This window comes from Streptomyces sp. NPDC107581, assembly GCF_055657175.1.
The window spans coordinates 55,582-113,252 of record NZ_JBVKBH010000022.1 but is presented as its reverse complement, the minus strand read 5'-3'; the positions used below and the strand labels follow the sequence as shown (position 1 = coordinate 113,252).

Here is a 57,671-nt window from a genome sequence, read left to right as displayed (position 1 = left end):
GTCATCGACTGGGCTCTCGCCAACACCCCTGCGGATCCGGGCCACATCGGCATGGCGGGCGTCTCCTACGGCGCCGGCATCAGCCTGCTCGCCGCCGCACACGACAAGCGGATCAAGGCCGTCGCCGCGCTCAGCGGCTGGGCCGACCTGATCGCCTCCATCTACTCGGGCCGCACCCAGCACATCCAGGCGGCCGCCGTACTGGACGGCGCCGGCACCCTCACCGGCCGTGAGAGCCCCGAACTGCGCGAGATCTTCGACAACCTGTACTCCTCCAACCTGTCCAAGGAACAGGAGATGATCGACTGGGGCCGGAAGCGCTCGGCCGCGACCTACCTCGACCAGCTGAACAAGAACGGCGCCGCGGTCATGATGGCCAACGCCTGGGGCGACACGGTCTTCCCGGCCAACCAGTACGCCGACTTCTACGAGAAGCTCACTGTGCCCAAGCGGCTGGAGCTGCGCCCCGGCGACCATGCGACCGCCGAGCTGACCGGTCTGTTCGGGCTGCCCAACGACGTGTGGACCGACACCGGGCGCTGGTTCGACCACTACCTCAAGGGCGCCGACAACGGCATCGACCGTGAGCAGCCCGTCCAGCTGAAGTCCCGTAGCGCGGGGGGATACGAGGGCTACCCGGACTGGAAGTCGGTCGGCGCGACCCGCCGGAAGATCGAGCTGGCGGGCTCCACCACGATCCACGCGAACGTCGACTCGGGCGCGGACGGCGGAATCGTCTTCCTCTCCAGCATCCTGGACCAGGTCGCCCAGCTGCCGCCCGTCGCCTCGATCCCGCTGCTGCCGCGCCGCTGGGCGGCCGTGTGGCAGTCCCAGCGGTACGGCACGGCCCAGCAGGTGCGCGGGACGGCCTCGCTGCACACCACGCTCACGCCGACCAACGAGAGCGGCACCCTCGTCGCCTACCTGTACGACGTGGGCCCGCTCGGCTTCGGGAAACTGGTCACCAACGCGCCCTACACCTGGCACGGGCGGACGCCCGGCACGCCGTTCGACGTGGACCTCGACCTGTTCTCCACGGCCTACGACGTCCCCGTCGGGCACCGCCTCGCGCTGGTGGTCGACACGGTCGACCCGCTCTACATCGAGCACAACCCGTCCGGCGCGCAGCTGACCTTCTCCTCGCCCCCGGACGACCCGTCGTACGTGTCCGTCCCCGTGCGCGAGCAGTGATCTCCGGCTGCCGCCGGACGAGCCTGGCCCGTGTGAACTGCCACCCCCCTACGGTCTCGGGGCCGTGGGGGGCTCCCCACCCGGCAGCAGCGTCCCAGGCTCGGCCGTGGCGACCGCCACGGCTTCGGTCTTGGGACTGCGCTGCTCACGCCGGGACACCCAGCCGGCGAACCACGAGAGCAGCATGCACATCCCGATGTAGATCGGCGAGATCACCATCACCACGGGGATGAACGGCAAATCGTAGTCGAGGTTCGAGGCGATGAGCTTCCCGGCGTGGAGGAACTCCTCGTAGGTGATGAGATAGCCGAGGGAGGTGTCCTTCAGGGCCACCACCAACTGGCTGATGATGGCGGGCAGCATCGCCCGTACGGCCTGCGGTACGAGGACGTGCGCCATCACCTGGGTCTTGCGCATGCCGAGCGCGAACGCGGCCTCGTTCTGGCCGCGTTCGACGGCGTTCACGCCGGAGCGGAAGACCTCGGCGAGTACCGAGCCGTTGTAGAGGGTGAGCCCGGCGACGAGTGCGGGCAGCGGCTGCACCTTCAGCGCCACGAAGATGAAGAAGATCATCACCAGCACGGGCATGGCACGGAAGAACTCCACGACGAGCGTGGCCAGCCAGCGCACCGGCCGGTGGTCCGACAGCCTTCCGGTGGCCAGCAGCCCGCCCAGGGCCAGCGAGCAGACGGCCGCGATCCCGAACGCCCTGAGCGTGTTGCCGAGACCGCGCAGGAGCAGTTCCTGGATGCCCTTGTACTCGAAGGGCATCCACTTGGTGGCGGTGAACTGGCCGGTGTCGAAGAGGAGGTACAGGATCCAGGCGACCAGAGCGAGCAGGACGACGGTGGACAGGACACCGTACGCGCGATGCCGTCGTCTGGTGACGGGCCCTGGAATGTCGTAGAGCGCGGTGGCTGCCTGCGCCCCGGTCATCGGGCCACCCCCCACGTCCGTTCCAGCAGGTTGAACAGGGCGCTGATGGCGAGCGTGATGATCAGGTAGCCGACGGCGATCCAGACGAAGGTCCACACGATGTTGTAGCCGAGTTCGTTGATGGTCTTGTAGGTGCCGAGCAGCTCGGTGACGCTGAACGCGCCCGCGATCGCGGAGTTCTTGGCGAGCGCGATGAGCGTGGAGCCGACCGGTGGGATCACCGAGCGGAACGCCTGCGGCAGCACGACCAGGGACAGCGTCTGACGGAAGGTCATGCCGAGGCTGCGGGCCGCCTCGCCCTGCCCGGTGGGCACGGTGTTGATGCCGGAACGCAGGGCCTCGCAGATGAACGCGGAGGTGTAGCAGCCCAGGGCGAGGACCGCGAACACCTGGAAGGGCAGGACGAGTCCGAACCGCGGCAGTCCCAGCAGCACCGCGAAGAAGAGCAGGGTGAGCGGGGTGTTGCGCAGGACGGTGACCCACGCCGTGCCGAAGACCCGCAGGGAGGCGACCGGCGCGACCCGGAAGGAGGCCATCACGAAGCCGAGCACCAGCGCCAGCAGGGAGGAGTAGAGGGTCAGTTGCACCGTGCCGAGGAAGCCCTCCCAGTAGATCGGGAAGTTGTCTGTCAGTACCTTCATGCCGTCCTCGCTCAGCTCGCCGGATAGCGGTCGATCGCGGGCGGGTGGGGAGCGGGCACGCCGGACAGGCCGAGCGTCGCCTCGTACGCCTTCTTCCAGTCGCCGTTCTTCTCGCGTGCCTCCAGTGCGTCGTCGAGGGCGAAGCGCAGGGCGTTGTCGCCGCGCGGGACGCCGATGCCGTACGGCTCCTCGGAGAAGGGCTTGCCGACGACCTTGAGTTCGCCGGGGGCCTTCGCCGCGTAGCCGATGAGGATGGCGTCGTCGGTGGTGACCGCGTCGACCTGGTAGGTGAGCAGGTTGTCGACGCAGACCGAGTAGGTGTCGTAGGCGACCGCGATGGCCTTCGGATAGTCGGCCTTGATGCGCTGGTACGGCGTCGAACCGGCTGCCGAGCAGACGCGTTTGCCGTCGAGGTCCTGGGGGCCGTGGATGTCGTTCTCGTTCCTGCGGACGAGGAGGGACTGGCCGGCCAGGTAGTAGGGCCCGGCGAAGCCGACCAGCTTCTTGCGGTTGTCGTTGATGGTGTAGGTGCCGACGTAGTAGTCGATCTGGCCGTTCTGCAGGGCGGTCTCACGGTTGGCGGAGGCGATCGTACGGAAGTGGACGGCCTTCGGCGGGAAGCCGAGGGAGGCGGCCATCATCTTGGCGATCTCGATGTCGAAGCCGGAGTAGGTGCCGGTGGCCGGGTCCTTCTCACCGAGGTAGGGCTGGTCCTCCTTGGCGCCGACGACGAGGTAGCCCCGCTTCTTGGCGCGGGTCCAGGTCGTGGAGCCGGGCAGACTGAAGCCCTCGGCGACCTGGTAGACGGGGAGCTTGTCGGCCGCCGGGCCCTTGCCGGGCGGGCTGCCCTCCTTGCCGCAGGCGGCGGCGAGCAGGGCGAGCACTCCGCAGAGGGCGTGCAGGGTGCACAGGGCACGGGGCACACGGGTGGTACGGAACATGGGTCGCACTCCCCCGGTCAGTGCTTGAGGATCTTGGAGAGGAAGTCCTTGGCCCGTTCGCTGCGCGGGTTGGTGAAGAACTCCTCCGGGCTGCGGTCCTCGACGATCCGGCCGTCGGCCATGAAGACGACCCGGTTGGCGGCGGAGCGGGCGAAGCCCATCTCATGGGTGACGACGACCATGGTCATGCCCTCGCGGGCCAGCTGCCGCATGACCTCCAGCACCTCGTTGATCATCTCGGGGTCCAGGGCGGAGGTGGGCTCGTCGAACAGCAGGGCCTTGGGTTCCATGGCGAGGGCGCGGGCGATGGCCACGCGCTGCTGCTGGCCGCCGGAGAGCTGCGCCGGGTACTTGTCGGCCTGGTTCAGCAGTCCGACGCGGTCGAGGAGTTCCCGGGAGCGGCGGTGGGCGTCCTCCTTCTTGCGTCTGCGGACCTTGATCTGTGCGAGGGAGACGTTCTGCAGGACCGTCTTGTGGGCGAAGAGGTTGAAGGACTGGAAGACCATGCCGACCTCGGCGCGGAGCCGGGCGAGGGCCTTGCCCTCCTCGGGCAGCGGCCGCCCTTCGAGCCTGATCGTCCCGGACTGGATGGTCTCCAGCCGGTTGATCGTCCTGCACAGCGTCGACTTTCCCGACCCGGACGGGCCGATGACCACGACCACCTCGCCCTTGGCGACGGTGAGGTCGATGTCCTGCAGGACATGCAGGTCCCCGTAGTACTTGTTGACGTCACGCAGTTCGATCAACGGATCGACGGCCATCCGCAGCCCTACTCACTCTCTGCTGTGTCGTGGTTGCCGCAAACTATCCAGACACCGGTGGAGTGGAGGGACGACACGCACTTTTCGGGCAATAGCCGTATTTATGGCGCGCTTATCCGCGGGCGGTCAGGCCTCGGCGAGCTCCGCATACAGCTGCGACAGCTCGGGGGCACCGCTCGCGGCCCACGACCGGCCGGACTCCACGACCTCGACCTCGCGGCCGGAGGCGAGCCGCAGAACGGGCTCGCCGTCGGACCGGATCTCCCATACGGCGCCGGGCACGGTACGCACCACGACCGTGCCCAGGTACAGCCCGGCGTCATTGCCCAGCCAGATCAGGGTCTCCGCGTCCTCGCGCCAGCGTGGCACCAGCTGGTCCAGGGCCTCCAGGGACGCCGGTGTGTCATCGAGCCGGACGCCGGCCTGAGCCGCCTGTGAGCGCAGCAGTTCGCACTCGGACAACAGCGCGGCGATCCCCTCGGGGTCGGTGGGGAGCCCTCCCGCGCTCGAATGAGCCCGCGCGGGGGCACCCCCGTCGTCACCGCTCTTCTTGTGCCGGTGGCCCAGGAACGGAATGTTCATGGGCCCAGCGTGGCATCACACGTCGAGGTCGACCACTACCGGCGCGTGATCGGAGGCGCCCTTGCCCTTGCGCTCCTCGCGGTCGACGTAGGCGTCCTTGACGGCCTTCGCGAAGGGCTCGTTTCCGTACACCAGGTCGATGCGCATGCCGCGGTTCTTGGGGAAGCAGAGCTGGCGGTAGTCCCAGTACGTGTAGGGGTGGTCGTACTTCAGGGGCCGCGGGACGACGTCGGCCAGACCCGTCTCGCGCAGGGACACGAGCGCGGCACGCTCGGCGGGGGTGACATGGGTGAGGCCCTCGAAGGCGGCCACGTCGTAGACGTCGTCGTCGGTCGGCGCCACGTTGTAGTCGCCCAGGACCGCGAAGGGGCGGCTGCCGGACGCGTCACCGGCGACGGCGGCCTTCAGGGCCTCGAACCACTGGAGCTTGTAGGCGTAGTGCGGGTGGTCCACCTCGCGGCCGTTGGGCACGTACACCGACCAGACACGGACCGGGCCGCAGGTCGCCGAGATGGCGCGCGGCTCGGTCACGCCGTCGTAGCCGGGGTCGCCGGGCAGGCCCTTGACGACGTCCTCCAGGCCGACGCGGGAGAGCACCGCCACGCCGTTCCACCGGCCGGTCGCGTGGACCGCCGCCTCGTAGCCCAGCTCGCGCAGCTGGTCGAACGGGAACTGCTCCTCGGCGATCTTGGCCTCCTGGAGGCAGAGCACGTCGGTGCCGCTGCTCTCCAGCCAGGCCAGCAGCCTCGGGAGGCGGGCGGTGATCGAGTTCACGTTCCAGGTGGCGATGCGCATGTTCCACAACCTACCCGGCGGGTGTGACAACCCGGCGCCGGCTCAGAGGTCGGCCGTCCCGCCCGGGGCCAGCCGCTGGTGGTCGGTGCCGCCCAGGGCGCCGATCTGACGGTCGTAGATCGGCCGGGCCAGGTCGGTCAGCAGGGCGTCGTGGACGTCGTAGGCGCGCTGCGGCTTGAGTTCACGGACGTAGTCGATGACCTCGGCGATCTTGTTCCAGGGTGCCATCACCGGAAGCATCAGGGTCTCCACCGGGTGGTCCGGGACGGTGAGGGCGTCGCCGGGGTGGAAGACCCTGCCGCCGTCGATCAGATAGCCGACGTTGGTGATGCGCGGGATGTCCGGGTGGATCACGGCGTGCAGCTCGCCGTGGACCTGGACGTCGAAGCCCGCGGCGGTGAAGGTGTCGCCGTGGCCGACGGTGTGCACCCGGCCGGGGAAGGCGGCCGTGATCTGTTCCGCGACGGACGCCAGGGTCCAGATCCCGGCGGCCGGGTTCGCCTCCAGCGCGGCCCGCAGCCTGCCCTCGTCGAAGTGGTCCGGGTGCTCGTGCGTGACCAGGATCGCGTCCGCGCCGACCGCCGCGTCCTGCTCGCTGAAGCCGCCGGGGTCGATGACGAGCGTCCGCCCGTCCTTGTCGAGGCGGACGCAGGCGTGGGACTTCTTGGTGAGCCTCATGCCACCTCATCCTGCCGGGTCCCGGCCCCCGCCGGCCTCACCCGGCGGGTGTGGTCTCCTCGCGGATGACCTGCTGGGCCACCTTGAACGCGCTGTTCGCCGCCGGGACGCCGCAGTACACGGCGGCCTGGAGCAGCACTTCCTTGATCTCGTCCGGGGTGAGGCCGTTGCGCAGCGCGGCCCGGGTGTGGAAGGCCAGCTCGTCCAGGTGGCCGCCGGCGACCAGTGCGGTGAGCGTGACACAGCTGCGGGTACGGCGGTCCAGGCCCGGCCGGTCCCAGATCTCCCCCCAGGCGTAGCGGGTGATGAACTCCTGGAAGTCGCCGGAGAAGTCGTCGGCCTGCGCCAGCGCCCGGTCGACGTGTGCATCGCCCAGCACCTCCCGGCGGACCTTCAGCCCCGTCTCGTACCGGTCCGGCGGCCCGAGCGGCTGGGGCGGCGGTCCGGCCGGTGCGATCTCGGCGACGGGCACCGGCTGCGGCGGCGGGGCGATGGCCGGGTTGACCGGGGCGGCGGGCAGGGCCGTCTGGCCGGTGTCGAAGGGCTGCTGCCAGGCGGTGGAGAAGTGCCGCACCAGCAGGTCGGTGACGGCGGCGGGCTGCTCGACCGGCACCAGATGGGAGGCGCCGGGCACGACCGCTAGCCGGGCGTCCGGTATCCCGGCGACCAGGGTACGGGCCTCGGCCGGGCCGGTGACCTGGTCGTCGGAGCCGACCAGCACCAGGGTCGGCACGCCGACCCGGCCCAGCTCGGGCCGGACGTCGAACCCGGCCAGGGCCTCGCAGGCGGCTATGTAGCAGCCCGGGTCGGTGGTGCGCACCATCTGCACGGCCCACTCGGTGATCGCGGGCTGGGCGGCGGCGAACCCGCCGGTGAACCAGCGGTCGGGCGCGGTCCGGGCGATCGGGTCGAGCCCGTTGGTCCGGACGATCACCCCGCGCTGGCGGAACTCGTCGGCGGTGCCGAACCGGGGCGAGGTGGCGACCAGGGCGAGCGAGGCGAGCCGCTCCGGATGGCGCAGCGCCAGCTCCAGGCCGATGGCGCCGCCCAGCGCGCAGCCGGCGTAGCCGAAGCGCTGCACGCCGAGCGCGTCCAGCGTGGCCAGGAGGCGGGTCGCCAGGTCCTCGACGGAGCCGGCCGGGTGGGCGGGAGAACCGCCGTGGCCCGGCAGATCGAACCGGAAGACCCTCCACTGCTTCGTCAGCTCGGGGACCTGGCGGTCCCACATGTGCCATGTGGTACCCAGTGAGGGACCCAGGATGAGGACTGGGGCGTCTTCCCGCCCGTCGAAGCGGTACTGCAGGGTGTTCGGTGGTGTCTCGCTCACCCGGCCGAGCCTCTCATCCGTCACGACAGCCGCTATGAGCGGGGTCGTGACTGCAGCTGTCCGACCAGGTGGAAGACCTCCCGGGCCGCGTAGCGTCTGAGGCAACGGGCACCGCAGCCGCATGGGCATCCCGGTGCGTGTCCACTCCCAGCACCACCTCCCCTGTCGGGCGGCGACGGCGGGTCTCCGGAGCAGGCGACGTACCGGACCTGGTCGATGTGGACATGCCGCTCCCCCTCCGGTCCGGTGGCGTGTCGCGTTGCCGGTACGGGGCCTCGTCGGGCCGTCGGAATCGTGAGGACGCCACAACGATCGGCAGGCCCCTGTCGGGACACACCCCGTCGGCCCGGCACCGACAGCGCACCATCCCGGCCGACGGCCAACACTGTGACACCGGGACACTTCGGTCAGCGAAATCATGAGTCAGACCCCGGACCCGGGACGGCACACGCCTATCCTTCTGCCCCTCCCGGCCCCCGAGCCCCTTGTGTACAGATCCGACCACCGACCGACACCATGCGGCACCTGGCGTTCGTTGACGCCAGGGAAACGAGCGTTGGCTGGTGTCTCACCCGCCCGGCCCACTCATCTGTCACCGGAGACGCTGGTACAGCGTGACCCGCCGGCCCCGGACCTGTTTGTCCGCCACGACCGTGAAGTGGGCGGCCAGCACGGCGGCCTTGGTCCTGTCCCGCTCCGCGGAGACCGGCCGGGACACGCGGGATGCGTCGGTGACGAGCAGTATGCGCCGGTGAGCCAGCATCGCGGCGCTTATCCGTCGCGGAGCGGCCTCCTCGCCCTTGAGCGTCCCGGACTCCACGGGGAGCTCGGCGAGCGCGAGATCCCGCAGCCCGGCGAAGTCGCGGGGGGAGACCAGTGCGGTGTCGCGCCGGGCCGCCGGGATGAAGAGGATCCCATCGCCGGGCCTCTTCAACTGCCGTACCTCACCGGCCACCGACAGCACGTCGTCGACCCGGCTGCCGGGGGACCGCTTGGCCAGGGACTGCGGCATCAGCGCCGCCACCGCCACCAAGAGCGCCAGCGGGACGAGCCACCGCGACCCACGTGGGAACCGGGGTGCGGCCGCACGCACCGCCGTGGCCAGCGCCGTGCCGATCAGCAGGGCCAGGCCCAGCATCGTGAAGAGCACGTAGCGGTCCAGGAACACGGGTTTGACGACGGAGATCCCGACGAGGGCGAGTTGGGGCACCGCCAGCAGCGGCAGCCCGACGACCGCCACCGACAGCCGGCCCGCCTCCGGTCCGTCCAGCAGTGCGCAGAGTCCGCCGATCGCCAGCAGGACCGCCGGGCCGATCAGCATGTGCCACGTCAGCGGGGGGATCCAGGAGACCTGGTCGGACTGGCTCCGGCTGAAGAGGATCAACGGCGAGGCGGCGGCGGCTGCCGCCGCCGCGGCCACCGCCCAGCGTGCGAGGGTCCTGCGTCCGGCCCCCGCCCACACGAGGGTCGCCAGGTGCGCGGGCAGGATCAGCAGGGACAGCCAGTTCAGCAGCGCGCACAGCAGGACCGTGCCCGAGTACGCCAGCCAGCGGCCCGTTGCGCGGCGCTCGCCGAACACGGTCACCAGCAGCAGCGTCGAGACGCCGGCCCCGGCCGCCACCAGTGCGTACGGACGGCCCTCCTGGAGGTAGAACTGCACGGCCGGCAGCAGCCCGAAGGCCAGCCCTCCCCCGAGGCCGGCCCACACTCCCGCCAGGCGTTGCCCGATGGCCGCCACGCAGATGGCGGCCACCGCCATGGCCAGGACCGAGGGCAGCCGCAGGGTGGTGGTGCTCGCCCCGAAGCAGGTGAACAACCCGTGCATCAGCAGGTAGTACAGCCCGTGCACGACATCGACCCGCCCCAGCATGTGCCAGATGTCGGGGACGGACCGCAGGGCCACCTGCCAGGTGGCGGCTTCGTCCCGCCAGACGCTGTGCTGCCGGGACAGGCCCCACATCCCCAGCGCGACGGTCCACGGCAACGGGACCAACCACAGGGGGATGCGGAGGCGGGCGACGGTGACATGACTGTTCATCTAGGCGGCCAGGGCCTCGTCATGGAAGGCGAACACGGAGTCGCACCGGTCGCGGACGCGGTCGTCGTGGGTGGCTATGACCACCGCGCAGCCGGCTTCGCTCATCTCCCGGAGGATGTCGACGACCACCGTGGCATTGGTGTGGTCGAGGGCACCGGTCGGCTCGTCGGCGAGAACCAGGCCCGGCTGCTTGACGAGGAGCCGGGCGAGCGCCACACGCTGCTGTTCGCCGCCGCTGAGGCGGTGGACCTTCTCGGTCTCCCGCCCCGCCAGGCCGACGCGGCTGAGGGCCTCGGCGACAGCGGCGTCGCTCCGGTCGCGCAGGGACCGCCGTGGTGCGGCCGCGACCTTCAGGTTCGCCGCCACATCGGCGTTCTCGATCAGTGCGTAATTCTGGAAGAGGTATCCCAGAACGTCACGGCGGAACAGCCGGCTCTGACGCGGACCGAACCCGGTGATGTCCTTCCCCTCGTACAGGATCTGCCCCGAGCTCGGCTTGTCGAGCAGGCCGATGCAGTTGAGGAGGGTGGACTTCCCCGAGCCGCTGGGGCCTACGAGGGCGACCATCTCGCCACGGCCGACGGAGCGGGTGACGTCGGACCACAGGGTCCGGGTGCCGAAGGTCTTCGACAGCTTGACGATCTCGATCACGGGAGTGCTCCTGCTGGACGGAGGGAACGGGCCCGGTGCGGTGCTCACGCGCCGGCCACCCCCTCCTTGACGATGCGCCGGTGAAACGCCCGGAGAGCGAGGAGAACGGCGCAGAATTCGACGGCGACCAGTCCGGCGATGGTGGCGAGGTCCAGTGCCGTGACATGGACAGGGGGGTAGGGGGCGGGGATGCCCTGGGAGGTGATGTCCTTCAGCTCCTGGTTCTGCTGCCAGGCCCGGATGGGCACCCACCAGGCCAGGAAGACCGCGAGAAGGCCCTCGACGGACAGAATGCTGCGGTGGATCGAGGCGAACCGCCAGCCGTTGATGTGCTGCGCGAATATCGCGTCCGCGTTCTTGCGCGCATGGATGACGCAGACACCGAGTCCGGTGATGAGGAGGACGCCCACCGCCGCGACGAGGTCGAAGAGCTGCAACCGGAACGCGTTGCGGGCGTCGCGCAGCTGCGCGGCGGCGTTCTGCCCCACCGGGTTCACGGCTGCCACGTACGTCTGCAGTTCGCCGTCGTGAGCCGCCAGCGCACGCAGGACGTCCCCGGGGTCGGGGAAGACGATCCCGTCCTGCGTCGCGAACGTGGTGTACGCGTCGTCGGTGAGGATCCTCGAGCCGTCGGGCACCACGACGAGGACCGGGTCGCGCACCAGCGACCGGTCGTCGTCCGGGCTGTACGCCATGTTCGGGCTGAGGTTGCCCGAGTTGTAGGCGAAGATCCGCTGACCGCTCCTGGCCTGCAGCGTCTCGACCTCGACCCGCCGGCGCAGTGCCGGATCCAGCCGGCCGAACACGTCGGGGACCGTCGCCCTGATGTCCGCTGTATACGGCGCCAGGGACTGCGGAACGATCAGCCGCACCGCGCGGTCCTCCGGGGCCTTCCCGTCGTGCGGCACCGGGGTGTACCGCCGTCCGTTCGGGTCGAGGACCGGCTGCTCGGCGAGGAAGGTCTCGTTGACGACGAGGATCTCCCCCTCGGGGAGGCGCGAGTCGGCGGAGACGCTCTGCAGATCGCGCCGGCCGGCGACGACGATCTCGCCCGCCGCGTCGGATGTGCGCAGCCATCGGCCCACGTGCGTCACCACGGCGTCCGTGTCACCGCCCCAGCTGCCGTTGAGGCGGATGGTGACGGCGTCGTCGGCCTTGGCGTAGACGTCCTGGTTGTCCTGGCGGGCCAGCACGTGCTGCCCCGCCAGGGTGACGTCCATGGCGAACCCCAGGGCGAGCAGCACCGCGGGGACGCGCACCAGGTACGTGGCGAGGAAGGCCGTCCTGGCGGGCAACTCGCCCTTGAGGGCGCGCAGTACCTCTACCTTGAACGTCAGGGCGAGCACGGCGGCATGGGCGGCCAGCACGAGCAGGACGAGCAGAACGGCGAGGCACCCGGCCACGGCGGCGAAGAGGCCCAGCCAGGCGAAGCCGTTGTAGAGGCCCAGGAGGGCCAGAACCGCTGCCGTGACGGCACCGGCCGCGACCGGCCAGAATCCCGCCAGCTGTCCGAGGTCGCGCAGGAGGACTCCGGTGAACGACCTGCCCTGCAGGCGCAGCACCCCGTAGGTCCGCGCGCCGAGCAGCACACTCGCGCCCGTCATCGTCACGGCAGCGAGCGCGACCACGGCGAAGGACCAGAAGAGGTCGTCGTCCGTGAAGGACGCGGCCAGGTCGCCGGGCGCGAGCGGGTGCTGCACGCTCGCGGTCAGGCCGAGACGGGCGAGTTCGGCCGTCAGCATGTCCGCGGCGCCGGGCGCGCCGAAGACGTAGTAGAAGCCGCGGGGGTCCCGCTGCCCGATCTCGGCCAGCGGGTGCACCTCGGTGTCGGCGTGCCTGCTGAAGCCGGGGTATCCGTCGGTCAGCCACGAGGCGGCGTCGGCCTTCGGGTCACCGGTGGTGAGGTACACATGCCGCAGCCGGTCGGGGCTCTTCAGGTCGGGCAGTTCACGCGCCACCGTGACCCGGTGCTCCTCGGCGAACCGAGCGACGGCACGTGTGACCTGCGCACTGTTCACCGAGTCGTCGGACTTGGACACCCAGACCTGTGCCGAACTGCCCAGCACCAGTTGCTCGTCCAGCCCGCGCACAAACAGGAAGGCGAGCATCGCCGAAAAGACCAGCACTGCGACATGGACGAATTTGATACCTCGGTGGAGCATCGACTACCTAGGTCCGGGCACTCGGGGAGCGCGCATGTCGTGGGGGGAGGGGGAACCGCGGCGTCTCCGGCTGCGGGGGATCCTCCCCCGCAGCCGGAGACGCGCCGGTCAGCGGCTCATGGCCGTGTCAGCCGCGGGCGCAGGGCCTCAGCAGGCCGGGTCGTAGTAGGCGTGGCTGATGGTGTTCGCCTTCTCGGCCGACGCCTTGGACCACACGTTCTCCTTGGTGCAGCCGCTCTTGGCCCAGTACTTGCCCTCCACCGAGGAGGCGTGCCAGTTCTTCTTGTGGAAGTAGTTGGAGTACACGTAGTTGGCGCCGACGTCGTGGCTCCATCTGCCGCCGCCGGCGTCCTCCGACACGGCCAGCGCGGGAGCGGCGGCGGCAGCGAGGAGGGCACCGGCCGCGATGACGGCCTTGAGCCCGTTCTTCATCGTCATGATCGACTCACTTTCACTTCGCGATCCTGATGGACTGTCGACCTCGGGGCGTACCGCAGACATGCTCGATCCGCTTTCCGCGGACGGGGAAATGTCGCTGTCGGTCGACGTGGGGCCGAGCCGGGCCAATTCGGAAAAGGGCGGACCGTCCTGCCGGATACGGGACGGACATGCCGGCTCGCCAGTTCTCACCCTGGTACGCGAGGGGATTCTGGAAAATCTCGAATGAAACGACTTTGCGACGGAAATGCAGCTTCTACGCGGACCGCCTCAGGCGGCGATCCACGGAACGCGGCAGGCGTGCGGCTTCGAGCCCTCGGGGCACAGGGCCCTGATCATTGCCTTACGGATCGCCCGCCAGGTGCGCAGGGAACACACCACGCGTACGGACAGTTCCACGGGCACGCGCTCCCCGCTGCTCTCGCCGGGGTGTTCGACGGCCCACTGCTCCGCGAGGAAGCCGTAGACATCGGCGGTCGTCAGTTCGCTGCCGAAAACGGTGTGGGCGACGTTTTCCTCGACGAGCCGGGCGCTGCGGGACGCCACGGCTTCCCTGACCAGGTTCCTGGCCCAGGCCAGCCCGCGCTCGTCCGCGTACAGCCCGAAGCTGAGTGTGCGCGTCCTCATGCCCGTCAGCCCCTCGTGATGTCCTTCTTCGTGCAGTGCTTCGCACGATAGCCTTCGCGCATCTGGTCGTTGGCGTTCTTGATGGCCGCCTTCCACGCGTCCGGCTGGGTCTTCGCCCAGCCGTGCCCCTGCACGAATCCGTGGGCGCTGTTGTCGGAGATGCGCATCTTGGTGCACTGGACGTGTGCGGTCCATCCGCTCGCCGCCTGGGCGGGAGCGGCGACCCCCATGGAGAACACGGCCGCGACAACGGTGGTGACGAGCGGGGAGACGGCAAGCAGCCTGCGCATAGAGAGATCCTCCACGATATCGATGGTCGTTCGCCACAGAGGGCAGCCTGTCGAATACCGCGGTGCGCACTCTTCCGCCGTCGACGAAATCACCGAACAACACCTCGACCGAACAGATCGAGGCGGACTCCAAGTGCGAGACCACTACCCCCTGAGCGCCATCCGTTTGCCGGTGGTCAGCCGACCGGATGGGCATACCGAGAACCTACAACGAAAGGTCAATCATTGGCCAACAGTTCTTAATGTCGTGATCATCGTCACGTTCCGCGTGCGCACGGGTGATGCCTTGTCAAAACCTGCTCCGACAGCGCATGGTGACCGCCGCTCAGTCGGTACTCACCCGGATCCGGCCCCCGGCGGGATCGACGCGGTCGTGCCGGCGCGCGGTGAGGGTCAGGGTGCGGTTTCGGCAGGGCGGTGGCGATGCCGAGCCGTTCGCGGGCAGTAGGCAGCCGTCCTGGCGGACGTGGAGGACGGGGTGCGGCAGCGGGGCACCGGTGCGCGGGATGTGGCGGACGGGCGGGGTGCCCGGGGCGACGCGGTTCGGGGCGATCCAGCGCAGCGGCTACGCCGCGACGACCGGTACGCCCGGCTCCGGCCGGCGGGCACCCGCAACCTTTCGCGATTAAAGATCCTAGGAGGTCAAGTGGTCATCGGCTCGACCGGCGGCGGCCTGGCCTGCATGTGACCCTCCTCCCAGCTGACCCGGTCACCGTCTACGACAGCATCGGCGACGTCACCTGGGCGGACGGTGGCAACGGCTGCCTCACATCACCGTGGGACCGGGCACGTGGCCGGACCCACGGTGACCGCACCGCAGTTCATCAGGGCCGGCAGGACGGCCGGACGCTGAGCAGCTCGGTCCGCAGCAAGGGCGTGCCGTCGACAGGCGCCGGGTCCTGGGCAGTTGGCTCGATACCGCCGGCAGCGATCTTGTCGAGCGTCTTCAGGCCGGCGGCACCGACCGTGCCGAACACCGTGTAGTCCGGTCGCAGCGCGGAGTCGCCGTAGACGACGAAGAACTGCGAACCGTTCGTGTTCGGCCCGGCGTTGGCCATCGCCAGCAAACCGCGTCCGTAGAGGCGACGGACGCCGGTCGGATCGCTCGGTGCCGGCGGCAGGTCCACCGGCAGCTCGTCCTTGTACTCGTACCCCGGCCCACCCTCGCCCGTGCCGGTCGGGTCGCCACACTGCAGGACCTTCAGCGTCGGATATGCCGTCAGCCGATGGCACACCGTTCGGTCGTAGAACCGGTGCCGCGCCAGGTGCACGAAGCTCTGGACCGTGCACGGCGCCTTCGCCCGGTCCAGACGCAGCGGGAGCGGGCCCTGGCTGGTCCGGACAGCCGTACCGACCGTGCCGTGACCGGGGGTGTGCCGCGGGTCGGGCGGCAGGGGAACCCGCCGCGCCGCCGGCTCGTCCGGGGTCCGGGTGTACTGGCAAGGACCGTGCGTGGTTCGCGGCGGGGCATCGGAAGCGGAGGCGGTGGTGCTGCCCCCGGACACGACCAACGCTGCTGCCGCCCATGCGGTCATGAGAGCTCGGTTCATCCTGCACACCCTCCAAAAGATCGCCAGATTTCGGAGCGGTCGCAGTCTAGAGCGCGGCCCGGCGGGCGAGAACCCGCCCGCAAGCCACGTCCGCCTCCCAGCCTTCGGGCCGCGGCCGCAGGCCACTTCGTTCGGATGCGGGACAGCGTCGGCCGGCCGATCAGGGCGTCCACCCGGTGCACGACGGATGCTCCCCGAACCCGGTCGAGCGGACTCCCCGGTCCACGCAGAGGCCCCCACCGAACGCGCTGCCGTGCGCATGAGGTGAACTCACCGGAGTGCCGCTGTGGAGACTGACGGTGCCGCTGCCGTCATCGCGAGTCTCTCCGGGGGAAGGCGTCGCCGGTCGGCCGGCGTTCCGGCAGACCGAGAGCGGTGTGGACGGAGCGAATCGCGGGCCGGCGCTCGACCCGGATCCCAGCCGGTTGCGCGGTTGCCCAGGTGTTCCCGAGGTCGCCACACCGGAGGAGCCGAACACGAGGATCGCGGAGATCGCTGCGGTCGAGGACGAACGGACCCTCGCGGGCAGGCTGACGACCGTCGGCTTCGACTTCTTCACCGAGGCAGACCAGTTGAAACAGTGGCGTGGCCTGGCCGTACGCACCGACAGACTTGCCATCGCGTATCAGGTCGCAGTCCACCTCGCCGCCGTGCTCATCCGGACCCGCGGATGACCGAAGAGGCAGACCTCATGACCAGCCGGGGGCGTGCTCCTTCAGGAAGGCTCCCGCGTGGGCCGCGGCCTCCTCCTTCGTCGTGTACGAGGTGCCGGCGTCGGCGGCCCCCTGCGTTCCGTCCGCACCCTTACCGGTCCATCGCCAGCCGCCGGACGACGGCTCCTGTGTCAGTTCGGCCGTTCCGCCGCACAGTTGGAGTGAACCGCCCGTCCGCGCCACTGCGGTCGCCGGGCGGCTCACAGCTTCCGGCCACTTCTTGCGAGCGCCCTGCCGGGTGATGCCCCACACGGCGCCCATCTGCTCGTAGCTTGCGCCGTAGGACCCGGCCGTGCCTGCTGCGATCGCCGTCAGCCGTTTGACCTCCGCGTCCACCACCTTCCACGCGGCCAGCACGGACAGAGTCACCTCGACGGGGTCCGCCTCCCACATGCGGTCCTCGGACTGCCCCGACACTCGGGAGCGCAAGGCCGACGCGAGCGGGTCGAGGGCGTCATAGAGAGACTTGTCGAGCTGTACCTGCTCTTCGGGAGTGATCTCGAATGAGGACATGCGACAACTTTAGTTAACAATCGAGGGCATGTAAACTTTGATTGTCGAGCGCGGGCTTCAAGGAGACAGTCCTCGGTCCCGTCGCCTGCAGGACCGGGAACGACCAAACCCGGCCACATGTCCTTCATGCCCATGTCGGGCATGGCCGGAGAGCAGAGTCACCAACCGCGTGAGCCGGGGACGAACTCGGAGGCCACCTCGCCCCATGGGGCTGCCCGCCACGAGCACCCCGTCCGACCGCCCGGGACGGACGGATACAGTGCGCGCGACGGCAGCCTGGTTGCCCAAGGAGGGGAAGCGTGACCGACACCAGCGAAACCCGATCCGCCGACAGTGCGGCGCATGCGACTCGGCAGAGCCGACTGCACCGCCTGATGCGCTACCTCCCCCTGATCGCCCCCGTCCTGCTGTGGACCGTGCCCTGCTGGCTGCTGCTGCACACCGGCCAGCACTGGCCGCTCCCCGTCACGCTCGCCGGCACCGCCCTGTTCGCTCTCGGCCTGATCGGTATGCCGCTCGCGATGGTGCGCGGCCACGGCCGACGCCAGCAGGACGGGGCGGCGATCGTCGGAGACACCCTGCTGGGCAGCATCTGGATCCTGTTCACCTGGTCCGTCGTGCTCGGCGTCCCGCTGCGGCTCGCCCTGGCCGTGACCGGCGTCGGCGACGGCCAGGACCGGGCCCGGATCGTCACCTGGGCGGTCCTCGGCGCAGCCGCCGTGCTGCTCACCTGGGGGTACGCCGAGGCCCGCCGGGTACCTCGGGTACGCCGCCTTGATGTGCGACTTCCCCGCCTGGGGGCCGGGTTGGACGGCACGCGCGTCGTCCTCATCACCGACACCCACTACGGCCCGCTCGACCGCGCCCGCTGGTCGGCGCGGGTCTGCGAGACGGTCAACACGCTGCAGGCCGACCTGGTCTGCCACACCGGAGACATCGCGGACGGCACGGCCGAACGCCGCCGCGCCCAGGCCGCCCCGCTCGGCACCGTGCAGGCCACCCGGGCCCGGGTCTACGTCACCGGCAACCACGAGTACTACAGCGAGGCCCAGGGCTGGGTCGACCTGATGGACGAGCTGGGCTGGGAGCCGCTGCGCAACCGCCATCTGCTGCTCGAACGCGGTGGCGACACCCTCGTGGTCGCCGGCGTGGATGACGTCACGGCCGAGTCCTCCGGCCTCGCCGGCCACGGCGCCCACCTCGCCGGAGCCCTGCACGGCGCCGACCCCGACCACCCCGTCCTGCTCCTGGCCCACCAGCCCAAGTTCGTCGACCGGGCGGCAGCCGGCGGTGTCGACCTCCAGCTCTCCGGCCACACCCACGGCGGCCAGATCTGGCCCTTCCACCACCTGGTCCGCATCGACCAGCCCGCCCTGGCCGGCCTCAGCCGCCACGGCACCCGCACACTCCTTTACACCAGCCGTGGCACCGGCTTCTGGGGCCCGCCCTTCCGCGTCTTCGCCCCGAGCGAGATCACCCTGCTCGTCCTCCGCTCCCCGCAGCGGCCCCCCACGCCGTAGCGCTGGCCGGGCCGGCGGTTCCGCCTGGAGATGCTGCAGTGCGCCGGCCCCCGAAGAAGGGCTGGGCATCTGCAAGGCCCTGCGCGTCACGACCGCCTTCCAGGAGCAGCGGGCGGCAAAGAAGGGCATCGCACCCCGGACCGTCCGGCCGGACGCCGCCGCGGGCTCTCCCACCGGCTACGGCCCAGCGATCTGCCGTCGGCCTACGGGACCTGATCTCCGCCGCCTCCGCCGACGGCTGCTGCATGCCAGCCACCCTGCAGGCGAAGCCGGTGCCCTGCGAACCGGCACCGCGTCATTCCGCAGGAATGCGGAACTCGAATTCGGGACGGTCCCACGGCACGGCGGGCGGGTTCGCGAGCGCGGTCCCGGTCCGCACCGCACCGACGCGGTGGTAGAAGTCCTCGGCGGGAAGATGCGACACGACCTTGACACGGTCGAGCCCGGCGGCACGGGCCTCGGACTGCATGTGCGCGACGAGCAGCCGTCCGATACCACGTCCTTGCGCTTCGTCGGCGACGAACAGCAGGTCGAGCTCCGGTGGAGCGAGGACGAGCGAGTAGAACCCGATGACCCGGCCTCCATGCTCGTCGGCGTCGACGGCCACGAAGGCGCGGTGGGCTTCGATGTAGTCAGGACCGACCCGGTAGCCCGCCACTGCGGCCGCGTACTGACCCTTGTAGGCGCCTGAGCCACGCACGAGCCGCGTGAGCCGCTTGGCATCCCGCGCGACTGCCCTCCGTATCGTGATCGGCTGGCTGATCGGAGAAGTGCGTGAACTCATCGGGAGAGTGTCTCGCACCGGGGAGTGCCTTCCTGCGGCGGGTCGGCCGCTCGGGCAGGCATTCCCGCACCGCCCCCGGGAACCACTCGTGCGAGCGCAACCGATCGCACGCCCAAGCCACGCGGGAGCGCTCCGGTGCGGATTCGGCGTCCCAGTTCGGACTGCCATCCGATCCGGGCATTCGCCCAGGCCTCGGAGTGATCTCCCGACTACTTCCGACTGTCCGTGGCTCCCCCGTCTGCCTCGCGTCAACGGCGCCGCTGGTCCGCCCTCAGCTCGAAGTCGCCGTAGCTGTTGTCGACCGGGTTGACCGTGACCCCGGGGGCCACGATGTCGTCGATGGCGTCGAGCACGTCGGCCGACAGCGTGGCATCGGCGGCGGGCAGGAACGCCTCCAGCTGCTCCATGGTCCGCGGTCCGATGATCGCCGAGGTGACGCCGGGGTGGTTGATCACGAAGGCGACGGCGAGCTCGATGAGTGTCAGGCCGGCCTTCTCGGCCAGGACGGCGAGCTGCTCGACGGCTTCGAGCTTGCGCTGGTTGGCCGGGGTGCTCGTGTCGAAGCGGGCCTGGGGGCGTGCGGCCGAGGCGGGGCCCTCGGTGGCGTTCTTGCGGTAGCGGCCGGACAGCCAGCCACCGGAGAGCGGGCTGTAGGTGAGGGTGCCCATGCCGTGGCGGCGCACGGTGGGGAGCACGTCCTCCTCGATGCCGCGGACCAGGATCGAGTACGGCGGCTGCTCGGTCACGAACCGCTCCAGGTGGCGCTCCCGCGAGGTCCACTGGGCCTCGACGATCTGGGAGCCGGAGTAGGACGAGGAGCCGAGGTAGCGGATCTTGCCCTGGTGCACGAGGTCGGAGAGGGCGCCGAGGGTCTCGGCGACGTCCGTGTCGGGGCTGGGGCGGTGGACCTGGTAGAGGTCGATGTGGTCGGTGCCGAGGCGTCGCAGGGAGTTCTCGACCTCGCGGATGATCCAGCGCCGTGAGCCGCCGCGCTGGTTGGGGTCGTCCCGGTCCATCGGCATGAAGAACTTGGTCGCGAGGAACACGTCCTCGCGGCGGTCCTTGAGCGCCTTGCCGACGATCTCCTCCGAGACGCCGGCGGAATACACGTCCGCGGTGTCGACGAAGTTGATGCCCGCGTCGAGGGCACGGTGGATGATCCGGATCGAGTCGGCCTCGTCCTCGTTGCCCCAGGGACCGAACATCATCGCGCCCAGGCAGAGCGGGCTGACCCGGACGCCGGTGCGGCCGAGCGGTCGGTACTGCATGAAGTGGTTCTCCTCGATCGGTGGTGGTCAGTCGTTCAGTCGTTCGCGGTGGGGACGACGCTGCCTGTGCCCGTCCAGCTGGCGAGCAGGCCGAGGGCCTCTCGTTCCCGCGAGTCCGGTTCGGGGGTGTAGAAGTTGAGACGCAGGCCGGGATCGGCCGGCAGGTCCATCGCCTCGTAGGGCAGTGCGAGATCGCCGACCAGCGGGTGATGGAGGTTCTTGACGCCGGAGCGGTGGAACTTCACGTCGTGGCGGGCCCACCGGCGGGCGAAGTCGTCGCTCTTGGTCGTCAGCTCCCCGACCAGATCGGTGAGCGCCTTGTCGTGGGGCGCCCGGCCCGTCTCGGTGCGCAGGAAGGCGACCGCGTCACCCGCCCCTTTGTCCCAGTCGACCCAGAAGTCCTTGCTCGCGGGGTCCAGGAACATGAAACGGGCGCTGTTGACCGGCCCGCGCCGGGCGAACAGCGGCGAGTCGAAGACGGGTGCGTACAGCGCCCGCCCGAGCGGGTTGGCGGCCAGGATGTCGAAGCGCGCGTTGCGCACGTAGGCCGGCACGTCGGTCATCGAGTCCAGCAGGCGCAGGATCGTGGGCCGCACCCGGGACGCGGTCACCGTGGGACGCCGGCCCGATGGTGTCGCCGCCCGGGCCAGGTCGTAGAGGTGGGTGCGTTCGGCCTCGTCGAGCTGCAGTGCGTGCGCGAGGGCATCGAGCACCGAGTCCGAGGCGCCGGTGAGGTTCCCGCGCTCAAGCCGGATGTAGTAGTCCACGCTCATGCCCGCGAGCAGGGCGACCTCCTCGCGGCGAAGCCCGGCGACACGGCGGTTCCCGCCGTAGACCGGCAGCCCGGCCTGCTCCGGGGTGATCCGGGCCCGCCGGGTGCTCAGGAACTCGCGGACCTCCGCGGTCAGAGCCTTCCTGTCACTGTCAGCCATGCTCAGGCCCCGGGGCTTCTTCGGTGGCGGCGAGGGCGGACATGCGGTGGCTCCTTCTGATCGTCGTCACTCCGTGCCGGTCTCCTCACGGTAGATCCGTCGGAGAGTGCCTGCGAGGTACTGCCATTACCTGGAAGAGCAGTGACTCCCACCCGCGCTCCGAGGCGCGGTTCTCTGGAATAGGCCGAGGACCCGGCCGACCGCGACCGGGCCCGAACCAGCCAGAGACCGACCTGAAGGAGCACCGTGCGCGCAGCGCCCCTGTCCGGAACCGGCGACGTCCACACCGGGCGTAGAGCGAACCCGAGCCCTCGGGGAGCCGCCGAAGCACCCGGTGCTGCTCACCCTGGCCGTCGCGGCCGTCCTGACCCTCGTCGTGCCCGCACGGGCCACCCGCACCGAAAGGAACCTGTGATGCAGACCCTCACCCTCAACAACGGCGTCCGGATGCCCGCCCTCGGACTCGGTGTCTTCCAGACCCCGCCGGACGAGACCCGGGCCGCCGTCACGGCCGCGCTCGAACTCGGCTACCGGCACATCGACACCGCCGCCGCGTACGGCAACGAACGCGAGGTCGGCCGTGCCCTCCGCGAATCCGGAGTACCCCGCGACGACATCTTCGTCGAGACGAAGATCTGGATCAGCGACTACGGCTACGACGAGACCCTGCACGGCTTCGACAAGAGCGCCGCCAAGCTCGGCCTGGACCGGATCGACCTGCTCATCCTGCACCAGGCCCTCCCGTCGGACTTCGACAGGACGCTCGCCGCCTACCGCGCCCTGGAGAAGCTCCTGGCCGACGGCAGGGTCCGGGCCATCGGCGTCAGCAACTTCATGGTCGACCACCTGACCGCGCTGCTCGACGCCACCACCGTCGTCCCGGCCGTCAACCAGCTGGAGATCCACCCGTACTTCCAGCAGCGCCCCGTCCTCGACTTCGACGACGAGCACGGCATCCTCAACCAGGCGTGGTCCCCCATCGGCGGGATCACCTTCTACCCGGGCTACGGCGAGGACCGCAGGAGTGTCCTTGATGACCCGGCCGTCACCGCGATCGCCGGTGCGCACGGCAAGAGCCCCGCCCAGGTGCTGCTGCGCTGGGGCATCCAGCACGGCCGCTCCGTGATCCCCAAGTCGGCCAGGCGCCACCGCATCGCCGAGAACATCGACGTCTTCGACTTCGAACTCACCGCGGACGAGCTGAAGGCCCTCGACGCCCTGGAGACCGGCCGCCGCGGCGGCCCCGAGCCGGAGGCCGTCACCCTCGCGGACTACGGCCGCGCCATCCCCGAAGCCTGAACCTCCCCCTGTCCACCTGAAGGAACCATCACGCCCACCACCGTCACCGCCTCCGGCGCCCACGAAGCGGGGAAGCCGCTCACCGCCCTCGCACCCGCGCCTCGGCGGGCACCGACGGCGCTCAGGGTTGCGAATGGACCACCTGTACGCCCTGCGCCTGCATCGTCTCCACCACGGGGTTGTCCGGTGTCGCGTCCGTGACGACCAGGGCGATCTCCTCCAGTGAGCAGATGCGCCCGAGCGCCGTGCGGCCGAGCTTCTCCGCCGTGGCCACCAGGATGACCCGCTGGGCCGCGTCGAGGGCCGCCCGCTTCACCCGGACGTCGTCGAGGTTGTACGCGGTGACTCCACGGGTCGGCTCGACCCCGCAGGAGCCCAGCACGAAGGTGTCGAAGCACAGCTCGTTGAAGGTGTCGAGCGGCGTCTGGCCGTAGAAGGAGAGTTCTCCCGAACGAATCTGGCCACCTGGCAGCAGCAGTTGGATGCCCGGATACGAGGACAGGGCGAAGGCCGCGTGCAGCGACAGCGGCGTGACGGTGAACTGCCGGTCCTCCATGGCCTTCGCGACGGCCATCAGAGTCGTACCGGTGTCCAGGGCGATCGTCTCACCGTCCGTCAGCAGCGACAGCACCGTGCGCGCGAGCCGCTCCTTGGTCTCCATGCCGGACATCGCGCGGATCGCGTACGGCGGTTCCACCCCGCCCGGCAGATTGCTCACCGCACCGCCGCGCACTCGGCGCAGGGCCCCGCGCGACTCCAGGAGCTCCAGATCCCGTCGGATCGTCATCTCCGAGGCGCCCGTGGCACGGGCGAGGTCCGCGACGGTCGCACGGTTCTCGCGCATGAGCAGCTCGATCACGAAGTTGTGTCTCTCCATCACGTTCATGGCAGCGAGGGTACCGGCGATACACACGGGATCAGGATTGGCGAACATTCGATCTGTTCAGATGCACGTGATCCATGAGAGGATTTTTGGGTGATGCTCATGTGACCTGCGCTTTTACTCTGTGTCTTATGTGCGTTCAACCACCGTCCACTGAGGAGTTCGATGTCCACAGCCCGCAGACCCGATCCGTCCGGGGCCCCGAAGCCGCTGCTCACGACCATGGCGATCGTCGCCTCCTGCGCGGCGTTCGTGGTGATCGGAGCCCTCCAGGCCCTCTACGGTCCCGCGATCCCCGCGCTGCGCTCGGACTACGGCATCAGCCCCGCCGTCGCCGGACTCAGCCTGAGCGGACACTTCGGCGCCGCGGTGGTCGGCGTGCTCGTCTACCACCTGCTGCGCGAACGACTGGGCCACCGGATCCTGCTCGGCGCCTCCTACCTGCTCATGGCGCTGGGAGCGGTGGTCTTCGCCACCGCGCCCAACTGGCCCCTGGCCCTGGTCGGCACCTTTGTGATCGGCCTCGGCTTCGGCGGCGTGGACTACGGCCTCAACCAGCTGTTCGCCGTCGCCTTCGGTCACCGCAGCACCGCGATGCTCAACCTGCTCAACGGCCACTTCGGCGTGGGCGCGATCGCCGGGCCCGCCCTGGTGGGATGGCTCGGCGCCAAGCACTACCCGGGCATCTTCGTCGGTGTCGCCGCCGTCTGCGTGCTCATCCTGTTCACCCTCGGCGGTGTGGCCTCCCGGGAGCCGGAGCCCGTGGCCGAGGCCGCGTCCGGCGCGGGTGCGCGGGTCGCGCCGATCATCGCCGCGTTCATCGGCGTCTACGTGCTGCACGTGGCCATCGAGACCGGGGTCGGCGGCTGGGAGCCCACCCATCTGGAGACCGTGGGCTACGCCGCCGCGACCGCCGCCACCGCCACGTCGGCGTACTGGGCCGCCATGACCATCGGCCGCTTCGTCGTGGTCCCGCTCTGTCTGCGCTTCTCGGCGCCCGCGATCCTCACCGTGTGCTGTGCGGGCATGGCGGCATTCCTGCTGCTCGCGACCCTGCCCTCGGCGGCGCCCTACGCCTACTTCGGGGTCGGTCTCGCCATCGCGCCGATCTTCCCCACCTGTCTGCCCTGGCTGAACCGGGCGGTGCCGAGCGTCGCCGCGGCCGGCGCCTATGTGATGGCCGCCTCGATGGTCGGCGGCGTCGCGTTCCCGCCGCTGCTCGGCGTGGTCATCGACGGCCTGGACGTCAAGGCCCTTCCCGTCGTCCTGTTCGCCCTGGCCGGGATCTGCCTGCTGCTCAGCTTCTGGCTGCGCACCAACGCCCCCGATCCGGACGGACTGCCCGCATCGAGTCCCGGCCCGGCCGGGACCCCCAGCCCCTCGGAGGTGCAGGCGTGAAGGCCGTCCTCTTCGACATGTTCGGTGTCCTGGCCCGTGTCCAGTCCCCGGAATCACAAGCCGTGATCGAACGAACAGCGGGCGTAAGCGAAATGCGCACAACCGGTGTGAGCGGAGAACGGTTCTGGGACGCGTACTGGTCGCTGCGCCCGCCGTACGACCGTGGTGACGTCATGGGCCCCGCCTACTGGAAGAGCGTGGGCGAACGGCTCGGGACACCGTTCACCGGCCCGCAGGTCGACGATCTGATCGCCGCCGACCTGGCCAGCTGGAGCGAAGTCGACCGGGAGAGCGTGGACTTCCTGGCCGAGCTGGCCGGCCGGGGCGTGCGCCTCGGGCTTCTCTCCAACATCCCGGAGGAGCTCGCCGCCCACTACGAGGCCACCCAGGACTGGCTCGGGCACTTCAGCGTGGTCGGACTGTCCTGCCGGATCGGCAGCGCCAAACCGGAAGCGGCCGCCTACGAGTGGTGCAGCCGTGAGCTGGGGCTGCCCGCCGGGGAGATCCTGTTCGTGGACGACCGCGCCGACAACGTTCTCGCGGCCCGCGAGGCCGGCATGCAGGGCCATGTCTTCACGGGCGTCCGCACCCTCGCCGCGGCACTGGAGGAGGGGAACACCGGGTGATGCCGACGCCTGTCCTCCTGGCCCTGTGCGGTGCGGGAGAAGGCGGATCCTGGCCCTGGCCGTCCCGGACCGAAGCCGGACGCGCGGTCGTCGGAGCGGCACTGTTCGACCTCGCGCTCGCGCGGCGGCTCGAACTGACCGACGACCGTGTCGTGCCGCGTGGCGGCGGCGCGACGGACGACGCGGTCCAGGACGAGGTGCTCAGCCGGATCCGCGCGTCCGGCCGGGCGCGTCCGCCCTGGGAGTGGGCCGAATCGCTAGGCCCGGACGCCCTGCGGCACGCCGAGGAACGGTGCGCCGGCGCCGGTGCGCCCGGCACGCCCGGGGAGCGGGTGAGCGAGGCGCGGGCGCGGGTGTGCCGCGCCGCCGAGCGGCCCGGTGTCCTGGACGTCCCGGCCCTGGCGGTCGGGGTGCTGCTGGTCGCCGCCCGCCAGGGCCACCTGGTGCGGCCGGCGGCCCTGCCCCGAGACAGGGTGCGCCACGCGGCGGAGACGATGGCACTGCTGGAATACAGCGCTCCGCACTCCGGCCGCGCGCTGCGCCGCGTCTTCGCCGCGGTGCACCGTTCGATCGCCATATCCGCCGCCGCTCTGTCCTTCCCTGGATAGCAATCGCTGGCGAAAATTCGCCCCTCCTTGCCAGCGGTGCTTCCGATGTGATCTTCTTGTTGTGGGGATGTTGAGTGAATCCCGAACGCACCGGGTATTCCACTCCGTCCCGTCTCTCTGTGCCGCATTCCGCATGGTGCGGGTGTGTTCAGCGGCCGATACACCGACTTCACCGACACAATCCTTCGACCGTTCGGAATTTTGACAGGCATGCGCTTCGTGCCTGCCCGGGAGGGAAACCATGGATACGAAAACTGTCACCGACCACCTCTATTATCCCGTCAGCGCTCTCAAAATGGAGCGCGGTGAAGGCGTCTATCTGTACGACTCCGAGGGAAACCAATTCCTCGACTGTGCGTCGGCGACGTTCAATCTCAGCCTCGGTTACTCCCACCCCGCCGTGATATCGGCGATGAAGGACCAGCTCGACAAGGTGGTGCACCTCACCTCCTCGTACCAGAGCGATCCGATCAACGGGCTCGTGCAGCGGCTCGTGGAGACCTCGCCGGACAACCTGACCCGGGTCCACCCCAAGGTCTCCGGCGGCTCCTCGGCCAACGAGGGCGCCATCAAGATGGCGCAGCACGCCACCGGAAAGTCCGAGGTCATCACGTTATTCCGCAGCCATGTGGGACAGACGATGATGATGGCGTCGATGTCCGGCAACGCGTTCCGCCGCGAGCCGTTCCCGCTCCTGTACCCGGGCAGCCTCCAGGTTCCCGACCCGTACTGCTTCCGCTGCTTCTACGGGCAGAACAAGGAAACCTGCGGCCTGATGTGCGTCGACCGCATCGACGACTTCATCGAATACGCGAGCAGCGGCCGGGTCGCGGCCGTACTGATCGAGCCGATTTCCGGAAACGGCGGGAACATCATGCCGCCGGACGGCTACATGCAGAAGCTGCGCGCTTTCTGCGACGAGCACGACATCGCCCTCATCTTCGACGAGATCCAGACCGGCATCGGCCGCACCGGGCATATGTTCGCGGCCCAGCATTTCGGTGTCGAGCCGGACGCCATCACCACGGCGAAGGGTCTCGGCGGTTCCGGCGCGCAGGTTGCCGCGATTCTGACCAACGACCGCCTTTCCGGGCTTCCCGCGCATCACCACTCGTTCACCTACGGCTCGAATCTCCTGGCCGCCGCGGCCGCGAATGTCACCCTCGACATCGTGCGGCAGCCGGAATTCCTGGCGAATGTCAGGAACACCGGTGACTATATTCTCGGCCGACTGCGCGACATGCAGCTGCGCTATCCGGCCATCGGCGACGTCCGCGGCGTCGGCCTGATGATCGGCTTCGAGATGTGCGAGCCCGACGGCAAGCCGGCCGTGAAGCTCACCAACCACCTGGCGAGCGCGGCCATGGAGCACGGCCTGATCCTGCGCACCTCGCGCTACGGCTACGGAAACGTGCTGAAGATCCGTCCTCCGCTGATCCTGACGATGGCTCAGGCCGAGGAGATCTGCGACAAGCTGGAGAACCTCTTCATGGCGGAGCTGGCCCGGTGAAGAAGCTGCTCAAGGGTCTCGGCGAACACGTCCGCGCCGAGCTGCTGACCTACGGCCAGCTGGGCCTGGCCCGTCAGGTGCACGGCGACTCCCCGGGCGGCGACGCCCAGTTCGACGTCGACGAGGTGGCCGAGAAGGCGGTCCTGGACTACCTGCGCGCCCATGCAGAGGTGCCGGTGGCCGTCTACACCGAGGACGGCGCCTTCGTCGAACTCGCCGACGATCCGCAGTACCTCCTCGTCGTCGACCCCATCGACGGCACCCGGCCCGCCTCGGCCGGTCTCGAGATGGGTGTGGTCTCCATCGCGGCCGCGCCCTACGGCGACGGCAAGCCGACCCTCGCCGACGTCACGGCCGCCTACCTGCTGGAGATCAAGAGCGGCGCCTGGATCTACGGCGACGACACGGAGGGCCTCTCCAGCGGCGGCCACCCCACCGCCGTACCGCGGCTGAGCCGGACCACGGACCTGGCCAAGATGTTCTGGTCCATCGAGTTCAACGGCCACCCCATGGCCCTGATGGACGCGGCCTACTCCCACCTCGTGGACCAGTCGTCCAACACCGGCGGCGTGTTCGTCTTCAACAGCGCCAGCTTCTCCATCTCCCGGATCATCACCGGACAGCTCGACGCCTATGTCGACATCGGCAACCGGATCCTGCGCGACCACCCCGACACCGAGGCCGAGTTCCTGCGCGTCGGACGCGGCTCGATCCTGCACCTGTTCCCCTACGACATCGCCGCCGCGGTCTACCTCGCCCGGCAGGCCGGTGTCGTGATCACCGACGCCTACGGCGACGACCTGGGTACGACCTCGCTGGTCGACCTCGGCCCGCTGAACCAGAAGTCGTGCATCGCGGCGGCCACGCCCGAACTGCACGGGCAACTCCTCGACTCCATCCGCTGGGAACTGGGCCGTGGCACCGCTTCGGCCGCCAAGGGGGACGCATGAAGGCGCTCACGCTGACCGGGGACCGCTCCCTGGAGCTGGTCGACCGGCCCAGGCCGGAACCGCGCGAGGCGACCGACATCGTCATCCGCATCGTCCAGAGCGGAATCTGCGGCACCGACCGCAGCGTGCTGGTCGGCAAGTTCCCGGCCGAGCCCGGGGTCGTGATGGGTCATGAGGCCGTCGGCGTCGTCGAGGCCACGGGCCCCGGCGTGAACCGCTTCGCACCCGGTGACCGCGTCATCGTCAACCCCACCCTGTACTGCGGCAGTTGCGCCACCTGCCTGGAAGGGCACTGGAACTTCTGTGGCAACAAGGCCGGAACCGAGGTCGGGCTCGACTACGACGGTTCCTTCGCCGAGTTCATGCGCCTGCCCGAGCTGTTCTGCCACGCGATTCCCGACGGGATGAGCTTCGACCGGGCCGTCGTCGTCGAACCGCTCGCCTGCGCCCTCAACAACATCGAGGCCGGCCGGCTGCAGCCCGGCGAGACCGCGGTGATCGTCGGTGGCGGCCCGATGGGCGCCGTCACCGCCATGGCCGCCGCCCGCTACGGCGCCCGGGTGCTGGTCGTCGAGCCCGACCCGGTCCGCCAGTCGCTCGACCGGGAGATCTTCGCCGCCCCCGAGTTCGAGGGCCGGATCACCGTCCACACCCCGGACGACGCGGAACTCACCCACCGCGCACACCTGGTCGTCGACTCCGTCGGCAACCTCCTGGAGCAGAGCCTCGGTTACGCCGCCCAGCAGGGCCGGGTCGTCGTCATGGGCTTCAACAGCAACGCCACCGCGACGGTGCGCCCGCTGGAGATCCTCCAGCGCGGACTGCAGATCATCGGTGCCGGCGACTACAACAGCATGATCTTCCCGAAGGCCGTCGAGCTGGCCCGCTCGATCCCGCTGGAGCGGCTGATCACCCACCGTTTCCCGCTGGAGGACCACGCGGAGGCATTCAAGGCCCTGGCCGCCGTGCCGGGCGCCGAGTACGCCGCGCTCAAGGTCGTCCTCGTCCCGGACCAGGACGGGGGCACCATATGAGTGCCCGGCTGAACACGGCCCTGGTCCCCGGCACGGACCGCCCCGTCGTCATCGGCGAGTACCCCTACTACCGGGCCGACCCGGCCAACTGGGCCGGCAATCTGCGGGGGTTGCGTGCCCTCGGCGTCGACGTCGTCTCGTTCTACCTGCCCTGGCGGTTCCACGAGACCGGTGAGGGCGGGCAGCGCACGTTCGACTTCCACGGCAAGACCGACCCGCAGCGCGACGTCGTCGGGCTGATCGGCCTCGCGGCCGAGGCGGGCCTGACCGTCCTGGTCAAGCCCGGTCCGTTCATCCACGCGGAAGTGCAGCTCGGCGGGCTCCCCGACCGGCTGTGCGGCCCCGGCCACACGTCCTACCAGGGGCTGAACGGCGACCTGCTCACCTCCCAGGCCAAGCCGTTGCCCAGCCTCCTCGACCCGGCCGTCAAGGACGAGGTCGCCGCGTGGATGCGCGCCGTGGCCGAGGAGGTCGTGTCCCCCACGGCCGCCCCCCGCGGCCCTGTTGTCGCGCTCCAGCTCGGCAACGAGGGCATGTCCGGCGACGTGCACATCGCCATCGACGCCCAGGACGCCTCCCCGGCGGCCCGCGAGGAGTTCGCCCGCTGGCTGTCCGCCCGCGGACTGGCCGACGAGGCCGCGCGCACCGGTGACGACCTCGCCGACTGGTCCGGCGGACTGCGGCTGCTGTGGTCGCGCTGGTCCGGAGAGGCCATCGCCGGCCTGTGGGACTGGATCTCCGACCTGTTCCCCGAGGGCCCCGCCCGCGTGGCCAACGTGCCCCTGGCGCGCGCCACGGGCCCGGACGCCACCGTCGACGCCTGGGCCGCCCGTCACCGCGCCCTCAAGGGCTCCCGGCACCTGATCGGGCACACCGAGTGGGTGGGCAACCCGGCGCAGAGCCCGGAGGCCTTCGCCACGCACCTCGGCGAGATCCTGCTGGGAGACACCGATGTGCTCGAGGCCAACTGGGGATTCACCTGGGACGACGAGACCTTCGCCGGTCCGCGTACGCCCCTGTTCAACGCCCTGCTGGCGCTGACGCTCGGATCCACCACGGTCAGCGTCTACACCGCCTGCGCGGCGGGCACCTGGGGCGAACTGATCGACATGGACCCGGAGGGGCTGCGCGCCGAAGGCGTCGACCCCGCCCTGCACGCCCCGCCGTACTGCCCCGGAGCGCCTCTCACGGAGGCCGGTGACCACAACCCCACCGCGGAGAGCCTCGGGCTGCTCGCCGGCTTCCTCGACCGCCACGGCGCCGCGCTGGCCGGCAGCAGGCTCGACCGCGACGCGGACCTGCTCGTGGACCGCGCCCTGGCCGAGGCCGGCGCCTGGCAGCGGGAGGGGAAGACCGCCCTGCGGGAGCTGACCGAGGCCGTCCACGAGCAGCTGCGGGACGCGCACCGGCTGATCGGGCTGCGCTGGCTCGACGAGGCCCCGCAGCCCACCGCCCAGGACGCCGCCGGGCCCCTCGGTGTGCTCCGCGCGGACCGGCCGGACGTGAGCACCGCCCCGGGCGAACTCTCCGTCACCGCGGGCGTGGCCGCCCACGGAGCCGTGGCCGGCTTCGTCGCCGGGCTGGCCACGGACGCCCCCCGCTGGACGTCCGCCCACCGGCGGGCCGTCGCCCTCACCCGCACCGGTGCCGACGGCACGCATGTGATCGGTGCCTTCAACCCCACCGGCGCGGACGACCGGATCACCGCGGCCGACGGCGGCTGGTCCGTCGATCTGCCCGCGGGGACCGCGGCGCTGGCCGTGAGCCGGGGCGGCACGCTCCTGGGCTGGCTGGCGACGCCCACCGCGTCCGCCACCGCACGCGTCGCCCTCACCTGGGGCGGCGAACAGGCCGACGCACAGCGCGTGTCGGCCTCCTGAGAACGCGGGCGGCGGGAGAGCGCACCTGACATCGCTCCCCCGCCGCCCGTGCGCGGACCAACGTATTCCGCACATCGCTCCCCCGCCGCCCGTGCGCGGACCAACGTATTCCGCACATCGCTCCCCCGCCGCCCGTGCGCGGACCAACGTATTCCGCCCGAACCCGCTTCGAGCCCAGGTGTCGCCTTGTCCCAGAACCACGACGTCGCATCCGCCACGGCCACCACCCTGTTCCGTCCGGCAGGCCGCGACACCCTCGCCACTCTCGCCGACCTCATCGAGCAGGAGCATCCGATCTTCGCGATGCCGTCCTGGTTCGTGACCGCCGACTCCGCCCACGCGGGCCACCTCATCAGCGAGTTCCTGCGCGAACTCGGCGGGCCCGAGACCCCCGCCGCCTACCGCTGCTTCTTCGCCAACTCGCGGTACGAAGCCCTCCACGGAGCGGTCAAGCTGCTGCGCCATCGCGCGGCCGGATCCGCGGCCCGGCACGGCGGACGCGTTCTCGTCCTCGACCCCGACGGCACCCTCGCCCGCCGCGCCGACCCGCTCGGCGACGGCCCCGACCGGGCGCTCGTCCCCGGACTCCACTGCCACTCCACCGTCCCGGCCCTGCGCACGGCGGCCGCCGGCGCCGACCACTGCGGCCTCGTGCTGCGCGGCACCGGGCGACTGGGCACGGACGAGCTGGCCGACCTGGCCGCGCTCGTCCACGACGTCCGGGGCCGCGGCACCCGCATCGCCCTGGACCTGTCCGACGTGGACCCGCTCGCCCCGTCCTGCGACACCGTGCGCGCCCTGCGCCCCGACCTCTTCGTCCTCGGCGAGTCGCTCACCGGCCACGAAGTCCCCTTCGGCGCCTTCGCGGGCAGCCCCGACCTGTTCGCGCCCTGGTCCACCCCCTCGACCGGATTCCTGCACTCCAACACCTACGGCGGCAACACCGTCGCCATGCGCGCGGTCAAGGCCCGGCTGCTGGGCCGCTGGGACGAGAGGCACCCCGTGCACCGCGTCCTGGCGGCCACCGCCCGCGACTGGCAGCGCACCCTCGACCTGTACGCCCGGCACGTCAACCCGATGACCGTGCGGATGCACCGCAAGCTGCGCGGCGCCCTCCACGTCGTACGCGCCAAGGGTTCCCGGCTCACGGTCCAGCTGGACTCGGGCCGCCGCCTCGACCTCGTCGACGGGCTGTGCGGGGCGGGCCTCGGGGTGGCCGGGCACAATCCCGCCGACGCGCTCACCGACGTCGTCCGCGGGCACGACCCGGGACGCGACTACGTCGCCGAACTCCAGCGCGTCCTCGCCCGGGACACCGGGCTGCCCCACGCCTTTCCCGCCGTCAGCGGCGCCTCGGCGGTGGAGAGCGCGTTCGTCCTGGCCCGGCTGGCCCGCCCCGAGCGGCGGCGGATCGTGGTCTTCAGCACAACTACGGCGGCAAGACCCTGGTGTCCCTGCTGGCCACCGCCGCCGAGCGCACCCGGGCCCCGTTCGGGCCGCTGTACGAGGACATCCGCTACATCGACCCGTACGCCCCCGAGGCCGCCGAGGAGTTCCGCAAGGAGGCGGCGACCGGAGAGGTCGGCCTGGTCTGGATCGAACTGGTCCACGGCAGCTCCGACTCCTACGCCCCCGTCCCGGCCGCGCTCCTCGACGCCGTCGCCGAGGGCCGCGAGCGGCACGGGTACCTGGTCGGCGTCGACGAGGTCCTCACCTCGTACTACCGCTGCGGCACCCGGTTCGCGCACCAGGACAGGCTGCCCGGGATCGACCTGATGAGCCTGTCGAAGGCGCTCAGTTACGGCTGCTTCCCCACCGGGGCGGCGCTGGTGTCAGACGCGGTCCACGAGGCCGCCCGCCGCACCGCCCCCCGGCTCGTCGAGGAGCTGCGCACCCAGCACGCGAACCAGCTCGGCGCGCACTTCTCCCTGCAGGCCGTCGCACAGGTCGACGCGCTGCAGCTGGACCGGCGGGTGGCCGCCCTGTCCGCCGTGGTGGACGCGGGGATCGCCGCGATGGACACCGGACCCGCCGGTGTCGTCGGGCGCCGCTTCGCAGAGGGCCTGCTGGGCCGCTTCGAACCCCGGGTGCCGGGACCGCTGCGCCGCTTCGTCGAACCAGAGGGCGAGTGGATGACCTACGCCCTGATCATCTGGTGGATCACCCGGGCCAGGGCCTTCGTCGTCTACGACGTCTTCCTGCTGCCGCTCGTCGCCACCGAGGACGAGATCCGTCAGGTGATGCGCGCGGCCCGGGAACTCTCGCGCACCTCCCCGTACCGCCTCCTCGCCCAGGTGGGCCTCTTCCACCTCGGTGAGCGGGCACGCGCGTTCGTGCGCACCCCGACCACCGCAAGGAGCACCGCATGAGCCAGCAGAACGTCGACGTCGTCCGCCGCTTCTTCCAGCTCTTCGACGAAGGACGGCTCTCGGACATCGAGGCCCTCCTGACCGACGACTTCGAGTGGGTCTACCACGGCCCGAAGTCCCTGCCCTGGGCGGGCACCTACCGGGGCGTCGAAGGGTTCCGGCAGTTCTTCTCCATCGTCCGCGACCTGATCCAGGTGCAGGAGTGCGTGCCGTTCGACTACCTGGACGCGGGCGACCGGGTCGTGGTCCTCGGCGTCAGCCGCACCCGGGTGCTCGCCAACGACCGCCGCTACGAAGCCCAGTGGATGAACGTCTTCACCGTGCGCGACGGTCTCATCTCCCGCTACCTGGACCTCTACGACACCGCCAGCGTGGTCGAGGCCCTCGGCGGGGAGCGCTGAGCCAGAGCACATGAACGCAGCCAGAGCCCGCACCCTCGGCGAGGCCTTCGCCGACGTCGTACGCACCGGCCCCGACCGCACCGCGCTCGTCCACGGCGACCTGCGCCTGACCTACCGCCAACTGGCCGGCTGGGCCGGGTCCTTCGCGGCCCGGCTCGGCCGTGCCGGGGCGGCCGGTGAACCGGTCGGCATCCGCGCCCCCCGGTCCGCGGGGACGGTCGCCGCCGTCCTCGGGACGGTCCTCGCGGGATGCGCCTACGTGCCCCTCGACCCGGACGCGCCCGACGCACGGCTGCGCGCCCTGGTGGAGGACTTCGGCCTGCGCACCCTGTGCGTGGCGCGCGCCGAGGCCGGCCGGCTGCGCACGCTCCTGCCGGGGGTGCGGATCCTGACCGTCGACGAGGAGATGCCGGATCCCGGAACGCTCGCCGTCGCACCGCTCGCCCTCGCGCCGGGCGGCCCGGACACGCTCGCCTACGTCATCGCCACCTCGGGCACCACCGGGCGCCCCAAGGGGGTGCAGGTGGACCACCGTTGCGTCCTCACGCTCGCCCGGGCCCCGCAGGCGGGGTTCCGGCCCGACGACGTGGTGCTCCAGCTCGCCCCCCTCCATGTCGACCCGTCCGTCTTCGAGATCTGGGGCGCCCTGCTCAACGGGGCCACGCTCGTCCTGCCCGAGGCCGCCCGGCCGGGTGTCCACGACATCGGGCGGGAGGTGCGCCGGCACCGGGTGAGCGTCCTGCGTCTCGCCGCGCCGCTGTTCCGGCTCGCCATGGAGCACATCACCGATGCGCTGCGCGGACTGCGGCTGTGCGTGTCGGGCGGCGACCGGGCCTCGGCCGAGGCCGTGCGCACGGCCCTGCGCGAGCTGCCCGGCTGCCGGATCGTCAACGGCTACGGCCCCACGGAGACCACCGTCTACGCCTGCTGGCTGGTGCTCGACGCGGACCACCCCTACGCCGACGACTGGCAGGACGTGCCGATCGGGCGTCCCTTCGCCGACGCCACCGTCCATGTGGTCGACCGCGACCGGCGCCCCGTCGCCGCCGGTGCCGAGGGCGAACTCTGCGTCGGCGGGCCCGGCGTGGCCCGCGGCTACCTGGGCCGGCCCGACCTCACCGCCGAACGCTTCGTCCCCGAGCCCGGCCACCCCGGCCGGACCGCCTACCTCACCGGCGACCGGGTCCGGCTGCTGCCGGACGGCAACCTCGCCTTCCTCGGCCGCACCGACGACCAGGTGAAGATCCGGGGCCACCGGGTCGAACCGGTCGAGACGGAACGGGCCCTGCTCGGCCACCCCGCGGTCCGCGAGGCCGCCGTGGTGGCCCACGGCACCGGTGAACGGCGCAGGCTCGCGGCGTTCGTCGTCCTCCGGGGGCCCGCCGCCGAGCCGGACCTCCTCGCCCACGTGGCGACGCTCCTTCCGCCGCCGCTGGTCCCCGCCACCGTGACACCGCTCGCACAGCTGCCGGTCACCCCGAACGGCAAGACCGACCGCCCCGCCCTCGCCCGACGGGCCGGGCAGGCGCACGGCACGGCCGGGGCCGGCCTCCCGGGCACGCCCACCGAGCGGGTCGTGGCGGGCCTGTGGCAGGACGCGCTCGGCGCCCCGGTCGGCACCGACGCCGACTTCCTCGCCGCGGGCGGCGACTCGCTCACCGCGATGGCCGTGCTGGCCCGTCTGGAGAGCGCGACCGGCGTGGCCCTGTCGGTCGGGGACCTGTTCCGCGCGGCCACGGTGAGCGGCCTCGCGGCACTCGTCGACGCCGCGGCACCGGCCCGTACCGCCCTGGCCAGGACCGGCACGGCCGGGACCGGCACGGCGTCCCCTGTGGGACAGCGGCCCGAGGGGACCGGCACGGCATCCCTCGTGGGACAGCAGCCCGAACAGACCCCCACCGCAACCGCCCCCGACGGGACCGGCACCACACCCGTCCTCGAACGGCAGCCCGACGAGTCCGGCACGGCACCGGCCGCCGAGGTGCGGGCCGGACGGACCGCCACCGCACCCGCCACCGCACCCGCCGCCGAGGGACAGTCCGGGCAGACCGCCATCGCCCCCACCACCGGCACCCGGCCCAGACACACCACCACCGCACCCGCACCCGCACCCGCACCCACCGGCGCACCCGCACCCCCACCCGCCACCAAGGCACGAGCGGGGCGGACCCGTACCGCGGGCGTCGCCGAGGAGCGGCCGGACGCGTCCGGCCGGGTTCCACTGCTGCCCGGGCAGGAGGGCATCTGGTTCGAGCAGCAGGCCGCGCCCGGGAAGCGGTACGTCATCTCCCGCACCTTCCTGGTGCGCGGGCCGGTCGACGTGCCCCGGCTGCGCCGCGCGCTCACCCGGCTCGGGCAGCGGCAGACGGCGCTGCGCACCGTCGTCCGGCAGGACGCGGACGGCTGGTGGCAGACACCGGACGCGGATCCCGGCGCCGCCGTGGACCACCACGACATGACCCGGGTCCCGCAGGCGGAGCAGCAGCACCGGATCCGCGCGCTCGTCGCCGCCCGTGCGGCCGCCGCCGAGGGGTCGCCGCTCGTCCGCACGCTGGTGGTCACCCTCGGCGGGTCGGCCGCCGTGGTCCACTTCGACATCCACCACCTCATCGCCGACGACTGGTCCCTCGACCTCTTCTTCACCGAGCTGTCGGCCCTCTACGACGACCACGCCGCCCACCTCCCGCCGCTGCGGACGACGTTCGCCGACCACGTGCGCGAGACCCTCGGCCGCCTCCCGGAACGCGAGGCCGCCGCGCTGGAGTTCTGGCGCGCGGCCCTCGACGGGGGCGCGGCCGCTCCCGACCTGGTCACCGACCGTCCCCGGCCGGCCGTGCTCAGCGGGGCCGGAGACCGGGTCCGGCTGCGGATCGACGTAGACGAGAGCGCCCGGTACGCCGAGGCCGCCCGCCGCCACGGCATCAGCCGCTTCATGTTCTGCCTGGCCGGCGTGTACACCGTCCTCGCCGCACACGCCGAGCGCGACTCCCTCTGCCTCGGCAGCCTGACGACGAGCCGCGGACGCGCCGGTACCGAGGATCTCGTCGGCTACTTCGTCAACCTGCTGCCGATCCGGGTCGAGGCCGCCGCCGGCACCCCGGTCGCCACCCTGTTCCGGCGGGTCCGCGAGGCCTGTGCCGCCGCCCACGCCCACCACAACGTGCCGTTCCAGACGGTGTGCCGGGAACTCGGCGCCGCCGGTGTCTCCCGCGGGACCAGCCCCTTCCGCGCGGTCGTCAACCACCAGCAGCACCCGCCCCGCCCGCTCGAGCTGGGCTCCGCGCCGGTCGAGCCCTGGCCCCCGGCCGAGGACGACACCGCCAAGTTCGAGCTGACCTTCACCTTCCGGGAGTCGCCCCAGGGGCTCGGGTTCGAGGTGGAGTTCAGTACCGACCTCTACCGACGGGACACGGTGGAGCGGCTCGCGGGCCAGCTCGTCACCGTGCTGGGCCGGCTCGCCGACGCCGGTCCCGGCACCGTCCTGCGCGACATCGAGCTGCTCGAACCCGGCGAGCGCGGACGGCTCCTGGCCGCGCCGGAGTCCGGACGCCCGCCGGCCCACCACCCGGGCGCCACCCTCACCTCGCTGTTCGCCCGCACCGCGGCCGCCCGTCCCGGCAAGACCGCCGTGGCCGGGGAGGACACCGTCCTCACCTACCGCGAACTCGACCGGCTCTCCGACGACGTGGCCGCCCGGCTCCACGCCCGGGGGGCGCGGCCCGGTGAGCGCGTCGCCCTCTGCCTGGAGCGCACCCCCCTGCTGATCGTGGCGGTCCTCGGCGTGCTCAAGACCGGCGCGGCCTATGTCCCGCTCGACCCGGCGTATCCGGCCGAGCGGCTGCGGTACGTCCTCGCGGACGCCCGGGCCCGGATGCTGGTGACCGCCAAGGACATCGCCGAGCGGCTGTTCGGCCCGGGTACGGACGCCGACGGACTGCCGCCCGTCCTGGACATCGACCGGCTGGTCCGCCCCTCGGACGAGACCATGCCCCGGCCTCAGGCCCCCTGCGCCGCCGACCCCGCCTACATCATCTACACCTCCGGCAGCACCGGCCGGCCGCGCGGCGTCGTCGTCTCCCACCGCTCGGTCGTCAACACCCTGCGGGCCGGCCTCGGCCGCCACCCCTTCGTCCCGGACGACGTCTGGCTGCAGCTCACCTCGCCGGGCTTCGACGTGGCGGCCTACGAGCAGTTCATGCCCCTCGTCTCCGGCGGCACCCTGGTGTACTGCGGGGACGCCACCCGCGGGGACGCCGCCGCACTCGGCCGCGCCCTGCGCGACAACGGCGTGACGGTGATGGTCATCGTGCCCTCGCTGCTGCGCGCGCTGGGCCGCCCCGACCTGGCCTCGGTGCGGGTCCTGGTCGTGGCCGGCGAGCCCGCCGACCCGCACGACACCCGTCACTACGCCCGCGACCGGGTCGTCATCAACGGCTACGGCCCCACCGAGGCGGCGATCCTCGCCACCACCCACGAGGCCGGACCGGACGAGGACCGCGGCAGGGTCCCGATCGGCACGGCCCTGCCGGGAACCTCCGCCCATGTGATCGACCGCCACGGCCGGCTCGCCGCCACCGGCGTCCCCGGGGAACTCTGGCTCGGCGGCGCGGGAGTCGCCCTCGGCTACTGGAACAACCCCGAACGCACCCGCGAGCTGTTCACCACGGTCCCCTTGCTCGGCGAACGGCGGCTGTACCGCACCGGGGACCGGGTGCGCCGGCTGCCCGACGGCGCCCTCGACTACCTGGGCCGGCTCGACGGGCAGATCAAGCTGCGCGGCTTCCGGATCGAACTCGGCGAGATCGAGGCGACCTTGACACGCCATCAGCACATCGGCGAGGCCGTCGCGGTGCTGGTCGGCGAGGGACCCGACGCCGACCTGGGCGTCGCCTACGTGGGCACCGCCGACGAGCAGGAGGCGCGCGCCCATCTCGTCCGCCACCTGCCCGGCCACATGGTGCCCCGGCTCATCGTGCCGGTCGCGCACATCCCCACCAGCAGCCACGGCAAGGCGGACCGCGCCGCGCTCGCCGCCGGCCTCGCCGAGCGCGCCCGGGACCGCGGCCCGGCCGGGGAGACCGGCACTGCCGCGAGCCCGCTGGAGCAGGGGCTGCTGGCCCTGTGGCGGAGAGTCCTCGGCACCGGCCCGTCCATCGGGCTCTCGGACGACTTCTTCGCTCTGGGCGGGCACTCGCTGCGCGTCGTCCGGCTGCTCGGCGAGATCGAGCGGGAGTACGGCACGCGGGTACCGGTCCGGGACTTCCTGGCCGAGCCGACCGTCCGCGCCACCGCACACAGGCTCGGCCTCGCCGACGCGGGGGCCGGCACGGACACCGGGACCGCCACGGACAACCGGACCGGCACGGGCACGGGCACCGGCACCGGCACCGGCACCGGCACCGGCACCGGCACGGCGACGATCCTCCCCGAGGACATCGTGCTCGACCCCGGCATCACCTTCACCGGGCCCGCCGCGACACCGCGCCGCACGGACTCCGTGCTGCTCACCGGCGCCACCGGGTTCGTCGGCATCCACGTCCTGCAGGAGCTGCTGGACCGCGCCGAGGGAGCGGTGCTGTGCCTCGTACGCGCCGCGACGCCCGAAGCGGCCCGGGCCCGGCTGGCACGGGCGGCCCGTCGGCACGCTCTCGCCCTGGACCCCGCCGACCCCCGGATCGTGCCGCTGACCGGCGACCTCACCCTGCCAGGACTCGGACTGGCAGGAACCTCCGAACAGGACGCGGCTCGTGCGGCGGCCACCGTCCTGCACCTGGGCGCCCAGGTCCACCACCTCTCCGGATACCAGCACCTGGCCGCGGCCAACGTCGGGGGGACGCAGGAGCTGCTGCGGATCGCCGCCGAGGGCCCGGCCGCCCGCTTCCACCACGTCTCCACCCTCGCCGTACTGCGCGAGCACACCGAGGACGGCCGGCCGCGCACCCTCAGCGAGTCCACGCCGGCCGAGCACGAACGCCACCCGCGCGGACGCGGCTACGCCGCGGCGAAGTGGGCGGCCGAACACCTCGTCCGCCAGGCCGTCGCCCGTGGAGCCGACGCCCGCACCTACCGGCTGGGCCGGGCCGGCGCCGGCGCGGCGACCGGCGCGGTCAGCCGCGACGACATGCTCACCCGGCTGCTGGTGACATCGGCGGCCCTCGGCTGCTACCCCGACCACCCGGGCCTCGCCTCCGACGCCCTGCCCGTCGACGTCATGGCCCGCGCGCTGGTGGCGCTGGCCCTCGCCGACGGCCCGCCGGGCACGGTCCACCACCTGCACCACCCCCGCCGCACCGGGCTCGGCGTCTTCCTCGCCGGCCACGACCGGCGCAGCGGCTCCCGCACCCGTCCGGTCGGCCTGCGCAGCTGGCTCGGGCACCTGGACGACGCGACGGCCCGGGGCACCGAACTGCCCGCCCTGGCCTACCGGGAGCACCTGCGCGAGCTGTGCGACGCGCCCGGGCCGGCGCGGCCGGCCCGCTACCGCAACGAAGCCACCCTCGCCGCCCTGCGCACCCATGGCATCACCCCGCCCGACTGGGACGACGCCGTGATCGACCGCTGGTGGCAGTACCTCGCACCGACCGGAGAGACCAGCGCATGACGGAAGTGCTCTATCCCATGGCCCGCCAGTGCCCGTTCGCCCCGCCCGCGGAGGTCTCCCGGCTGCGCGACGAGCCGGAGGTGCCCCGCGTGCCGATCTGGAACGGCGTACGCCCCTGGCTGTTCACCCGCTACGAGGACGCCCGGCTGGTGCTGAGCGACCCCCGGTTCAGCGCCGACAAGAGCCGCCCGGGCTATCCGCTGTCCAGCGCCGTCGCGGCGGCCGAGACGGCCGTCGAACCCACGCTGCTCATCATGGACAACCCCGAGCACGACGCGCTGCGCCGCCTGGTGCTCGGCGAGTTCACCGTCCGGCGGGCCGAGTCCTGGCGCCCGGCCGTGCGTGCCGTCGTCGCGGGCTGCCTCGACCGGATGCTCGCCGGACCGCGCCACGCCGACCTCGTGGCCGATCTCGCGCTGCCCGTCGCGCTCTCGGTGATCTGTGAGTTCCTCGGCGTGCCCGTCGAGGACCGGGAGCTGTTCCGCTCGCTCACCCACACCATGAACGCGGTCGCGGGCACCACCGAGACCGCCGCCGCGGCCCGCCGGGAACTCCAGGACTACCTCGAATCCCTCGTGGCCGTCCGGGAGAAGGACCCGGGCGACGACTTCATCGGGCGCATGGTGGTGAGGCACGTGCGCACCGGGGCGATGAGCCGCCGCACCCTGAGCGCGATGTCCCTGCTGCTGCTCACCGCGGGCCACGACACCACGGCCAACATGATCTCCCTCGGCGTCCTGACGCTGCTGCGCCACCCCGGCCGCCTCGCCGCCGTGCGCGCCCTTGAGGACCCCCGGCAGCTCACGGACACCGTGGAGGAGCTGCTGCGCCACCTCACCATCGTGCAGCGCGGCATCCGCCGGATCGCCACCGAGGACGTCGAGGTCAACGGACGCCTGGTGCGGGCGGGCGAGGGGGTGGTCGCGGCGATCAACGTGGCGAACCGGGACCCCTCGCGCTTCCCCGCCGGCGAGGACTTCGACCCCGGAGCACGCGCGCACGGCCACCTCGCCTTCGGCTACGGCCCCCACCAGTGCCTGGGCCAGTCCCTGGCGAAGGTCGAACTCCAGGAGACCTACCACGCCCTCGCCCACCGCCTGCCGGAGCTGCGGATCGCCGTGCCCGTCGAGGAGATCCGCTTCAAGTCGGACATGGCCGTCTACGGCGTCCACGAACTTCCCGTGACCTGGTGAACCCGCCGTCCCCGGGCCGCCCGTCCGCCCTTTCGCCCGCCAAGGAGCCAACCACCGTGAAGATCAGCCTCGAACCCGAGCGATGCGTCGGAGCCGGACACTGTGTCCTGTCGGCACCCGAGGTCTTCGACCAGGACGAGACCGACGGCATCGTCGTGCTGCTCGACACCGAGCCCGGCGCCGCGCTCGCCGACGCCGTCCACGAGGCGGCGGACCTCTGCCCGGCCCGCGCGATCCTCGTCGACGCCGTGGACGGCACCCCGTGAACCTCACCGACCGGCTGCGGGAGGCGGTGGGGGACGCCGCCGTGCTCACCGACCCGGACGCGACCGAGGGCTACGCCCGCGACATGATGCCGCTCGCCCCGGCGGGCCGCCCCCGTGCCGTGGTGCTGCCCGCCGGCACCGCCGAGGTGCAGGCCTGTGTCCGCGCCTGCGCCGAGGCCGGTGTGCCCGTCGTCCCGCGCGGTGCGGGCAGCGGCCTGACCGGCGGTGCCAACGCGGTGGACGGCTGCGTCGTCCTGGTCACCACCCGGATGGACCGGATCCTCGAACTGGACGCGGACAACCGGCTGGCCGTCGTCCAGCCCGGAGTCGTCAACCGGACGCTCCGGGACGCCGCCGCCGAGCACGGCCTCTTCTACCCGCCCGACCCCTCCAGCCTCGAATGGTGCACGCTCGGCGGCAACCTCGCCACGGACGCCGGCGGCCTGTGCTGCGGGAAGTACGGCGTGACCAGCGACGCCGTGCTCGGCCTCGAAGTCGTCCTGGCCGACGGCTCGTTGCTCACCACGGGCCGCAGGACCGTCAAGGGCGTGGCCGGCTACGACCTGACCCGGCTGTTCGTCGGCAGCGAGGGCACGCTCGGGATCATCACCGGCGCGACGCTGAGGCTGCGTCCGCTGCCCGCGGCGCCGGGCACGGTCGTCGCCGCCTTCGACTCCGTCGAGCGGGCCGGGGACGCCGTCAACCGCGTGGTCCGGGCCGGCCTGGTGCCCTCCCTGATGGAGATCATGGACGCCACCTCCCTGCAGGCCTCCGCCGAGTATCTGCGGGCCGACCTCGGCGCGGGCGACGGAAACGCCCTGCTGCTGTGCCAGTCGGACGCCGGCGGCGAGTCGGCCGCCGCCGAACTGGACTCCATGGAGCGGCTGTTCCGGCAGGCGGGCGCCGACTGGACGCACGCCACCCGCGACCCGGCCGAGGGCGGTCTGCTGCTCAGGGCCCGCCGGGTGTCCCTGCCGGCCCTGGAGGCCCGTGGAGCCTGTATGACCGAGGACGTGGCGGTGCCCCGCACCCGGATCGCCGGCCTCATGTCCGGCTGCGAGAAGATCGGGGCCGAGGCGGGGCTGACCGTGGCCGTCGTAGGCCACGCGGGCGACGGCAACATGCACCCCACCGTCCTGTACGACGGGGCGTCGGCGGAGCAGTACGCCCGTGCCCGCAACGCCTTCGACGCCATCCTCGCCCTCGCCCTGGACCTCGGCGGCACCGTGACCGGCGAGCACGGCATCGGCAAGCTCAAGACCGAGTGGCTGGAACGGGAACTGGGTCCCGTCTCGATGCGCGTCCACCGGCAGCTGAAGGACGCCCTCGACCCCGCGGGCCTGTTCAACCCGGGCGCCCTGTTCGCCCGGCGCCCGGCGGGCGGGCGCACTCCGTGATCAGCCGTACCGTCCGCACCGTGACGGGGCTCCCCGCCCCGCTGCGCACCCTCTTCCTCACCACCCTGGTCTTCCGCACGGGCACCATGGCCTACCCGTTCCTCGCCGCCCATCTGCTGGTGCACGAGGGGCTCGGCAAGGGCACGGCCGGCACCGTCCTCGCCTGCTTCGGTGGGGGCGCCCTCGCCGCCGACCTGGCGGCCGGCGCCCTGCTCGGCAGGGTCACCGCCCAGGCGCTGATGCTGGGCGGCCTGGCCCTCAATGCGGCGGTCCTGGCCGTGTTCCCCTTCCTGCACGGACTGCTGCCGGTCGTCGCCTCCGTCGTCGTCTGGGGTTTCGCGTACGAGATCGTCACCCCGGCCGCGTACTCGGCGACCGTCGCCGCCGCCGGTCCCGAGGAGCGGAAGGTCGCCTTCTCCTGCTACCGGCTCGCCATCAACCTCGGCATGGCGGCCGGCCCCGTCGCGGGCGGGCTGCTCTTCGCCGTCGACGCACGGCTGGTGTTCTGGGCGAACGCCGGCTGCGCGCTGGCCGCGGCCGGACTCCTCGCGGCGCGCACCCGGGCGCCGGACGCACCGCCGCCGTCGCGGGAAGACGCCCCGAGGACCGGCACCCTCCGCCCCGCGCCGTACGAACGGTCCCGGTTCTGGACGATCTACGGCCTTTCGCTGCCCGTCCAGCTCGCCTACTCCCTGCCCTCCGTCTTCGTCTCCACCTACGTCATCGTCGGTCTGGGACTGCCCGGGTACTGGGCGGGCATCGTCTTCGCCGTCAACGCGGTGGGCATCGTCCTGTTCGAGGTCCCCCTCAACGTGTTCATGGCCCGGACGGGACACCTGCCCACCCTGCTCCTCGGCTACGGCCTCGCGGGCACCGGCTTCCTGCTGATGGCGGTGTCGGGCTCGGGTCCCTCGCTCGTCCTGTCCACGCTCGTGTGGACCGCCGGGGAGATCGTCGTCTTCCCGGGGCTCCTCGGCTACGTCAGCGAACTGTCCGGCGCGGCCTCGGCGGACCGCAACCTCAGCCTCTACTCCAGCGGCGTCAACATCGCCTTCATCCTGGCGCCCCACCTCGCGCTGCTGCTCGCCCGGCCCGGCGCCCCCGGCATCCCGTGGGCCGTCGCCGGCGGCGCCCTGTGCGTCGCCTGGCTCCTGCTGACGGTGGCCCGCAGCAGCCCCTGCACCTGGCACAAGGAGGAACTCTCATGCACCGACATGAGCTGACCCCGTTCATCGGCGTCGAGTACACCGGGGTCACCCACGACGACCTGCGGAGCGAGGAGCTCTTCGCGGACGTCGTGGACTCGGTCCACCGGCGGGACCTGGTGGTGCTGCGCGGCATCCGGCTGACTCCCGAGCAGCACATCGGGCTCGCCGCCCGCCTCGGCAACCCCGTCCCCTTCCTGCTGAGCGACTGGCGCCATCCGGAGTTCAGCGAGATCCTCGTCTCCTCCAACGAGCGCCGCAGGAACCGGCCGATCGGTGTCCCCCGCGTGGGCAACTTCTGGCACCAGGACTCGTCGTACACCGCGCGTCCGGCCGAGTACACGGTGCTGCACGGAGTCAACGTCCCCGAGGAGCACGGCCACACCCTCTTCGCCTCCGCCGCCGACGTCCACGACCGGCTGCCCGAGGAGTGGAAGAACCGCCTGGAGGGCCTCTTGGGCCTGCACACCCTGACCAGGCAGCAGCGCATCGAGCCCCGCCACGTGGGCCTGTCCATCGCCGAGATGCGGGCGCTGGTCGCCCACGAGTACCCGGCGGTCGAACACCCCGTCGTGCGCCGCGACGCGTTCACCGGCCGGCGCTTCCTGTACGCCGCCCGCGAGTACATGGACTCGGTCGTCGGCCTCGACGCCAACGGCAACGAGGAGTTCTTCGCCCTGGTCGACTCCCTGGTGCAGGACCTCGCGCACGTCCACGAGCACCGCTGGACGCGGGACGACCTGCTGATCTGGAAGACCGCGACCACCTACCACCGGGCGACCGACCTGCCGGAGGGCGTCGGCCGGACCGTGCACCGCATCAGCGTCCGCGCCGCCTGACCGGTCGCGCGCAAGGACCCGCACGCCGGCACGCAAGGACCGACCCCAAGACCAGGGCCAGACCCCGCACAAGGGCCGAACCCGCACCAGGACCCGACCCCACGCAAGGACCCGACCTTCCATGAACCACCCCACCGCGAGCCGTCCCGTCGGCGTGATCGTCGACGGGTACTCGATCGGCAAGTTCCTGCCCGCCGCGTTCCGGCGGCTCGGCGCCGACGTCGTCCACCTCCAGTCCACCCCGGAGTTCCTCGCCTCGGTGCCGCCGCCGGACCTCGGGCCCTACACCGCCAACGTCGTGCACGGCACCGGCGACTGGGACCGCACCGCCAAGGAACTCGCCGCCTACGCCCCCGTCGGCGTCCTGCCCGGGCAGGAGACCGGCGTGCCCCCGGCCGACGCCGTCGCCGAGCGGCTGGGCCTGCCCGGCAACCCGGCCGCGACCTCCGCCGTGCGCCGCGACAAGTACCGGATGATCGAGGCGCTGCGAGCCGCCGGGATCCACTGCGCCCGCCAGCTGAAGTCCGCGGACGCCGCCGAGATCGTCGCCTGGGCCGAGCGCGGGGCCGGCTACCCCGTGGTGGTCAAGCCGCTCAGTTCCGCCTCCACCGACGGCGTCTCCATCTGCCGCAACGCCGAGGAGGTCGGCACCGCCGTGGCCGCCGTCCTCGGCACGCAGGACATCTTCGAGCGCCGCAACACCGAGGTCCTCGCGCAGTCCTTCCTGCGGGGCCCCGAATACATCGTGGACATCGTGAGGGGCCCCGGCGGCGGGCGCCATGTGTGCGGGGTGTGGCGGTACGAGAAGACGGACAACGGCCCCAAACGGATCTACGACAAGGACATCCTGCTCGCCCCGGACAGCCCCGAGGTCCCGGTCCTGGTCGAGTACGTGGACCGCGTCCTCGACGCCCTCGACATCCGCTTCGGCGCCGCCCACGCGGAGGTCGTGCTGACGGCCGAGGGACCCGCCCTGGTGGAGGTCGGGGCGCGGCTCAACGGAGACATGGTGCCGGCCGTCCACGACACCTGCATGGACGGCAACCAGGCGGATCTGCTCGCTCTGGCCTGCGTACGGCCCGAGGAGTTCCAGCGCCGGTACACGGGGCGCACGATGTACCGCAGGCACCGCGAAGCCGTCGTCGTGCACGGGCAGACCGCCCGGGAGGGGACCGTCGAGGCGATCGACGAGGACGTCCTCGCCCGGATCGCCGCCCTCGGCACGGTCCGGCTGGCGGTGCCCCGGCTCCGCCCCGGCGACCGGATGCGCCCGACCACCGATCTGCTCTCCAGCCCGCTGCGGGTCTTCCTGGTCGGCGACCGCTACGAGGACCTGCTCGCCGACCACCGGCGGATCCAGGGCCTGCAGGACGGGGTCTTCCGGCTCGCGGCGCCCGACGGGCCCGCGAGCTGACCCGGCCGCCGCGGCCACCACTGCCCCCCGTCGTCCCGTCCGTCCGTGCGCGCCCACGGCAGGCCGCACGCGCCCAAGCACACCGACGCACATCGACGCACATCGACGTCTGTGCACGTCTCTGCACGTCCTATGCGCGTGCGAAAGGAAGGCTCCCCATGGGTGTGCCCGTCCGGGCCGATCTGGCCGGCATCCCCGACTACATCATTCCGGGCCGGCCGCCCGGTGCGATCCTGCTCAACTCGAACGAGGGCTCCCTGCCTCCGCTGCCCGCGGTCGTCGAGGCGGTCGCCGCGGCGGCCGGCGGGGGAAACCGGTACCCGCAGTGGTTCTCCGAGGACCTGGTGGCCCGGCTGGCCGCCGAGCTGGGGGTCCCCGAGTCCTGGGTCGCGATCGGCTGCGGCTCGGTGAGCCTGTGCCAGCAGCTGATCCAGGCCTACTGCGCACCGAGCGACGAAGTGCTGTGCGCATGGCGCTCGTTCGAGGCGTACCCCGTCTTCGCGCGGGTCGCCGGGGTACGTGCCCGTACCGTTCCGCTCGACTCCGGGCACCGGCACGACCTGGCCGCCATGGCGGACGCCGTCTCCCCGGCGACCCGCGTCGTCTTCGTCTGCAACCCCAACAACCCGACCGGCACCGCGGTGGGCACCCGGGAACTGCGCGACTTCCTGGAGCGGATTCCGGACGATGTGCTCGTGGTGCTGGACGAGGCGTACCGGGAGTTCGTGACGGACCCCGACGTGCCCGACGGACTGCCGCTCGCCCGTGAGCGCGAGAACGTGGCGGTCCTGCGCACCTTCTCCAAGGCCTACGGCCTGGCCGGCATCCGGGTCGGCCACTGCGTCGCGGCACCCGCCGTCGTCTCGGCGGTCAACAAGGTGGCGGTGCCCTTCGCGGTCAGCGGCCCGGCGCAGGCGGCGGCGGTGGCCGCGCTGGCCCACACGGCCGAGGTGAACGAGCGCTGCCGGGCCGTCGCGGCGGAGCGGGAGCGCGTACGCGACCGGCTGGTCACGGCGGGCCTGTCCGTGCCCGCCTCGCAGGCGAACTTCCTCTGGCTTCCGCTGGGCGACCGGTCGGCGGACTTCGCCGGGTTCTGCGCGGACCGCGGTGTGGTGATCCGGCGCTTCGGTGACGAAGGGGTAAGGGTCACGGTCGGGGTGCGGGAGGAGAACGACGTCTTCGTGCGTGCGGCGGAGGAGTACGCGTCCGCCGGACGGCCGAGCTGACCCGAGCTGACCCGAGCTGCCCCGGGCTCGTCCGGCGCGCTCCGGCCGTCGGCTTCCGGCGCAGCCGACGGCCCGGCCGGCGGCTGCCGTTGCTCAGAGGTCGTCCGGTGTGCCGAGGCCGGTGAGCGCGCCGACCGGGTCGAGGTCGGGAGTGCCGCGGGGCCACCAGTCGTCGTGATCCGGCTCCGACTCGTAGACGTACCACAGGCCGTCGCGGCCGAGGCGGAGCTGGACGTGACCGCGCGGGTGGGTGAGGTGGTTGCGCCAGGGGCGGAACGCCGGCAGGTCGGCGGCGAGCAGCAGCGGCCGGGCCCGGTCGAAGCGGCCGGCCGGCGGGTCCCACGGCTCCTCCAGGACACCCAGTCCGGCGAGGCCGCCCTGCCGCCAGGCGGCGACCGCGCGGGCCAGGTCGGCCGGGTTACGGCCGACGGCCTTGGCGAGCGTGGCGTACAGGGCGCGGGTGGCGGCGGTCAGGCCGGAGCCGGGGCGGGCCGCGGCCAGGCGTACCGCGTCCTGCCACAGGGTCAGCTCGCCGACCGGATCGCGGCCCGTGGCGAGCAGCGCGTGCGCGCGGGCGGCGGCGTCGGTCGCCAGCTGGTCCAGTGCGAAGGGGTCGGGTCCGCCGGGCGCCGCCGGGTACACGGGCGGCTGCCCGGGATGCGGCGGCACGGGCAACGGCGGGGGCAGCGGCGCGAGTCGGCGCGGGGCGAGGGCCTCGGCGGCCCGGACGCCGGGCAGGGTCCGCGGTGACCGCTCCTGGGCGGCGCGGGCCGCGCGGGCGGCGCTGCGGCGGGACAGCGTGTCGAGCAGTTCCCTCTCACCGCGGCCGCGCAGCAGGAGCAGTACGAAGGGGTCGGCGTCGAGCAGGCGTGCCGTCTGGTAGCAGAGCGCGGCGGCATGCTTGCAGGGGTGGCCGGAGTCGGGGCAGCTGCACTGCGGGGCGAGGTCGCGCGGGGCGGGCAGCAGAGGCACCCCGCAGTCGGCGAGGGACTCGGGCAACTCCTTGTCCAGCAGGGCCGCGATGTGTCCGGGCCGTTCGACGGCCGCGTCCAGGAACCTCTCCCAGTCCTCGTCCTCCAGCGTGCGCAGCCGTACCTGGACCCGGTACGGGCGCGGCCGGCTGCCCCGTACGTAGGCCAGCACCAGACCGGGCGTCACCGTGATGGCGTCCACGTGCCCCTGGTCCGCGTAACCGCGGCCCCGGGCCAGGCGCTTGACGTCCAGTGCCCCCTGCTCCAGCGCGTCGACCCAGGCGTTGCCCCACCAGGTCTCGGCGAAGGAGGAGTCCGTGGCGGCGGCGCCCCGGGACGGGAACGCCGGGAAGGTGCGGCGGAGTTCGGAGTCGCGGTGGGGCGTGGCCATGGTGGCCGGGATCTGCGGAGCCGCCGGAGCCGGGGGACGGGGCTCGGCGAGGTGGCTGGCGCCGTCGCCTTCGCTGCCGGGGGTGCTTGTGCCGGTGTCTGTGCCGGTGTGGGGGGTGCCGGTGCCGGGGGTACCTGTGCCGGTGCCTGTGCCTGTGCCTGTGCCTGTGCCGGTGTCGGTATCGGCGTCGGTGCCGTCCGGCTCCTCGGGTGTGTCGGCCCAGGCGGGCATGCGGAAGGCGTTCGTCAGGAACTGCCGCATGTCATGGGCGGCCTGGGTGCGGGCGCGGGTGGTCCGGGATGCCTCGCCGGGGTGCCCTGAGGCGGGTGCGGGGACGGCAGGCCGTGCCGGTGTGCGCGGTGTGCGCGTGCCGCGCGGGGAGCCTGCCTCCGCCGCCTCGGCAAGCAGCGCCTCCCGGCGTGCGGACCGGAGTGCCTCCCTGGCCACGTCGGCCGGGCGTCCCGCGGGCCGTCCCGCGGGCCGTTCTGGGGTCAGTTCCTCAGCCGGCTCCTCAGCCGGCTCCGCGGGGGCAACAGCCCTGGGCACGGCCGCGTCACCCGCCGCACCGGGCCGGGCCGCGTACCCGGCCCGTTCGCTGTCTCCCGGATCCCCCGAGGCACCCGACCGCTCGCTGTCTGCGAAGTCTGCCGTGCCATCGACCCGCCCGCTGTCTGCGAAGTCTGCCCTGCCACCGGCCCGCTCGCTGTCTCCGAAGTCTGCCCTGCCATCGGCCCGTTCACCGGTACGGGGCTCCGCCGTGGCACCGGCCGGCTCGGCTTCCGTGCGCTCCGCCACCGGGTGCTCGGCCACCGCCCGCACAGCCTCCGCCCCCCGCACAGCCTCAGCCCGCTCGGCCACCGCCTTCTCCACCTCCGCCCGTTCGGCCTCCGCGCGCTGCCGTGCCGCCCGCAGGGCCTGTCGTGCGGCGTCGCCGGGCCGCTGGTTCCCCATCGTCACGATGTCCTCCGCAGCGAGACGAGGTCGGACAGCTCGCGGTCGGTGAGTTCGGTCAGGGCCGACTCGCCGGAACCGAGGATGGCGTCGGCCAGGGCGCGCTTGGCCGCCAGCATCTCGGCGATGCGGTCCTCGACCGTGCCCTCGGTGAGCAGACGGTGGACCTGGACGGGCTGGGTCTGGCCGATGCGGTAGGCGCGGTCGGTGGCCTGCTCCTCGACGGCCGGGTTCCACCAGCGGTCGAAGTGGATGACATGGCCCGCGCGCGTGAGGTTCAGACCCGTGCCGGCGGCCTTCAGGGAGAGGACGAGAACCGGCGTCCGCCCGTCCTGGAAGCGGTCGACCATGCGCTCGCGCTCCGGCACCGGTGTGCCGCCGTGCAGGAGATCCACGGGGACCGCGCGGGCGGACAGATGAGCGGTGATGAGGCGGGCCATGCCGACGTACTGGGTGAAGACGAGCACCGATCCGTCCTCGGCGAGCACGGTGTCCAACAGCTCGTCCAGGAGGGCGAGTTTGCCGGAGCGGGCCGCGAGCCTGTCGGTGTGCGGCTGCTCCTTCAGGTACAGCGCCGGGTGGTCGCAGATCTGCTTGAGGGCGCCGAGCAGCTTCAGGACCAGGCCCCGGCGGGCGATTCCGTCGGCGGTCTCGATGGCGAGCATCGACTCGCGCACCACCGCCTCGTACATCGCGGCCTGTTCCCGGGTGAGCGGCACCGGATGGTCCGTCTCGGTCTTGGGCGGCAGCTCGGGGACGATGCCGGGGTCGGACTTCTTGCGGCGCAGCAGGAACGGCCGCACCAGGCGGGCCAGGCGCTCCACCGCTTCCTGGTCCTCGCCGTTCTCCACCGCGCGTGCGTGCCGGGCGCGGAAGGACTTCAGGGGGCCGAGGAGTCCGGGGGTGGTCCAGTCGAGCAGGGCCCACAGCTCGGAGAGGTTGTTCTCCACCGGGGTGCCGGTGAGGGCCACGCGCGCGGGTGCCGGAATGGTGCGCAGCGCCTTGGCGGTGGCGGAGTACGGGTTCTTCACGTGCTGGGCCTCGTCGGCGACGACCATGCCCCAGGGCTGCCCGGCGAGGTGCGCGGCCGTGGAGCGCATCGTGCCGTAGGTGGTGAGGACGAAGCCGCCGTCGAGGCCGTCCAGGGTGCGGTCCGGGCCGTGGAAGCGGCGCACGGGGACGCCGGGTGCGAACCGGGTGATCTCCCGCTGCCAGTTGCCCAGCAGCGACGCGGGGCAGACCACGAGGGTCGGCTCGGTGCGGGCCCGCTTCAGGTGCAGGGCGATGAGCGTGATCGTCTTGCCGAGGCCCATGTCGTCGGCGAGGCAGCCGCCGAGGCCGAGGGAGGTCATGAGGTCGAGCCAGGCCAGGCCGCGCAGCTGGTAGTCGCGCAGGGTGGCGTCGAGACCGGCGGGCGGCTCGGCGGGGCGCAGGCCCGCGGTGAGCCGGTCGCGCAGGGTGGCCAGCGCGCCGACCGGCACGGCCTCGACGCTCTCGCCGTCGACCTCGGCGGTGCCGGTGAGCGCGACGGACAGCGCGTCGACCGGGTCGAGCAGGCCCAGTTCGCGTTTGCGGGCCCTGCGGACCAGGGCCGGGTCGACCAGCACCCAGCGGTCCCGGAGCCGTACGACCGGCCGGTGGGCCTCGGCCAGCTCGTCCATCTCGGCCTCGCTGAGCGGATCCCCGCCGAGCGCCAGCTGCCAGCGGAACTGGAGCAGGTCCTCGCTCTCGAAGAAGCCGGTGCCGTCGGTCGCCGAGCCGGGTGCGGGCCGGACCACCGCGGCGGCGGTGAGGTCGCGGGCGAGGTCCCGGGGCCAGTGGACGGCCACCCCGGCGGCGGCGAGCCGGCCGGCCGCGACGCCGAGCAGATCGCCCAGCTCCTCCTCGGACAGTGCGAGAAGGGCGGGGACCTCCTGCTCGGCGAGCCGGTCCAGGGGCGGCCACACGCGGGCCGCGCGCCGTACGGCGAGGGCGGCGTCCACCCGCGCGCGTGGCCCGAAGGCCGCCTCGGCCTCCCCCGCCCACAGCGCCGCCGCGTCGGCCACCAGGGTCGGGTCGGCGAGGCTGTGCACCTGGACGACCGCCGCCCCCGCGGCGCGCGCGCCTTCGGCGGCACCGGCGTCGAAGACGTCGTGGGCGGACAGGTCCAGGCGCAGCGAGACCCGCACGCCCGCGTCCATGCCCGCGGCGACCTCCGCCGCCCAGTCGTGGGCGTCGGGCAGGGCCTGGGGGTCGCGGGCGGCGAAGGGCCGGCCCGAGGTGTGCGGGGCGGCCGGGGTGCGGGGCAGGGTGTCGGCGACGGCGTCGAGGAAGGAGCGGACGAGCGCCTCCGGCTCGGGCAGCCGGAGCGGTCCGGGGTCCGGCAGGGGCACGGCGTGGCCCTCCGGGGGCAGGGCCGCGGCCACCGCGCGCAGATGGGCGATGTCGTCGGGTTCCAGCGGGCCGGCCCGCCAGGCGTCGTGGCCGGCCGGGGTCAGGCCGGGCAGCAGGCGGCCTCGCGCGACCAGCCGCAGCGCGTGCAGCGCGGCGGCGCCCCAGCAGGCCGTGGCCGGGTGGGCTGCCGGGTCCCGGCGGGCCCGGACCAGCAGCGGCAGGGCCTCGGCGAGCGGCAGGGTCAGCGCGGGCACCTGCCGGCGGCGCACGCCCGCGCCATGGCGTCGTACGACGGTCAGCTCGTCCGGGTCGCCGGTGGCGGGCAGCGGGCCGCCGTCGGGGTCCCAGAAGGCGATGCGGCCCTCGCGCGGGAGCGGTGCGGGCAGGTAGACGGACGCGAGGCGCACCGGAACCGGGCTCCCGGCCTCCCCGGAACCCCCCGTGCGCTCGGCCACCGCAGCCGTGCCGCCGCTCATACGTCCTGCCACCTCCCGCGCGTGTGTCGGATCGGACGTCTTCGACTCTACGGGCGGGGTCTGACAACCGGTTCCGGGGCGAGCCTTGGAGGCTCCGGTTCCAAATGGAGAGGATCCCGGAAATCTTGATCATACAGGAAGTCCGGAAATCAATACTGGGGGGGGTGCGGCAAAGAAAGTCGAAGGCACGGCACTGACAAAAGTGGCGATCGATCGCCATTTATTGAATCCGGAATAAGTAGCGGCTCCCCCGCCCGCGACATGCTCCGCATTGTTTCCCGAAGAGAGAACTACGGCGTCGTCCAGCCGAAGGTTCGAAATTGTGCCGGCGTTCGCAAAGCACACCTCTGCATATTGGAAGTTGCAGGACCGCCGGATCCTCAAGAAATCGGCTTGGTTGCAGCTGGTGCGGTGATCGCGGACGCCTGCGTCGCGGGCATGCCGAGGGCGAGGATGGCGGCCGCCAATACGGCCGATGCCGCTCATCGATCATGCGGGGGAAACCCTTGCCGTGCCCCCATGCCCCCGTGCGATCACGGGCACTGTGAATCCGGCCCGCTGGACGCGAGATCCGCAAGGCCGTCGACGGACCGGAACCGCCCGCGTGCCGACTGCTGGGGATTCAAGAGCCACCGGCGCCACCACTTCGCCATGGCCGACGAGGCTCCCACTGCCGTGGAGGCAGTGGCTCCAGCCGCAGACCTGCTGCCTACCGGCCTGATCCGGTCATCACCGGCTCCACCGGCGAATACGCATGATCATTCACGAAACCGCGGCCAGAGCCCTTCCCAAAGAACCCCATCACGGTGAAGACGCAGGGGAACAGGTTCCGTGACATGACAGGACTGCCAACGCGCCGAGTCTTTCCAGTCCCCGGACCGCTCAGTTGAGAGGGCGGTGAAGTGACGATTCCCTGACACTCTTTCGACCCGCCTCCTTTGTCCGGAGGTGACGCCCTGCTCAACACGACCCGCGTCCTTGCCGGCCGGGACTACGGAACCGTTCGGGAGACGACGTACACCATCGGATAGTTCGGGTCGGACGTGTTGACGACCACGTCCTGGGTGGGCGCCGGGTTCTTCTGGTGGTGGGTGAGTCCGGACCAGGGGCCGGGGCCGGTGAAGCGCCAGCCGGAGACCTTCTGGTCACGGGTGCTGATGGTGATGTCGTCCTTCTTCAGCTGGTCCCGGCGCATGCCCATGGTCCCCAGGAAGCTGTCCAGGCCGGCGCTGTTGGTGCGGAACTGCACGTACAGGCGGCTGGTCTTCCAGTTGTTGGTCTCGTAGTAGGCGGCGGAGTCGGCGGGGTGCGGGACGGCCACCTGGTAGAGGCGGCGCTGCACCTTCGAGGGCCAGCCCGAGGCGAGGCCGGTCGCCGAGTACTTCGACTCCTTGTCCTTGCCGCTGTTGCGGCTCTGGTTGGCGGAGATCACCAGGTAGCCCGCCGGGACGCCGATGAGCAGCCCGATGATCAGCAGTGTCAGCGCCCTGCGCCTGGCCTTGTGGCGGGGGTCCTCGGGCGGCCGGCGCGGCTCGTCCGGGGACGCGGCCTGGTGGGGCAGCGCGGCGGTCATACGGTGTCCCGGTCACGGCGGGCCTGGGCGTACCGCTCGTAGCGCTCGTAGCGCTCCACCCGGCGCCGCTTTGCCCGCCGGAAGCGGCGTGCGACCAGCCGGGCCAGATCGGCGGCGCCCACCATGCCGGCCTCGGGGCCGAGCTGGGCGCGGGTGATGCGGGCCTCGGGGCGGTAGCCGCGGCCGGTGAGGTGGCGCTTGAAGGCGTCCCGGGCCGGGCCGATGAGCAGGTCGTCGGCGGCCGAGACGCCGCCGCCGATGACGAAGCAGGACGGGTCGAGGGCGGCCGCGAGGTTGGCGATGCCGACGCCGAGCCACTGGCCGATGTCCTGGAGCAGTTCGATGCACATGGCGTCGCCCTCGCGGGCCAGCTCGGTGATCATCGGGCCGCTGATCTCGTCGATGTGGCCCTTGACGTGCTCGATGATCCCGTAGGCCACCGGGGAGTCCGCCGCGGCCAGCTCCTTGGCCTCCCGGACGAGCGCGTTGCCGGAGCTGTACTGCTCCCAGCAGCCGCGGTTGCCGCACGGGCAGCGGTGGCCGCCGGGGACGACCTGCATATGGCCGAACTCACCGGCGACGCCGAACTTGCCGCGCTTGACCTGGCCGTCCTCCAGGATGGCACCGCCGATGCCGGTGCCGAGCGTGATCATGACGAGGTGGTCCTCGCCGCGGCCGGCGCCGAAGCGCCACTCCGCCCAGGCGGCGGTGTTGGCGTCGTTGTCCACGAGGACCGGCACGGAGAGCCGGCCCGAGAGGCGGTCCCGCAGGGGTTCGTTGCGCCAGGACAGGTGGGGCGCGAACAGGACGCGGTTGCGGTCGGCGTCGACCCAGCCGGCGGCGCCGATGCCCACCGCGTGCACGTCGTGCCGGTCGGACAGGTCCAGGACCAGTTCGACGATGGTGTCCTCGACGACCTTGGGGCTCTTGGACTTGTCCGGGGTCTCCGTGCGGAGCTTCTCCAGGATGTTGCCGTCGGCGTCCACCACGCCCGCCATGACCTTCGTGCCGCCGATGTCGATGCCGACCGTCGGCACACGGGGTGCGGTCAGGTGGGAGCGGCGCTCGCGGGTTCCGACGGTTCGCAGGACCGGAGCTCGGCGGGAGCCGATGGGGGCGGTGAGGTCGCGGTAGGTGCTCATCGGGCTCGATTGTGCCGCACCGTGGGGGCAGGTGCCGTACGGGGCAGGGGCGGGGGTGCGCGATCGTCGCCGTGTGCGGGTGCGTCGTCACGGACCGCACCCCACGGCGGAGCCGCACACCGGCACGGCCCCCCGCCCCTCAACCCCGCTGCAGCTCGTGGCGCAGAGCGTCCAGGTCGGACCCGCCGGCCATCTGCTGCGTCAGTTCGTCGAGCGTGATCTCGTCGCGTGTGTAATTGCCCACCATCGCGCCGCGGCGGAGCAGGACGAATCGATCGCCGACGAGGTATGCGTGGTGCGGGTTGTGGGTGATCAGGACGACACCCAGGCCCTCGTCGCGTGCCGCGGCCACGTATGTGAGGACCACACCGGACTGCTTCACGCCCAGTGCTGCCGTCGGCTCGTCCAGGACCAGGACCTTGGCGCCGAAGTGGACCGCCCTGGCGATCGCCACGCACTGGCGTTCGCCGCCCGAGAGGGTGCCGATGGGCTGGTCGACGTCGCGCAGGTCGATGCCCATGCGGAGCAGTTCCGCGCGGGTGGTGCGGCGCATGAGGTCGACGTCCATGCGCTTGAAGGGGCCCACGCCCTTGCGGGGCTCGGAGCCGAGGAAGAAGTTGCGCCAGACCGGCATCAGGGGCACGACCGCGAGGTCCTGGTAGACCGTGGCGATGCCGCGGTCCAGGGCCTCGCGCGGGGAGGACAGACGGGTCTCCTCGCCGTCGATGCTGAGGGTGCCGCCGTCGTGCCGGTGCAGGCCGGCGATGGTCTTGATCAGCGTCGACTTGCCCGCGCCGTTGTCGCCGAGGACACAGGTGATCTCGCCGGCGTGGACCGTCAGGGAGACGCCCTCCAGGGCGCGGACGGTGCCGTAGTGCTTGTGGACTCCGGTCAGCTCGACCAGCGCCGTACGTTCTGTCGTCTCGGTCACTTCGTGGCCTCCGCGCGCTTGCGGACCCAGTGGTTGAGCAGGGTCGCGAGGAGCAGCATCGCTCCGAGGAAGAACTTGAACCAGTCGGGGTTCCACTCGGCGAAGACGATGCCCTTGCTCGTCATGCCGAACAGGAGCGCGCCGACCGCCGAGCCGATCGCGCTGCCGTAGCCGCCGGTGATCAGGCAGCCGCCGATGACGGCCGCGATGATGTAGATCAGCTCGTTGCCGACGCCCTCGCCGGACTGGACGGAGTCGAAGGAGAAGAGCAGGTGCTGGCCGGAGATCCAGGCGCCGAACGCGACACCCATGTAGAGGCCGATCTTGGTCCTGGCGACCGGGACGCCGACCGCGCGGGCCGCGTCCTGGTTGCCGCCGACCGCGAAGATCCAGTTGCCGGCGCGGGTGCGCAGCAGGATCCAGGAG

At 72.0% G+C, this 57,671-nt stretch carries 48 protein-coding genes (2 of these 48 only partly in view); 22 read left to right on the top strand and 26 right to left on the bottom strand.

All coding sequences use genetic code 11. The annotated features are described in order from the left end of the window. Positions 1-1,191 carry the 3' portion of a CocE/NonD family hydrolase gene (locus ACZ7P3_RS38490; protein ID WP_472088972.1) on the top strand. It extends 375 nt beyond the left edge of the window, so 1,191 of the gene's 1,566 nt are visible here — the last part of the coding sequence; its start codon lies off the left edge, out of view; it ends in the stop codon at positions 1,189-1,191. Positions 1,192-1,239: 48 nt separating this feature from the next. Here ACZ7P3_RS38490 and ACZ7P3_RS38485 read toward each other — a convergent pair whose 3' ends face one another. The 12 genes from ACZ7P3_RS38485 to ACZ7P3_RS38430 all read right to left on the bottom strand — a co-directional run bounded on the left by ACZ7P3_RS38485 (position 1,240) and on the right by ACZ7P3_RS38430 (position 13,141). Next, on the bottom strand, positions 1,240-2,127 hold the full coding sequence (locus tag ACZ7P3_RS38485) for an amino acid ABC transporter permease (protein WP_472088971.1): 888 nt from the start codon (positions 2,125-2,127) through the stop codon (positions 1,240-1,242). Continuing rightward, positions 2,124-2,768 carry an amino acid ABC transporter permease gene (locus ACZ7P3_RS38480; protein ID WP_472088970.1) on the bottom strand — a complete coding sequence of 215 codons (645 nt, stop codon included), beginning with the start codon at positions 2,766-2,768 and terminating at the stop codon, positions 2,124-2,126. The genes ACZ7P3_RS38485 and ACZ7P3_RS38480 overlap by 4 nt, the downstream gene beginning before the upstream one ends. Before the next feature lie 11 nt (positions 2,769-2,779). Beyond that, positions 2,780-3,709 carry a glutamate ABC transporter substrate-binding protein gene (locus tag ACZ7P3_RS38475; protein WP_472088969.1) on the bottom strand — a complete coding sequence of 310 codons (930 nt, stop codon included), beginning with the start codon at positions 3,707-3,709 and terminating at the stop codon, positions 2,780-2,782. 17 nt (positions 3,710-3,726) lie between these two features. Then, positions 3,727-4,470 carry an amino acid ABC transporter ATP-binding protein gene (locus ACZ7P3_RS38470; protein WP_472088968.1) on the bottom strand — a complete coding sequence of 248 codons (744 nt, stop codon included), beginning with the start codon at positions 4,468-4,470 and terminating at the stop codon, positions 3,727-3,729. A gap of 126 nt (positions 4,471-4,596) precedes the next feature. Next, a complete protein-coding gene (locus ACZ7P3_RS38465) occupies positions 4,597-5,052 on the bottom strand; it encodes a DUF6278 family protein (RefSeq protein ID WP_472088967.1) in 456 nt (151 codons plus the stop codon). Between the two features lie 15 nt (positions 5,053-5,067). Further along, on the bottom strand, positions 5,068-5,847 hold the full coding sequence (locus tag ACZ7P3_RS38460) for an exodeoxyribonuclease III (protein WP_472088966.1): 780 nt from the start codon (positions 5,845-5,847) through the stop codon (positions 5,068-5,070). A gap of 42 nt (positions 5,848-5,889) precedes the next feature. Next, positions 5,890-6,525 (bottom strand): MBL fold metallo-hydrolase, encoded by a 636-nt coding sequence (locus ACZ7P3_RS38455; RefSeq protein WP_472088964.1) that lies wholly within the window; start codon positions 6,523-6,525, stop codon positions 5,890-5,892. Between the two features lie 37 nt (positions 6,526-6,562). Continuing rightward, the gene (pcaDC, locus tag ACZ7P3_RS38450) at positions 6,563-7,852 is read right to left on the bottom strand and encodes a bifunctional 3-oxoadipate enol-lactonase/4-carboxymuconolactone decarboxylase PcaDC (RefSeq protein ID WP_472089018.1); all 1,290 of its coding nucleotides are present in this window, start codon (positions 7,850-7,852) and stop codon (positions 6,563-6,565) included. Between the two features lie 592 nt (positions 7,853-8,444). Continuing rightward, positions 8,445-9,890 carry a glycosyltransferase family 39 protein gene (locus tag ACZ7P3_RS38445; protein ID WP_472088962.1) on the bottom strand — a complete coding sequence of 482 codons (1,446 nt, stop codon included), beginning with the start codon at positions 9,888-9,890 and terminating at the stop codon, positions 8,445-8,447. Beyond that, positions 9,891-10,541 (bottom strand): ABC transporter ATP-binding protein, encoded by a 651-nt coding sequence (locus ACZ7P3_RS38440; RefSeq protein WP_472088960.1) that lies wholly within the window; start codon positions 10,539-10,541, stop codon positions 9,891-9,893. It lies immediately after the preceding gene. 44 nt (positions 10,542-10,585) lie between these two features. Further along, positions 10,586-12,667, bottom strand: a complete 2,082-nt coding sequence (locus ACZ7P3_RS38435) for a hypothetical protein (protein WP_472088958.1) — start codon at positions 12,665-12,667, stop codon at positions 10,586-10,588. A 183-nt stretch (positions 12,668-12,850) separates the two neighbouring features. Next, positions 12,851-13,141 carry a lactococcin 972 family bacteriocin gene (locus tag ACZ7P3_RS38430; RefSeq protein ID WP_158075379.1) on the bottom strand — a complete coding sequence of 97 codons (291 nt, stop codon included), beginning with the start codon at positions 13,139-13,141 and terminating at the stop codon, positions 12,851-12,853. Here ACZ7P3_RS38430 and ACZ7P3_RS38425 point away from each other — a divergent pair. Then, the gene (locus tag ACZ7P3_RS38425) at positions 13,140-13,370 is read left to right on the top strand and encodes a hypothetical protein (protein WP_472088956.1); all 231 of its coding nucleotides are present in this window, start codon (positions 13,140-13,142) and stop codon (positions 13,368-13,370) included. The two genes, ACZ7P3_RS38430 and ACZ7P3_RS38425, sit on opposite strands and share 2 nt — an antisense overlap. A gap of 41 nt (positions 13,371-13,411) precedes the next feature. Here the strand turns inward: ACZ7P3_RS38425 and ACZ7P3_RS38420 are convergent, their stop codons facing one another. From ACZ7P3_RS38420 to ACZ7P3_RS38410, 3 genes are all read right to left on the bottom strand, one after another. Next, entirely contained in the window at positions 13,412-13,768 is a 357-nt protein-coding gene (locus ACZ7P3_RS38420) for a hypothetical protein (RefSeq protein ID WP_472088954.1), read from the bottom strand. A 5-nt stretch (positions 13,769-13,773) separates the two neighbouring features. Then, complete coding sequence (locus ACZ7P3_RS38415; RefSeq protein WP_472088952.1) at positions 13,774-14,073, bottom strand: hypothetical protein; 300 nt, start codon at positions 14,071-14,073, stop codon at positions 13,774-13,776. Positions 14,074-14,882: 809 nt separating this feature from the next. Then, a complete protein-coding gene (locus ACZ7P3_RS38410; protein WP_472088951.1) occupies positions 14,883-15,608 on the bottom strand; it encodes a peptidylprolyl isomerase in 726 nt (241 codons plus the stop codon). Between the two features lie 377 nt (positions 15,609-15,985). On the opposite strand from ACZ7P3_RS38410, the gene ACZ7P3_RS38405 reads away from it, so the two are divergent. Further along, complete coding sequence (locus tag ACZ7P3_RS38405; protein ID WP_472088949.1) at positions 15,986-16,282, top strand: hypothetical protein; 297 nt, start codon at positions 15,986-15,988, stop codon at positions 16,280-16,282. A gap of 15 nt (positions 16,283-16,297) precedes the next feature. On the opposite strand, the gene ACZ7P3_RS38400 is transcribed toward ACZ7P3_RS38405, so the two are convergent. After that, the gene (locus ACZ7P3_RS38400) at positions 16,298-16,834 is read right to left on the bottom strand and encodes a hypothetical protein (RefSeq protein ID WP_472088947.1); all 537 of its coding nucleotides are present in this window, start codon (positions 16,832-16,834) and stop codon (positions 16,298-16,300) included. A 299-nt stretch (positions 16,835-17,133) separates the two neighbouring features. Between ACZ7P3_RS38400 and ACZ7P3_RS38395 the strand changes: the two genes are divergently transcribed. Then, positions 17,134-18,354, top strand: a complete 1,221-nt coding sequence (locus ACZ7P3_RS38395; protein WP_472088945.1) for a metallophosphoesterase — start codon at positions 17,134-17,136, stop codon at positions 18,352-18,354. Between the two features lie 295 nt (positions 18,355-18,649). Here the strand turns inward: ACZ7P3_RS38395 and ACZ7P3_RS38390 are convergent, their stop codons facing one another. From ACZ7P3_RS38390 to ACZ7P3_RS38380, 3 genes are all read right to left on the bottom strand, one after another. After that, a complete protein-coding gene (locus ACZ7P3_RS38390) occupies positions 18,650-19,138 on the bottom strand; it encodes a GNAT family N-acetyltransferase (protein ID WP_472088943.1) in 489 nt (162 codons plus the stop codon). A gap of 248 nt (positions 19,139-19,386) precedes the next feature. Beyond that, positions 19,387-20,406: an aldo/keto reductase gene (locus ACZ7P3_RS38385; RefSeq protein ID WP_472088941.1), complete on the bottom strand. Its 1,020-nt coding sequence runs from the start codon at positions 20,404-20,406 to the stop codon at positions 19,387-19,389. Between the two features lie 35 nt (positions 20,407-20,441). Then, the gene (locus ACZ7P3_RS38380) at positions 20,442-21,338 is read right to left on the bottom strand and encodes a helix-turn-helix transcriptional regulator (RefSeq protein WP_472088939.1); all 897 of its coding nucleotides are present in this window, start codon (positions 21,336-21,338) and stop codon (positions 20,442-20,444) included. A gap of 414 nt (positions 21,339-21,752) precedes the next feature. Between ACZ7P3_RS38380 and ACZ7P3_RS38375 the strand changes: the two genes are divergently transcribed. After that, complete coding sequence (locus tag ACZ7P3_RS38375; RefSeq protein WP_472088937.1) at positions 21,753-22,637, top strand: aldo/keto reductase; 885 nt, start codon at positions 21,753-21,755, stop codon at positions 22,635-22,637. A gap of 121 nt (positions 22,638-22,758) precedes the next feature. On the opposite strand, the gene ACZ7P3_RS38370 is transcribed toward ACZ7P3_RS38375, so the two are convergent. Next, positions 22,759-23,523, bottom strand: a complete 765-nt coding sequence (locus ACZ7P3_RS38370; protein WP_472088935.1) for a DeoR/GlpR family DNA-binding transcription regulator — start codon at positions 23,521-23,523, stop codon at positions 22,759-22,761. A 162-nt stretch (positions 23,524-23,685) separates the two neighbouring features. Between ACZ7P3_RS38370 and ACZ7P3_RS38365 the strand changes: the two genes are divergently transcribed. From ACZ7P3_RS38365 to hisC, 17 genes are all read left to right on the top strand, one after another. Next, positions 23,686-24,918: an MFS transporter gene (locus ACZ7P3_RS38365; protein WP_472088933.1), complete on the top strand. Its 1,233-nt coding sequence runs from the start codon at positions 23,686-23,688 to the stop codon at positions 24,916-24,918. Beyond that, positions 24,915-25,544: an HAD family hydrolase gene (locus tag ACZ7P3_RS38360; RefSeq protein WP_472088931.1), complete on the top strand. Its 630-nt coding sequence runs from the start codon at positions 24,915-24,917 to the stop codon at positions 25,542-25,544. The genes ACZ7P3_RS38365 and ACZ7P3_RS38360 overlap by 4 nt, the downstream gene beginning before the upstream one ends. Further along, a complete protein-coding gene (locus ACZ7P3_RS38355) occupies positions 25,544-26,152 on the top strand; it encodes a GPP34 family phosphoprotein (protein WP_472088929.1) in 609 nt (202 codons plus the stop codon). Before ACZ7P3_RS38360 ends, ACZ7P3_RS38355 begins: the two co-directional genes overlap by 1 nt. Positions 26,153-26,393: 241 nt before the next feature. Further along, entirely contained in the window at positions 26,394-27,662 is a 1,269-nt protein-coding gene (locus tag ACZ7P3_RS38350) for an aspartate aminotransferase family protein (RefSeq protein ID WP_472088927.1), read from the top strand. After that, a complete protein-coding gene (locus ACZ7P3_RS38345) occupies positions 27,659-28,612 on the top strand; it encodes an inositol monophosphatase family protein (protein ID WP_472088925.1) in 954 nt (317 codons plus the stop codon). The genes ACZ7P3_RS38350 and ACZ7P3_RS38345 overlap by 4 nt, the downstream gene beginning before the upstream one ends. Then, the gene (locus ACZ7P3_RS38340) at positions 28,609-29,646 is read left to right on the top strand and encodes a zinc-dependent alcohol dehydrogenase (RefSeq protein WP_472088924.1); all 1,038 of its coding nucleotides are present in this window, start codon (positions 28,609-28,611) and stop codon (positions 29,644-29,646) included. Before ACZ7P3_RS38345 ends, ACZ7P3_RS38340 begins: the two co-directional genes overlap by 4 nt. After that, entirely contained in the window at positions 29,643-31,526 is a 1,884-nt protein-coding gene (locus ACZ7P3_RS38335; RefSeq protein WP_472088923.1) for a beta-galactosidase, read from the top strand. The genes ACZ7P3_RS38340 and ACZ7P3_RS38335 overlap by 4 nt, the downstream gene beginning before the upstream one ends. A 134-nt stretch (positions 31,527-31,660) precedes the next feature. After that, a complete protein-coding gene (locus ACZ7P3_RS38330) occupies positions 31,661-33,895 on the top strand; it encodes an aminotransferase class III-fold pyridoxal phosphate-dependent enzyme (protein WP_472089016.1) in 2,235 nt (744 codons plus the stop codon). Next, positions 33,892-34,296: a nuclear transport factor 2 family protein gene (locus ACZ7P3_RS38325; RefSeq protein WP_472088922.1), complete on the top strand. Its 405-nt coding sequence runs from the start codon at positions 33,892-33,894 to the stop codon at positions 34,294-34,296. Before ACZ7P3_RS38330 ends, ACZ7P3_RS38325 begins: the two co-directional genes overlap by 4 nt. A 10-nt stretch (positions 34,297-34,306) precedes the next feature. Continuing rightward, on the top strand, positions 34,307-40,897 hold the full coding sequence (locus ACZ7P3_RS38320) for a non-ribosomal peptide synthetase (RefSeq protein ID WP_472088921.1): 6,591 nt from the start codon (positions 34,307-34,309) through the stop codon (positions 40,895-40,897). After that, positions 40,894-42,090 carry a cytochrome P450 gene (locus ACZ7P3_RS38315; protein ID WP_472088920.1) on the top strand — a complete coding sequence of 399 codons (1,197 nt, stop codon included), beginning with the start codon at positions 40,894-40,896 and terminating at the stop codon, positions 42,088-42,090. The genes ACZ7P3_RS38320 and ACZ7P3_RS38315 overlap by 4 nt, the downstream gene beginning before the upstream one ends. Before the next feature lie 56 nt (positions 42,091-42,146). Next, entirely contained in the window at positions 42,147-42,356 is a 210-nt protein-coding gene (locus ACZ7P3_RS38310; protein WP_472088919.1) for a ferredoxin, read from the top strand. Then, a complete protein-coding gene (locus ACZ7P3_RS38305; protein ID WP_472088917.1) occupies positions 42,353-43,753 on the top strand; it encodes an FAD-binding oxidoreductase in 1,401 nt (466 codons plus the stop codon). Before ACZ7P3_RS38310 ends, ACZ7P3_RS38305 begins: the two co-directional genes overlap by 4 nt. Positions 43,754-43,773: 20 nt before the next feature. Beyond that, positions 43,774-44,976 carry an MFS transporter gene (locus ACZ7P3_RS38300; RefSeq protein WP_472088916.1) on the top strand — a complete coding sequence of 401 codons (1,203 nt, stop codon included), beginning with the start codon at positions 43,774-43,776 and terminating at the stop codon, positions 44,974-44,976. Continuing rightward, positions 44,958-45,797, top strand: coding sequence for a TauD/TfdA dioxygenase family protein (locus tag ACZ7P3_RS38295; RefSeq protein WP_472088914.1), 840 nt, complete (start codon positions 44,958-44,960; stop codon positions 45,795-45,797). Before ACZ7P3_RS38300 ends, ACZ7P3_RS38295 begins: the two co-directional genes overlap by 19 nt. A 121-nt stretch (positions 45,798-45,918) precedes the next feature. Next, positions 45,919-47,211: an ATP-grasp domain-containing protein gene (locus ACZ7P3_RS38290; protein WP_472088912.1), complete on the top strand. Its 1,293-nt coding sequence runs from the start codon at positions 45,919-45,921 to the stop codon at positions 47,209-47,211. A gap of 158 nt (positions 47,212-47,369) precedes the next feature. Continuing rightward, positions 47,370-48,437, top strand: coding sequence for a histidinol-phosphate transaminase (gene hisC, locus ACZ7P3_RS38285; RefSeq protein WP_472088911.1), 1,068 nt, complete (start codon positions 47,370-47,372; stop codon positions 48,435-48,437). A 93-nt stretch (positions 48,438-48,530) separates the two neighbouring features. Here hisC and ACZ7P3_RS38280 read toward each other — a convergent pair whose 3' ends face one another. The 6 genes from ACZ7P3_RS38280 to ACZ7P3_RS38255 form a co-directional block, all read right to left on the bottom strand. After that, on the bottom strand, positions 48,531-50,750 hold the full coding sequence (locus ACZ7P3_RS38280) for an SWIM zinc finger family protein (RefSeq protein ID WP_472089014.1): 2,220 nt from the start codon (positions 50,748-50,750) through the stop codon (positions 48,531-48,533). Positions 50,751-50,752: 2 nt separating this feature from the next. Then, positions 50,753-53,599, bottom strand: coding sequence for a DEAD/DEAH box helicase (locus ACZ7P3_RS38275; RefSeq protein WP_472088909.1), 2,847 nt, complete (start codon positions 53,597-53,599; stop codon positions 50,753-50,755). 991 nt (positions 53,600-54,590) lie between these two features. Continuing rightward, positions 54,591-55,172 (bottom strand): sugar kinase, encoded by a 582-nt coding sequence (locus ACZ7P3_RS38270; protein WP_472088907.1) that lies wholly within the window; start codon positions 55,170-55,172, stop codon positions 54,591-54,593. Beyond that, positions 55,169-56,314 (bottom strand): ROK family glucokinase, encoded by a 1,146-nt coding sequence (locus tag ACZ7P3_RS38265; RefSeq protein ID WP_472088905.1) that lies wholly within the window; start codon positions 56,312-56,314, stop codon positions 55,169-55,171. The genes ACZ7P3_RS38270 and ACZ7P3_RS38265 overlap by 4 nt, the downstream gene beginning before the upstream one ends. 139 nt (positions 56,315-56,453) lie before the next feature. Beyond that, entirely contained in the window at positions 56,454-57,245 is a 792-nt protein-coding gene (locus tag ACZ7P3_RS38260; protein WP_472088904.1) for an ATP-binding cassette domain-containing protein, read from the bottom strand. Then, a protein-coding gene (locus tag ACZ7P3_RS38255; protein ID WP_472088902.1) for an ABC transporter permease crosses the window boundary here: on the bottom strand, positions 57,242-57,671 show its 3' end. 611 nt of this gene lie beyond the right edge of the window; 430 of the gene's 1,041 nt are visible here — the last part of the coding sequence; the start codon falls outside the window, past its right edge — the gene reads right to left on this strand; it ends in the stop codon at positions 57,242-57,244. Before ACZ7P3_RS38255 ends, ACZ7P3_RS38260 begins: the two co-directional genes overlap by 4 nt.

Excerpts from the sequence above, each read along its gene's own strand:
- ACZ7P3_RS38485 (WP_472088971.1), bottom strand. The coding sequence starts at position 2,127 with ATGACCGGGGCGCAGGCAGCCACCGCGCTCTACGACATTCCAGGGCCC.
- ACZ7P3_RS38480 (WP_472088970.1), bottom strand. The coding sequence starts at position 2,768 with ATGAAGGTACTGACAGACAACTTCCCGATCTACTGGGAGGGCTTCCTC.
- ACZ7P3_RS38475 (WP_472088969.1), bottom strand. The coding sequence starts at position 3,709 with ATGTTCCGTACCACCCGTGTGCCCCGTGCCCTGTGCACCCTGCACGCC.
- ACZ7P3_RS38470 (WP_472088968.1), bottom strand. The coding sequence starts at position 4,470 with ATGGCCGTCGATCCGTTGATCGAACTGCGTGACGTCAACAAGTACTAC.
- ACZ7P3_RS38465 (WP_472088967.1), bottom strand. The coding sequence starts at position 5,052 with ATGAACATTCCGTTCCTGGGCCACCGGCACAAGAAGAGCGGTGACGAC.
- ACZ7P3_RS38460 (WP_472088966.1), bottom strand. The coding sequence starts at position 5,847 with ATGCGCATCGCCACCTGGAACGTGAACTCGATCACCGCCCGCCTCCCG.
- ACZ7P3_RS38455 (WP_472088964.1), bottom strand. The coding sequence starts at position 6,525 with ATGAGGCTCACCAAGAAGTCCCACGCCTGCGTCCGCCTCGACAAGGAC.
- ACZ7P3_RS38445 (WP_472088962.1), bottom strand. The coding sequence starts at position 9,890 with ATGAACAGTCATGTCACCGTCGCCCGCCTCCGCATCCCCCTGTGGTTG.
- ACZ7P3_RS38425 (WP_472088956.1), top strand. The coding sequence starts at position 13,140 with ATGATCGACTCACTTTCACTTCGCGATCCTGATGGACTGTCGACCTCG.
- ACZ7P3_RS38430 (WP_158075379.1), bottom strand. The coding sequence starts at position 13,141 with ATGACGATGAAGAACGGGCTCAAGGCCGTCATCGCGGCCGGTGCCCTC.
- ACZ7P3_RS38420 (WP_472088954.1), bottom strand. The coding sequence starts at position 13,768 with ATGAGGACGCGCACACTCAGCTTCGGGCTGTACGCGGACGAGCGCGGG.
- ACZ7P3_RS38410 (WP_472088951.1), bottom strand. The coding sequence starts at position 15,608 with ATGAACCGAGCTCTCATGACCGCATGGGCGGCAGCAGCGTTGGTCGTG.
- ACZ7P3_RS38400 (WP_472088947.1), bottom strand. The coding sequence starts at position 16,834 with ATGTCCTCATTCGAGATCACTCCCGAAGAGCAGGTACAGCTCGACAAG.
- ACZ7P3_RS38390 (WP_472088943.1), bottom strand. The coding sequence starts at position 19,138 with ATGAGTTCACGCACTTCTCCGATCAGCCAGCCGATCACGATACGGAGG.
- ACZ7P3_RS38385 (WP_472088941.1), bottom strand. The coding sequence starts at position 20,406 with ATGCAGTACCGACCGCTCGGCCGCACCGGCGTCCGGGTCAGCCCGCTC.
- ACZ7P3_RS38380 (WP_472088939.1), bottom strand. The coding sequence starts at position 21,338 with ATGGCTGACAGTGACAGGAAGGCTCTGACCGCGGAGGTCCGCGAGTTC.
- ACZ7P3_RS38375 (WP_472088937.1), top strand. The coding sequence starts at position 21,753 with ATGCAGACCCTCACCCTCAACAACGGCGTCCGGATGCCCGCCCTCGGA.
- ACZ7P3_RS38370 (WP_472088935.1), bottom strand. The coding sequence starts at position 23,523 with ATGAACGTGATGGAGAGACACAACTTCGTGATCGAGCTGCTCATGCGC.
- ACZ7P3_RS38365 (WP_472088933.1), top strand. The coding sequence starts at position 23,686 with ATGTCCACAGCCCGCAGACCCGATCCGTCCGGGGCCCCGAAGCCGCTG.
- ACZ7P3_RS38355 (WP_472088929.1), top strand. The coding sequence starts at position 25,544 with ATGCCGACGCCTGTCCTCCTGGCCCTGTGCGGTGCGGGAGAAGGCGGA.
- ACZ7P3_RS38350 (WP_472088927.1), top strand. The coding sequence starts at position 26,394 with ATGGATACGAAAACTGTCACCGACCACCTCTATTATCCCGTCAGCGCT.
- ACZ7P3_RS38340 (WP_472088924.1), top strand. The coding sequence starts at position 28,609 with ATGAAGGCGCTCACGCTGACCGGGGACCGCTCCCTGGAGCTGGTCGAC.
- ACZ7P3_RS38335 (WP_472088923.1), top strand. The coding sequence starts at position 29,643 with ATGAGTGCCCGGCTGAACACGGCCCTGGTCCCCGGCACGGACCGCCCC.
- ACZ7P3_RS38325 (WP_472088922.1), top strand. The coding sequence starts at position 33,892 with ATGAGCCAGCAGAACGTCGACGTCGTCCGCCGCTTCTTCCAGCTCTTC.
- ACZ7P3_RS38320 (WP_472088921.1), top strand. The coding sequence starts at position 34,307 with ATGAACGCAGCCAGAGCCCGCACCCTCGGCGAGGCCTTCGCCGACGTC.
- ACZ7P3_RS38315 (WP_472088920.1), top strand. The coding sequence starts at position 40,894 with ATGACGGAAGTGCTCTATCCCATGGCCCGCCAGTGCCCGTTCGCCCCG.
- ACZ7P3_RS38295 (WP_472088914.1), top strand. The coding sequence starts at position 44,958 with ATGCACCGACATGAGCTGACCCCGTTCATCGGCGTCGAGTACACCGGG.
- ACZ7P3_RS38290 (WP_472088912.1), top strand. The coding sequence starts at position 45,919 with ATGAACCACCCCACCGCGAGCCGTCCCGTCGGCGTGATCGTCGACGGG.
- hisC (WP_472088911.1), top strand. The coding sequence starts at position 47,370 with ATGGGTGTGCCCGTCCGGGCCGATCTGGCCGGCATCCCCGACTACATC.
- ACZ7P3_RS38280 (WP_472089014.1), bottom strand. The coding sequence starts at position 50,750 with ATGGGGAACCAGCGGCCCGGCGACGCCGCACGACAGGCCCTGCGGGCG.
- ACZ7P3_RS38275 (WP_472088909.1), bottom strand. The coding sequence starts at position 53,599 with ATGAGCGGCGGCACGGCTGCGGTGGCCGAGCGCACGGGGGGTTCCGGG.
- ACZ7P3_RS38270 (WP_472088907.1), bottom strand. The coding sequence starts at position 55,172 with ATGACCGCCGCGCTGCCCCACCAGGCCGCGTCCCCGGACGAGCCGCGC.
- ACZ7P3_RS38265 (WP_472088905.1), bottom strand. The coding sequence starts at position 56,314 with ATGAGCACCTACCGCGACCTCACCGCCCCCATCGGCTCCCGCCGAGCT.